The 42,071-nt window shown below is 44.1% G+C and carries 36 protein-coding genes and 1 other RNA gene (1 of these 37 running past the window's edge); 13 read left to right on the forward strand and 24 right to left on the reverse strand.

The genetic code is table 11. From position 1 onward, the window contains the following. Window positions 1-2,261: the 3' portion of a transcription-repair coupling factor gene (gene mfd / locus WC958_01090; GenBank protein MFA5628850.1), read on the forward strand. It extends 1,183 nt beyond the left edge of the window; 2,261 of the gene's 3,444 nt are visible here — the last part of the coding sequence; the start codon falls outside the window, past its left edge; its stop codon occupies window positions 2,259-2,261. Between the two features lie 45 nt (window positions 2,262-2,306). On the opposite strand, the gene nusB is transcribed toward mfd, so the two are convergent. From nusB to WC958_01110, 4 genes are all read right to left on the reverse strand, one after another. Next, a complete protein-coding gene (gene nusB, locus WC958_01095) occupies window positions 2,307-2,723 on the reverse strand; it encodes a transcription antitermination factor NusB (GenBank protein MFA5628851.1) in 417 nt (138 codons plus the stop codon). A gap of 12 nt (window positions 2,724-2,735) precedes the next feature. Beyond that, window positions 2,736-2,870: a hypothetical protein gene (locus tag WC958_01100; GenBank protein MFA5628852.1), complete on the reverse strand. Its 135-nt coding sequence runs from the start codon at window positions 2,868-2,870 to the stop codon at window positions 2,736-2,738. A 40-nt stretch (window positions 2,871-2,910) separates the two neighbouring features. Then, window positions 2,911-3,111 (reverse strand): 50S ribosomal protein L32, encoded by a 201-nt coding sequence (rpmF, locus tag WC958_01105; GenBank protein MFA5628853.1) that lies wholly within the window; start codon window positions 3,109-3,111, stop codon window positions 2,911-2,913. A gap of 67 nt (window positions 3,112-3,178) precedes the next feature. Continuing rightward, complete coding sequence (locus tag WC958_01110) at window positions 3,179-3,595, reverse strand: DUF177 domain-containing protein (protein MFA5628854.1); 417 nt, start codon at window positions 3,593-3,595, stop codon at window positions 3,179-3,181. Window positions 3,596-3,741: 146 nt separating this feature from the next. On the opposite strand from WC958_01110, the gene WC958_01115 reads away from it, so the two are divergent. Then, window positions 3,742-3,975 carry an Lrp/AsnC ligand binding domain-containing protein gene (locus tag WC958_01115; protein MFA5628855.1) on the forward strand — a complete coding sequence of 78 codons (234 nt, stop codon included), beginning with the start codon at window positions 3,742-3,744 and terminating at the stop codon, window positions 3,973-3,975. 2 nt (window positions 3,976-3,977) lie between these two features. Here the strand turns inward: WC958_01115 and argS are convergent, their stop codons facing one another. The 6 genes from argS to WC958_01145 form a co-directional block, all read right to left on the reverse strand. Then, the gene (gene argS, locus WC958_01120; GenBank protein ID MFA5628856.1) at window positions 3,978-5,651 is read right to left on the reverse strand and encodes an arginine--tRNA ligase; all 1,674 of its coding nucleotides are present in this window, start codon (window positions 5,649-5,651) and stop codon (window positions 3,978-3,980) included. A 103-nt stretch (window positions 5,652-5,754) separates the two neighbouring features. Further along, window positions 5,755-6,042, reverse strand: a complete 288-nt coding sequence (locus WC958_01125) for a ferritin family protein (protein MFA5628857.1) — start codon at window positions 6,040-6,042, stop codon at window positions 5,755-5,757. 139 nt (window positions 6,043-6,181) lie between these two features. Beyond that, window positions 6,182-8,650, reverse strand: coding sequence for an ATP-dependent DNA helicase RecG (gene recG / locus WC958_01130; GenBank protein MFA5628858.1), 2,469 nt, complete (start codon window positions 8,648-8,650; stop codon window positions 6,182-6,184). A 39-nt stretch (window positions 8,651-8,689) separates the two neighbouring features. Then, on the reverse strand, window positions 8,690-9,628 hold the full coding sequence (locus WC958_01135) for a DegV family protein (GenBank protein ID MFA5628859.1): 939 nt from the start codon (window positions 9,626-9,628) through the stop codon (window positions 8,690-8,692). A gap of 12 nt (window positions 9,629-9,640) precedes the next feature. Further along, window positions 9,641-10,483: a DegV family protein gene (locus tag WC958_01140; protein MFA5628860.1), complete on the reverse strand. Its 843-nt coding sequence runs from the start codon at window positions 10,481-10,483 to the stop codon at window positions 9,641-9,643. 26 nt (window positions 10,484-10,509) lie between these two features. Continuing rightward, window positions 10,510-12,156, reverse strand: coding sequence for a DAK2 domain-containing protein (locus tag WC958_01145; protein MFA5628861.1), 1,647 nt, complete (start codon window positions 12,154-12,156; stop codon window positions 10,510-10,512). 130 nt (window positions 12,157-12,286) lie between these two features. Here WC958_01145 and rpmB point away from each other — a divergent pair, with 130 nt between their 5' ends. Next, window positions 12,287-12,478 (forward strand): 50S ribosomal protein L28, encoded by a 192-nt coding sequence (gene rpmB / locus WC958_01150; protein MFA5628862.1) that lies wholly within the window; start codon window positions 12,287-12,289, stop codon window positions 12,476-12,478. Window positions 12,479-12,516: 38 nt separating this feature from the next. Here the strand turns inward: rpmB and argH are convergent, their stop codons facing one another. From argH to WC958_01190, 8 genes are all read right to left on the reverse strand, one after another. After that, a complete protein-coding gene (gene argH, locus WC958_01155) occupies window positions 12,517-13,890 on the reverse strand; it encodes an argininosuccinate lyase (protein MFA5628863.1) in 1,374 nt (457 codons plus the stop codon). Between the two features lie 57 nt (window positions 13,891-13,947). After that, entirely contained in the window at window positions 13,948-15,144 is a 1,197-nt protein-coding gene (locus tag WC958_01160; protein MFA5628864.1) for an argininosuccinate synthase, read from the reverse strand. A 40-nt stretch (window positions 15,145-15,184) separates the two neighbouring features. Beyond that, window positions 15,185-16,078, reverse strand: coding sequence for a hypothetical protein (locus WC958_01165; protein ID MFA5628865.1), 894 nt, complete (start codon window positions 16,076-16,078; stop codon window positions 15,185-15,187). 38 nt (window positions 16,079-16,116) lie between these two features. Next, window positions 16,117-17,307: an aspartate aminotransferase family protein gene (locus WC958_01170; GenBank protein MFA5628866.1), complete on the reverse strand. Its 1,191-nt coding sequence runs from the start codon at window positions 17,305-17,307 to the stop codon at window positions 16,117-16,119. 10 nt (window positions 17,308-17,317) lie between these two features. Then, window positions 17,318-18,121, reverse strand: a complete 804-nt coding sequence (gene argB / locus WC958_01175) for an acetylglutamate kinase (GenBank protein ID MFA5628867.1) — start codon at window positions 18,119-18,121, stop codon at window positions 17,318-17,320. Window positions 18,122-18,156: 35 nt separating this feature from the next. Further along, a complete protein-coding gene (argJ, locus tag WC958_01180; GenBank protein ID MFA5628868.1) occupies window positions 18,157-19,365 on the reverse strand; it encodes a bifunctional glutamate N-acetyltransferase/amino-acid acetyltransferase ArgJ in 1,209 nt (402 codons plus the stop codon). Window positions 19,366-19,484: 119 nt separating this feature from the next. After that, on the reverse strand, window positions 19,485-20,813 hold the full coding sequence (locus tag WC958_01185) for a M20/M25/M40 family metallo-hydrolase (GenBank protein ID MFA5628869.1): 1,329 nt from the start codon (window positions 20,811-20,813) through the stop codon (window positions 19,485-19,487). 183 nt (window positions 20,814-20,996) lie between these two features. Then, window positions 20,997-21,599, reverse strand: a complete 603-nt coding sequence (locus WC958_01190) for a CDP-alcohol phosphatidyltransferase family protein (protein MFA5628870.1) — start codon at window positions 21,597-21,599, stop codon at window positions 20,997-20,999. 152 nt (window positions 21,600-21,751) lie between these two features. Between WC958_01190 and WC958_01195 the strand changes: the two genes are divergently transcribed. Together WC958_01195 and WC958_01200 are read left to right on the forward strand one after the other, a co-directional pair. Next, on the forward strand, window positions 21,752-22,138 hold the full coding sequence (locus tag WC958_01195; GenBank protein ID MFA5628871.1) for a GntR family transcriptional regulator: 387 nt from the start codon (window positions 21,752-21,754) through the stop codon (window positions 22,136-22,138). Then, window positions 22,135-23,520 (forward strand): PH domain-containing protein, encoded by a 1,386-nt coding sequence (locus tag WC958_01200; GenBank protein ID MFA5628872.1) that lies wholly within the window; start codon window positions 22,135-22,137, stop codon window positions 23,518-23,520. The genes WC958_01195 and WC958_01200 overlap by 4 nt, the downstream gene beginning before the upstream one ends. 116 nt (window positions 23,521-23,636) lie before the next feature. On the opposite strand, the gene lepA is transcribed toward WC958_01200, so the two are convergent. The 4 genes from lepA to WC958_01220 all read right to left on the reverse strand — a co-directional run bounded on the left by lepA (window position 23,637) and on the right by WC958_01220 (window position 29,853). Next, window positions 23,637-25,460: a translation elongation factor 4 gene (gene lepA / locus WC958_01205; protein MFA5628873.1), complete on the reverse strand. Its 1,824-nt coding sequence runs from the start codon at window positions 25,458-25,460 to the stop codon at window positions 23,637-23,639. Window positions 25,461-25,494: 34 nt separating this feature from the next. Beyond that, window positions 25,495-26,637: a radical SAM family heme chaperone HemW gene (hemW, locus tag WC958_01210; GenBank protein MFA5628874.1), complete on the reverse strand. Its 1,143-nt coding sequence runs from the start codon at window positions 26,635-26,637 to the stop codon at window positions 25,495-25,497. A gap of 32 nt (window positions 26,638-26,669) precedes the next feature. Continuing rightward, window positions 26,670-28,496, reverse strand: coding sequence for a translational GTPase TypA (gene typA / locus WC958_01215; protein ID MFA5628875.1), 1,827 nt, complete (start codon window positions 28,494-28,496; stop codon window positions 26,670-26,672). 91 nt (window positions 28,497-28,587) lie between these two features. Continuing rightward, a complete protein-coding gene (locus tag WC958_01220; protein ID MFA5628876.1) occupies window positions 28,588-29,853 on the reverse strand; it encodes a DEAD/DEAH box helicase in 1,266 nt (421 codons plus the stop codon). A gap of 580 nt (window positions 29,854-30,433) precedes the next feature. On the opposite strand from WC958_01220, the gene WC958_01225 reads away from it, so the two are divergent. The 7 genes from WC958_01225 to WC958_01255 all read left to right on the forward strand — a co-directional run bounded on the left by WC958_01225 (window position 30,434) and on the right by WC958_01255 (window position 39,059). Continuing rightward, entirely contained in the window at window positions 30,434-31,492 is a 1,059-nt protein-coding gene (locus WC958_01225; protein MFA5628877.1) for a DUF4405 domain-containing protein, read from the forward strand. Window positions 31,493-31,666: 174 nt separating this feature from the next. Beyond that, complete coding sequence (locus WC958_01230; protein MFA5628878.1) at window positions 31,667-34,567, forward strand: molybdopterin-dependent oxidoreductase; 2,901 nt, start codon at window positions 31,667-31,669, stop codon at window positions 34,565-34,567. A gap of 2 nt (window positions 34,568-34,569) precedes the next feature. Continuing rightward, on the forward strand, window positions 34,570-35,385 hold the full coding sequence (locus WC958_01235; GenBank protein ID MFA5628879.1) for a 4Fe-4S dicluster domain-containing protein: 816 nt from the start codon (window positions 34,570-34,572) through the stop codon (window positions 35,383-35,385). Window positions 35,386-35,737: 352 nt separating this feature from the next. Beyond that, window positions 35,738-36,607, forward strand: a complete 870-nt coding sequence (locus WC958_01240; protein ID MFA5628880.1) for a DegV family protein — start codon at window positions 35,738-35,740, stop codon at window positions 36,605-36,607. Window positions 36,608-36,714: 107 nt separating this feature from the next. Next, the gene (locus WC958_01245; GenBank protein ID MFA5628881.1) at window positions 36,715-37,863 is read left to right on the forward strand and encodes a S41 family peptidase; all 1,149 of its coding nucleotides are present in this window, start codon (window positions 36,715-36,717) and stop codon (window positions 37,861-37,863) included. Between the two features lie 81 nt (window positions 37,864-37,944). Then, window positions 37,945-38,640, forward strand: a complete 696-nt coding sequence (locus WC958_01250; protein MFA5628882.1) for a C4-type zinc ribbon domain-containing protein — start codon at window positions 37,945-37,947, stop codon at window positions 38,638-38,640. Between the two features lie 38 nt (window positions 38,641-38,678). After that, complete coding sequence (locus WC958_01255) at window positions 38,679-39,059, forward strand: ribonuclease HI family protein (GenBank protein MFA5628883.1); 381 nt, start codon at window positions 38,679-38,681, stop codon at window positions 39,057-39,059. 77 nt (window positions 39,060-39,136) lie between these two features. On the opposite strand, the gene WC958_01260 is transcribed toward WC958_01255, so the two are convergent. Continuing rightward, entirely contained in the window at window positions 39,137-40,396 is a 1,260-nt protein-coding gene (locus tag WC958_01260) for a radical SAM protein (protein MFA5628884.1), read from the reverse strand. Window positions 40,397-40,522: 126 nt separating this feature from the next. Between WC958_01260 and rnpB the strand changes: the two genes are divergently transcribed. Further along, an RNA gene (rnpB, locus tag WC958_01265) (RNase P RNA component class A) lies at window positions 40,523-40,871 on the forward strand. Window positions 40,872-40,995: 124 nt separating this feature from the next. Here rnpB and WC958_01270 read toward each other — a convergent pair. Then, a complete protein-coding gene (locus WC958_01270) occupies window positions 40,996-41,757 on the reverse strand; it encodes an SDR family oxidoreductase (protein MFA5628885.1) in 762 nt (253 codons plus the stop codon). Window positions 41,758-42,071 lie beyond the last annotated feature (314 nt).

Genomic DNA, 42,071 nt, shown 5'->3' on the forward strand with positions numbered 1-42,071 from the left:
AAAAGCGGGTGATTGCCGTTACCCACCAATCCCAGCGCCTAACCGAACTGCTGGAAAGGGAAGGGATATTTACAACCAATCTCACCGCAGAAAACAATTCCCTCCCTAAATACGGAGAGATTACCGTGGTTGGCGGTGCGGTAACCGACGGCTGGATTATGGATACTCAAACATGTCTTTTTACCGACAGTGAAATCTTCGGTTTTATTAAGCAAAGAAGGTCAGTTAAAAAACGGTCGGTTGCTAAAACGAAACTCTACGAAGATATCAACCCCGGTGATTATGTGGTGCATGTTGAGCACGGCATTGCTAAATTTAACGGAATTGTGAGAATGAACCCCACCTCTATTGAGTATATGGTATTGCAATACGCCGAAGGTGATAAATTATACGTTCCGGTTGACCAAATCGACCGTGTCGGCCGTTACATCGGCGGCGGCGATAAAACACCCATCCTTAATCGCTTAGGCACGCAAGATTGGGCGAAAGCTAAACAAAAGGCGCGTAAATCGGTTGAGGAGGTTGCGGAGGAACTATTGGATCTCTACGCCGCCAGAGAAGCCGCTGCGGGTTTTGCCTTTGCCCCCGATACTGTTTGGCAGCAGGAAATGGAAGCCTCGTTCCCTTACGTTGAAACCCCCGATCAAATGAAGGTGCAGGAGGAAGTCAAGGGCGATATGGTTAAAGCCAAACCGATGGACCGCCTTATTATGGGAGACGTCGGTTACGGGAAAACGGAAGTGGCGCTGCGTGCGGCTTTTAAAGCGGTTATGGATAACAAACAGGTGGCGGTATTGGTACCGACAACCGTTCTTGCCGAACAACACTACGCTACATTTACTCAAAGGTTACAGGCATTCCCGGTCAGTATCGAAGTTTTAAGCCGTTTCCGTTCGCAAAAACAACAAAAGGAAATTATTGAACGTTTAGCGGAAGGCAAGGTTGATATCTGTATCGGAACGCATCGTCTGATTCAGAAAGACGTTCTTTTTAAGGATATCGGTCTTTTAATTATCGATGAAGAGCAGCGTTTTGGTGTTAATCACAAGGAATATTTAAAAAATATCCGCAAAGAAATCGATGTGCTGGCAATGAGCGCAACACCGATTCCGCGTACCCTGCATATGTCACTGGTCGGTGTTCGCGATATGAGTGTCATCGAAACGCCGCCGGAGGAACGCTTACCGGTCAGGACTTATGTTGCCGAATACGACGGTCAGCTCGTTAAGGAAGCGATTTTAAAAGAATTAGAACGTAACGGGCAAGTCTTTTTTGTCCATAATCGTGTTCAAAGCATTGCGATGGTAGCCGCTAAAATACGTGAACTGGTGCCTTCGGCTCGAATCGGGGTTGCCCATGGGCGGATGACCGAAGAAGACTTGGAAACCGTGATGACCGACTTCTTACGCGGTGAAATCGATATTTTGGTTTGTACAACTATTATCGAATCGGGGCTTGATGTTCCGAATGCCAATACCCTGATTATTAATCAGGCCGATAAGCTGGGGCTGACCCAGCTCTATCAATTAAGGGGCAGGGTCGGGCGGGAGGCGAACCTGGCTTATGCCTATTTCCTTTACGATAAAGGAAAGCTGATTACCGAAGAAGCGCGTCAGCGTTTAAATGTGATTTATGAAGCAACGGAACTGGGCGCCGGTGCCGATATCGCCATGAAAGACCTTGAGATAAGAGGCGCCGGTAACTTGCTGGGCAGGAAACAAAGCGGTCATATTAATGCAATCGGTTTTAGTTTGTATACGCGTTTACTGGCTGAAGCCGTTACCGATATCAGGGATAAATATCGTGGTGAGCGAAAATTACCCGTAAAAAGAATGCCCCAAGCTGTTGTTGATTTACCTCTTTCGGCTCTAATTCCGGAAACGTACGTTTCCGATGTTGCCGTGCGCTTGGGTTTATACCATAAACTGGCGGGGGTTAAGTCCGTCCAAGACTTAGATGATATTAAAAAGGAATTAAACGATCGTTTCGGGGCTTTGCCGCCTGAGGCGGATAATTTGCTGTTCGGGGTTAGTATCAAGCTGAAGGCTTCCCAAGCCGGTGTTAAATCGGTGGTTACCGAAGACGGCAATATTGTGATTCGTTTGGTTGAGGGTTTACAACTGGAAAGGCAGAAAATTGCATTACTGCCTAAAACGGGGATTACAATGGGCAGGACTCAGCTCAATATTGAATACAAAAGGTTTGGTGAAAAGTGGACGAAGATACTGGAACAAGTGCTTGACATAATTAGTTTGGCTTAAATGCCGTAACCCCGCTCAAATAACCTATCCGCTTGTCGCCTTGCTTTATTCTTCTCTGGCTGTTTGTCCGCTAACGGAGCTTAAAACCCCGTTAATGAACCTGGGGGAATTGTCGCCGCCAAAGTTTTTGGCTAACTCCACCGCTTCGTTAATTGCCACCTTAACAGGGGTATCCTTATCAAACAGCAGTTCAAATATGGCGATTCGTAAAATGTTACGGTCAATCACGGATATTTGGGCAATCGGCCACATCGGAGCAAACTTTTTGATATTGTCATCGATTTGACCCTTGTTATCAAGGACGCCGGAAACCATTTCTCTGACAAACTCCATATTTTCTTCGTTTAAGACTTCTGCCGCAAGGGCATGCTGAATCACTTCTTCAGATTTATGGCCGACCAAATCGACTTCATATAACACCTGAAGCGCAACAGCCCTCGATTTTCTTCTGGCTCCGCTCATTTTTAACTCCGATTAGCTCCAATTACCGGATTGCATAAAAAGGTTGTCTTCTTTTTTAGCGGGATGCGGTAATCGATAAATTAAGGTCGCTTTAAACTCCGATGTCGGCGTACCGGCTATGGAATAAGAGCGACCTTTAACAGTCAAAATTAGTTCTTTCTATATTCGTTTGAAACAAAAAAGCAGCTTATTTAGATTTCTTTTTGGAATCTTCCGCTTCTACCGCGTCTCTACCGCCGTAGTTTCCGCAGGTGGGGCAAGCGTAGTGTTGCAGCTTAACATCACCGCACTGAGGACAAGCCATAGTGGCTTTCGGTGTTAAAGCCTGGTGGCTGCGTCTTAGGCCTTGTTTTGCTTTGGCAGTTTTTCGTTTAGGTAATGGTGTCATCGTCTACTCCGTTTCTATTGCTTTAATGTAACTATTCATATTACCATAATCGCATAAAATTTTACAATTAAAATCCGCGGCAATTATTGTCGCATAAGGGTTTCATTGGTATCGTCAGCAAGGCATATTGCCTTACGGCTTCGCTAAGGTCGAGTATACGGCGTTCATCTATAACAAAACCTTCGGATTCTTCCGGGTCGGGTATTTCAATTGTGCTTGCTATATCAAGAGGCGGGAAGAATTCTTCTTCGAAGGTCACTTCAAGCGGACAATCAAAATCTTCCAAGCAACGAACGCATGTTGCTTGCGTTGAGGTTTTGAAGTTACCTTTGACAAGTATGCTGCGATTGGTGCGGGTTAACTTAAAATTACCCTTAACCGGAAGAACTAAATCGTCCTCGGGGTATCTAAAGATTTCATCGATTTCAATATCGCGCGAAGAACCTGTCGGTTCTCTAAGCAGTTGGGAAACATTAATTTGCACTTTAATTCCTTGTTGCGGCTGTTTTGATAATTAATTATACTCAGGATGGCACTTTCTAAGCAAACTTTCGGGTTTTTATCTTAAATTGATTGACAGCTCTATTCCCGCAATCTATAATCCAATTATAAGCTGTAAGGGGGAATACAATGAAAGCAAAGGCTTACGTGCTGGTAGAAACGGCAATCGGTAAAACCAAAACCGTTGTAGCCTCTCTTAGAAACATAGAAGGCTTGGAATCGGTTGATTCGGTTACCGGCTCTTACGACGTTATCGCGGTAGTCAAAGCGGAAACGCTAAACGAAGTAGGGGATATCATTACAGCCAGCATCCACACCATAGAAGGGATTTCACGCACCGAAACTTGTCTTGTAATCTGTTAGGGTTACATTTTTTCGGGTGTTGACATCCCCATCAAACTCAGCGTTCTGTCAAACACTATCCTGGCAGAAGCGACCAACTTTAGCCTCGCTTTGGTGATTGCCGGCTCATCCGTTACCACGCGGCATTGCTTGTAGAAACTGTGGAAAATCGTTGCAAGGTCCTGTGCATAGTATGTCAGATGATGCGGTTCAAGCGTGTGGGCAATCATCTCGATAATCTCGGGCAAAAGGAGCATCTTGCGGATTAGCGCGAGCTCCGCTTCATCGTTAAGAAGCGCAACATTCCCGTCTTCGTAGTCAATCTCTTTTTCTTCAGCCAGCCTCAGAATACTTGAGATGCGGGCATAGGCGTACTGAATGTAATAAACGGGGTTATCCTGAGATTCCTTTTTAGCCAGTTCCAAATCAAAGTCCATTTGGCTGTCTGCCGAGCGGCAAAGGAAAAAGAAGCGGCAGGCATCAACCCCGACTTCTTCAATAACTTCGGAAAGCGAAATCATATCACCGCTGCGCTTGGATAACTTAACCAGCTCGCCCCCGCGTTTTAGGGTAATCATTTGCGAAATAATAACCTTGAGGCGTTTGGGGTCAATTCCCAGCGCTCCGACAACGGCTTCCATTCTGGAAACATGCCCCTGGTGATCCGCTCCCCAGATATCAATCACTTTATCAAAGCCGCGCTCAATAAACTTATTGTAGTGGTAAGCAATATCGGTGGCAAAATAAGTGGCTGTTCCGTCACTGCGGATTACAACGTTATCTTTATCTTCGCCGAGTGCGGTGGAAACAAACCAAATTGCGGATTCCTTTTCGGCAATATAACCGCTTTGTTTAAGCATATCCATTACTTTATCGTATTGCCCGTTTTCGTAAAGGCTGCTTTCATTAAACCAGTTATCGAAAGTCACCCTTAACGCTTCAAGGGAACCTCCAATCTGTTTCAGCATTTTGGCAAGCCCCAGTTTGCCGAGTTCCTTTTCCGCATCTTCCGGGTTCATTTTTATGAATTTATCGCCGTGTTCGCTGATTAACTCTTGAGCCAAATCGATTATGTAAGAGCCGAAATAGCCCTCCGCCGGCATTTCCGTGTCGATACCGAGCGCTTGTCGGTAGCGTGTAAACAGCGAGCGGTAGAATGAAACGATTTGGTTTCCGCCGTCGTTAACGTAATACTCTTTTTGCACCTTAAATCCGGCGGCATCAAGCACATTGGCTAGGGCACTGCCTAAAACGGCGCCCCTGCCGTGGCCGACATGCAGTGGGCCGGTGGGGTTAGCGCTTACAAATTCAATCTGAATTTGTTCTCCGTTACCGCTCTCAACGTTCCCGAAAGAGTCCTCTTGTTTTAAGATTGCGTCAACCTGTTGGGCAAGCCAGCTTGGCGCCAACGTAAAGTTAATAAAACCGGGCTGAGCGACGCTAACATCGGCGATTGCTTCGTCTTTTTCTAAGGAAGATACAATAATTTTGGCAATATTAAAGGGGGCCATTCCGGTTGAACGAGCCAGTTTCAAAGGAAGGCTGGCGGCATAATCCCCGTGCCCCGTTTTTTGCGGATGCTCAACGGATACATCGGGTATCGGCACAACAGGCAGTTTGCCTGCTTGCTGCGCTTCCGCCGTTGCCTTTTTAATTGATTCAATAATCCTTTGTTTAACAAGTAAGATTTCGCTCAAGTTATCCCCCGTTTAAAGCTACATAATGGCGCATTATAGCACAATGCGCCATTCCGTAAATAATTTCAGCAGTGATTAAAAAACAGTTTGAAACAGAATTTTACTATGAATTTTCCAGTAATTCTTCGACTTCTTCCCTGCCGGCTTCCATTTCTTCTTCAAGTTCTTTATCGTGCATTAACAAAAGAGCCTGGAACTCGCCGACATGGGTTTTTTCTTCTCTGGCAATATCAAGAAGAAGTGTTTTTAAGTTTTTGTCATCGGCCAGCGCCGCCATTTGCTCGTAGAGGTTAATGGCATCCAACTCGGCCATTACCGCAGCCCTCAGTATTTCGCGGTCGATGTTCTTTTTGTCTACTTTGGATAAATCAATCGGTATTCGTGATAACATTTTGTTTACTCCTCAGACATTATTTAATATATTAAATCCTTTTCAAATTAAAAACAACTTACGAAAGTTTTTTTGAACGGTTTTGGCTTTAAAATAAAGGTAAAACGAGGGGGGCTAAGAGGCGCGGATAAAAATATTGCTAGCTTTGTTCCCCGATGCTTTTTTGCGCCCATACCTTGGCGATCTCTTTGGCGAGCGGTTTGTTTTCCGCTTTCTCAAATTCGGGGTCTTTTTCAAAAAGGGCAAGCGCTTCGCGCCGAACCGTTTCAAGCAGCCCTGTATCCGAAATCCGTGCCATTTTAAGGTCGGGGATGCCGCTTTGCCTTGTTCCGAAAAACTCGCCGGGGCCTCTCAGTTTGAGGTCTTCTTCCGCAAGTAAAAAACCGTCCTGGACTTTTTCGATTACTTCCAATCTGTTGCGGGCTATTTCGGAGGGGTTTTCCGCAAGTAACATGCAATAGCTTTGTTCCGTACCGCGCCCGACCCTGCCCCTAAACTGGTGCAATTGCGAAAGCCCGAAACGGTCGGCGCTTTCGATTAACATTACCGTGGCATTGGGAACATCCACCCCCACTTCAATCACCGGTGTCGAAACCAGTACGTCCAGTTCCCCGTAGCGGAAACGCGTCATTACATCGTCTTTATCGGCAGATGACATCCTTCCGTGTAAAAGCCCAAGCCCAAGTGACGGAAAAACCTCGGAGGATAAATATTCGAATTCGGCGATGGCGGCGCGGGCTTGGACCGCTTCAGACTCATCAATTAAAGGGCAGATTATAAAGGCTTGCCTCCCTTCGGCAACCTGTTTACGTATAAAATTGTAGGCTTTATTTCTTTCATCGGGGGCAAGCCATTTCGTTTTAATTGTTTGTCTGCCGGGCGGCAGCTCATCAATAACCGAAAGATCAAGGTCTCCGTACAAAGTTAACGCCAAGGTGCGCGGGATGGGGGTTGCGGTCATTACCAACAAATGCGGGTTATAACCCTTTTGTCGCAGTGCGGAACGTTGTTCCACACCGAAACGGTGCTGTTCATCAATAATTGCAAGCCCCAAAGAATTAAACTCAACGTTTTTTTGAATAAGGGCATGGGTTCCGATAACAATATCGACATCCCCTGCGGCAATCGCATTTTGAATTTCCGATTTCTTTTTACCCTTTGTATCGCCGATTAAAAGGGCAACGGAAACGGGCTCGCCGTCAATACTGTTATAGGTATGAATATAATCTTCTTGGGATAATGCCTCACCGCCCATCGCCAGGAGTTTACAAACGCTTGAAAAGTGCTGTTCGGCCAGTATTTCGGTGGGGGCCATTAGGGCTCCCTGAAAATTATTGTTAACGGCGGTAATAAGCCCCGCAAGAGCGACAATCGTTTTTCCGCTGCCGACTTCACCCTGCAGTAACCGCGACATCGGAATCGGTTTTTGCAGGTCATCGTAGATCTCGGAAATCACCCTTTTTTGGGCGCCGGTAAGTTCAAACGGCAAGGGTTGCATCCATTTATCGGTTACCGCTTTATCTATTTTGAACGGGTTGGCGGGTTGGTCGGCCTGCCAACGCCGTTTTCTGTTTAAAACACCCAGTTGCAATAAAAATAACTCATCGAACGCCAGCCTGGTGCGGGCTTTATCTTTTAGTTCTTGGCTGTCGGGGAAATGCGCCTGATAAATGGCTTGCGGCAAGTCTGTTAAACCGCAGCGCTCTCTTATCTTTAGCGGCAAAAAATCTTCCGTTTCGGGCGCCCAGCGGTCAATAACTTCTTTCATCATCTTTCTGACGGCGCGCGGGTAAAGCCCTTTGGTTAGGGGATAGATTGGAACCAATCTGCCGGTATGGACAAGCTCTTTATCTTCCAAAACTTCCCACTCGGGGGATTCAAACACCGGCTGATCCCTGAAAATGCTTAACCGTCCGCTTAACACCACTTGTTGATTAACGGATAATTGCTTGGCAATATAGGGGTTATTAAACCATACTACCCTGACGTTTCCCGTTTCATCACCGACAATGGCCTCGGTACTGCGGCGGTTGCCAAGCCTGACTTCGCGCGTTTGCCAAACGTTGGCAATAATCGTTTCCTCAACCCCCTCGCTAAGCTCCGCAATTGTTTTGCGCTGGCTGTAATCGAGGTGGCGGTTGGGGAAATAATACAGTAAATCCCTTACGGTTGAGGCTCCGAGTTTATTAAACTTAACGGCAACGGCGGCGCTGACCCCTTTTATTGATGTTATTGATGCGTCCAAGCTCAGCCCTTGGCTTGTTTTAAGCGGGGATTTGCGCGCGGCTGTTTTGGTAACCGCTGCGGTTTTAGCGGGTGCTTTAACCGGTTTTGGCGGCTTTTCCGCCAAAGACGCCTCAATGTTATCGATAGCGCCTATTATTGCTTCAATTTTGGCTTGGCGCTGGCTGATATCAAGCTCTGCATAACCGGTTTTATCCAGTTGCAATGCTTTGAATTGCTTTAAAATAATTGCGTTATTGATTGTTCCTTCGGTTTTGGTTGCCCAGTTTGCCAAAAATTTATCCAACCCGCCGAAAACAGCGGTGTTGTTGAATTTTTTTTGGCGCTCAAGCTCCAGAACCTTACGTAACGGCAATGAATCCATTAAAAAGGCTCCCGTATTTGTTGCAGTAATTTCTTTAAGCTATAAGGTCGCAAGTTTTATTTTTGGCAGGTGTATTGAAGGAAAAGAGGGCAGGGATATTCCTTTTTTCTTTTCGACATCCTCTTTGTGAGAAAGTCCTTCAATTTTTTCCCTAAGGGCCAATATTAGCGTGCCTGGACCGCCGTGAACACCCAGCGCCGGCCCCAGCCGGGATAAATAGGCGGTGCCTTTACCAAGCACGGCTTCGATACGCTCTTTAAGCATTTGCGCATCTTCGGGGGTTGTGCTGTGTACAACGGCAACATCTTGAATATGAGAAAAATCCTTGATATGTTCAAAGAGTTTATCAATCCCTTTACTGCGGCTGCGTGTCAGACCGGTCGGTTGTATTTCTCCGTCCAACATTGTTAACATCGGTTTTACCTGTAATAACCCTCCCAAGAGGGCTTTGGCTTTACCGATGCGTCCGCCGGTAAAAAGGTATTTTAAGGTATCAAACATGCCCCATAAATGGGTGCGATGTATTGAGCTTTTAATTTCTTCCAGTATTGCCGTTATATCCTCGCCGGCTTTTGCCATCCGGGCGGCGGCAAGCGTCATTAATCCCAACCCCATAGTGGTGGACATGGTATCGATAACTTCAATGCGTCCGCTGCTTCCAACCATATCTTTAGCCTGCACCGCCGAGTTATAGATTCCGCTTAATTTACCGGTAACCATCAGAGAAACAATTTCATCGGTTTCTTTTAGCAGTTTTTTATAGACATCGGCAAAATCGGAGGGAGGCGGTTGAGAGGTTTTAATTACGATATTATCGGTTACCATTTTTTGATAAATTTCGTCTTGGCTGATATCTATTCCGTCACGATAAGTCTTGCCCTCAATCTGGACATAAGCGGGAACGACGGTAATTTCAAGTTCATCTATTAATTCCTGCGGGATATCCGATGTGCTGTCCGTAACTATTTTGACTGCCATTTATTCTCCTTTTTAAGAAGGCTTACTCATTATGGATACTGCAACCCCTCCGGGGCCGGAGTATGTGCCGACTACCGGGCATACAATCGATTTATAAATATCTTCCCGCGGTACAATGTCGCTGATACGTTCAATCAAATATTCGGCATCTTCGGGTGTGGTACAGTATTCCACGCCGACGCTTTCGATATTATCGGTTGTTGCGACTGCGTTATAAAGATAATCAAGACCGGCGGCTTTGGATCGGACCCTTGTAAGCGGCCCCATTTCTCCGTCTCTAATCGTAAGAATTGGTTTTACCGAAAGCAGTGAGCCGACAAAGCCCTGCGCTTTTCCGACGCGCCCGCCCTTTACAAGATACTTAAGTGAATCAAAATAAGCGACCAGTTGTGTGTTATCTAATCTTACTTTGGTTGCGGCAATTATTTCATCGATTCCCGCACCGGCATTTGCCATTTTGGCCGCCGCAATAACTGCAAGCCCGAAGCTCATAATTATTTTTTGCGAATCCAAGACCTCAATGCGGCAAGTATCGCTAACTGTACTTTTGGCGTTTAACGCCGATTGATAAGTGCCGCTGAGTTTGCTTGATAAGGTAATTACCAGTATTTCATCGCTTTCGTTTGCCAGCTCGTTATAGACATTGGTAAACGAAAACGGGGAAGGTTGGGTGGTGGTGGGAATAACGTCTTCCCGGACCATCCTTTCATAAAAATCTTCCGAAGAAATCTCTATCCTGTCAAGAAACGACTCATGACCGAACGATACGGTCAACGGAATCAGCGTTATACCAAGTTCATTTGCTAAGTCGTCGGGTATGTCGGACAGAGTATCTGTGACAATTTTAACTGTCATTTTACTATACCCCCTGACTAATTAATTTATTCTACCGACACAATATAAAAATAGTGCGGTTGTCCTCCGTAAACCACTTCAACCTGCAGTTGAGGGTACTTCTCGCGTATTTCATTGCCGCATGCTTCGGCTTCGTCTTCTTCGGTGTCTTGACCGTAGTAAACGGTGATTATTTCGGTTTTATCCTCAATCGTTTTCTCTAAAACCTCAAACAAAACATCTTTGGCACTATCCAGTGCCGAGATAATGACCCCGTTAAGAAGCCCGATTGCTTGTTTCTTTTTGATATCAAGGTTTCCGATTTTACACGAACGCACGGAACGTGTAACCTCGATTGACGAAACGGCATTGATTGTTTCTGTCATAATCTCGCAGTTGGTTTCCAGTTCCGCTTCGTAATCAAAGGCAAGCAGTGCGGCAACCCCCTGAGGGACATTGACCGTTGGCACAACACAGATTTTTTTCTCCGTTAGGGCTTGGACTTGCTGTGCGGCCAGCACAATGTTTTTGTTGTTGGGAAGGATAATCACGTTATCCGAAGGTGCGCGTTCCACTCCCATCAGAATATCCTTGGTGCTGGGGTTCATTGTTTGCCCGCCGGCAACAATGGCGGAAACGCCGAGGCTGGAAAACACCTCTGCCAGACCGTCTCCGGCAGCAACGGAAACAATCGATACCTTGGTCGGCGTCGATTGTGTTTTTTGTTTTGCCAAGTAATCTTGATGCTGTTCGTCCATATTGCGGGCGCTGACGCTGTGAATGGTGCCCATTGAAGTTGCGTAACTGATTACTTCGCCGGGGTCAAGCGTATGAATATGGACTCTAACGGTATTCTCATCTCCGACAACAATCAGTGATTGCCCTTTTTTGAGCAAATATTTTTTCATTTTTTCGGGGTCCAGCCCGCTTCCCTTGAGCAGGAACTCTGTACAGTAACCGAAGGGAACTTCATCTTCGTGACCCGCTTTGGCATCGGCCGTAACGGTTACGGGTGTTGAAGAAATACTGCTGGCGATGATTTGCGGTTTTCGGAATTGCATTAACTCCGATTCGCCCCGCAGGTAGCGTAATGCCCCGTCCAGTATTGTATAAAGGCCTTGCCCGCCCGAATCGACAACTCCGGCTTCTCTTAATGCCGGTAAAAGTTTGGGTGTGTTGGCAACCGATTCACTGGCGGCGGATACCGTGGATTCCAAAACGGAAAGGAGATCTCCTTTGCCGTTAGCGGCGGTTTTTAAGGCTTCCTGTGCGGCATCTTTTAATACCGTTAGGATTGTGCCTTCAACCGGGTTGCTGACGCCTTTATAGGCAACAACCGAGGATCTTTCCAATGCGGCGGCAAAATCCTTACCGTCCATCGTTTCTTTATCCGCTAACCCCTGAGCCAATCCGGCCCAGAATTGCGAAAGGATAACCCCGCTGTTACCGCGGGCCCCCATTAGGGCGCCGGTAGCCATTGAGTGCGAAACGGAAGAAACATCCTTGTTGGCATTTTGAAATCCGTGGTCAATCGTCGATTTCATTGTAAGTAACATATTGGTACCGGTATCTCCGTCCGGTACGGGGAAAACGTTAAGCGCATCAACTTCGGGGGCGCTTTTTTCAAGCCAATCAGTAGCGGCGGCGAACATTTCGAGGAACTTTTGTCCTCCGATAACATCCGTTTGATTCATTTTTTATACCACCATCCTTGTAAGGTGTTGTTCGGAATAATAATCTTGTAAGGTTTTGTAATTTATGCTAACATAGCAGAACGAATTGTACAATAATTTCTTATAGACAGTCAAAGGAGTGAACCTATCAATGAAGTGCGATCTATGTGATAAATCGAAGATGTTCGGCAATAACGTCAGCCATTCCAAGAGACATACCAGAAAAGAATCTATGCCGAATGTTCATAGAGTTAGAGCCGAAGTAGACGGCAAAGCGATGCGTGTTAATATCTGCACCAGATGCATGCGCACGCAGAACAAGCTCATGCGCGAAGCTGAATAGTTTTCGGCGTTTATCGGTTAATTGGTAGCCTGCAATCGTTATTGGTTGCAGGCTATTTGTTTGGCTGTTTTTAAGGCTGCCTCCACCTGTTTGGGTGAAGTTCCCCCGGTTACGTTGCGCGCTGCAACCGAAGATTCAATGGTGATATCTTTTACATCATCTTCAAAAAGCGGTGAAAATTGTTTATATTCGCTAACTGTCAGGTCGCTTAGCGTTTTGTTGTTTTTGGTTGCGTAGCTTACCAGTTTAGCGATTATCCCGTGAGCATTACGGAAAGCCTCGCCCTTTAACACCAAATAATCGGCAAGGTCCGTTGCTAAGATAAACCCGCGGTCGGAAGCCTTGCGCATAGTTTCCGGTTTAAATTTTAATGTATCCAGCATTCCGCTAAAAACCTTTAAACTTAACACCAGCGTATCCACGGTATCGAATACCTTTTCTTTATCTTCTTGCAAATCGCGGTTATATGTGAGCGGCAAGCCTTTCATGGTGGCTAAAAGCGCGGTCAAGTTTCCGTAAACGCGTCCGGTTTTACCTCTGCCGAGTTCGGCAACATCGGGGTTTTTCTTTTGCGGCATTAGGCTCGAACCGGTAGCGTAAGCATCATCAAGTTCAATAAATTTAAACTCTTCCGATGACCACAACACAATTTCTTCGGCAATTCGCGAAATATGCATCATGGAAATTGCGGCGGCTGCCATATACTCAAGCGCAAAGTCACGATCCGAAACGGCATCCATGCTGTTTGGGCTGACTCGGCTAAATCCGAGTTCTTTGGCCAAAAATTCGCGGTCGGTATTAAAAGTAACTCCGGCCAGTGAACCGCTGCCGAGCGGTAAAACATCGGCGCGTTTGAAACAATCTTTAAAACGGCCGTAATCACGTTCAAACATCTCAAAATAGGCCAGTAAATGATGCGCCAAAAGAACCGGCTGAGCCAGTTGCAGGTGAGTATAGCCCGGCATAATAACATCGATATTCGCCTCGGCTGTTTTAATCAGGGTTTGCTGGATTAACCTTATTCCGCTTAGGGTTTCGCTGATTGCTTCTTTGATATAAAGTTTGAAATCCAACGCTACCTGATCGTTACGCGAGCGTCCGGTATGCAGTTTGCCGGCAACATCGCCGATAATCTCAAAAAGGCGTGCCTCAACGGCCATATGAATATCTTCCAACTCCGGCTTAAAATCGAACTTACCGTCCTCAATTTCTGCGGCAACTGCTTTAAGCCCACGTTCAATCTCGTCCGCTTCGTTTTTGGTAATAATATTTTGTTTGGCAAGCATACGCGCATGGGCGATACTGCCCTTAATGTCATAAATGTATAAACGCCGGTCGTACGACAATGAAGAAGTATATTGCACTACAAGTTCATCGGCCGTTTTATCGAAACGGCTTCTTATATGGCTCATTTAAATGCCTCGCTTATTGTTATAATTCCGTTTAGTTCGGCTAACGGTTCTTGGCCGCTAGCCTTCCTTTTGGATTTGTTCCTGTATTTTTGCCGATAATCCCCACAGCTTAATAAAGCCGATTGCCGAGGATTGGTCAAACTCATCGCCCTCATCATAGGTTGCCAGCTTATGGCTGTATAACGAGTACGGCGATTTGCGTCCGACAACGGTGCAATTGCCCTTATGCAGTTTGAGCCGAACGTCGCCGGTAACAAACCGTTGGGTGCTATCGATATAAGCGGAAAGATTTTCACGATGTCCGCTAAACCATAACCCTTCGTAAACAAGGTTGGCAAACTCGTTTGAAACTATCTGTTTGAAGCGGTACTGCGCCTTGGATAATGTCAGTGTCTCAAGCGATTTATGGGCGGCAATCAAGATATTGGCAGCAGGGGCCTCATAGGTTTCTCGGGATTTAATCCCGACCAGCCTGTTTTCCAGCATATCGATTCGCCCGATTCCGTGCTTTCCGCCGAGTTCGTTTAAGAACTTTATTAATGAAATACCGTCCATTTTGTTATTGTTAATCGATACCGGCAGGCCTTTTTCAAAGCTTATTACAATATATTCGGCTTCGTCGGGGGTTTCGCTGACAGCCTTAACCCAAGTATGCGCATCCTCCGGCGGCTCGTTCCAAGGGTCTTCCAAAACACCGCATTCGGTACTTTTACCCCATAAGTTTTCATCTATTGAATAAGGGCTTTTTGAAGTTATCGGCAGGGGGATATTGTATTTTTGGGCATATTGAATCAGCTCTTCCCGTGTCATTCCCCATTCGCGTGCGGGGCCGACAATCTTTAAATGGGGCGCCAGTGTATTAATCCCAACATCAAATCTGACCTGGTCGTTGCCTTTACCGGTACAACCGTGTGCGATGGCCTTAGCGCCTTCGTCACGCGCAATATCCACCAAAATTTTGGCAATTAAAGGGCGTGCCAGTGCGGTCGCAAGCGGATAACATTCTTCATAAAGGGCGTTGGCCTTTAGGGCAGGGAAAACATAGTCGTTAACAAATTCGTCTTTGGCATCCACCACAAACGATTTAATTGCTCCCACGTCCAGCGCTTTCTTTTTGATAATCGTAAAATCCTTTTCGTTTCCGACATCAATCGTAACAGCAATAACTTCATATCCGTATTCTTCTTGCAGCCACTTAACTGCCACTGAAGTATCCAGCCCGCCGCTGTAAGCAAGTACCACTTTTTCTGCCATAATAAGCCTTCCTCCGATAATCTATTGTAGATATTATATCTTAATTTGCTTTAAAATACTCGGTTAAAAAGTTCGCAATCTGCAGTTTTAACCCTTCGTATTGCCAGTTATAGTCGTGTCCCGGTGCGCCGATGTATAAAAGTATATCACCCTCGTATTCCGGGGCAATACCGACTGCAGCCTCAAGGTTTGCCCGTAAAATCGTTAAAAGGTCACCGTTACTGAAAGAGTCCGGAATTACTCCGTTAGTCCGCAGCTGCAAGACCCTTTCCAAGTCGCTGTTGTTATTCCAGACCGGCGGCCCCAGTTGGATACTGTAAACGCGTTTGTTTTCCGCTAAAAGCGGCATTGCTCCCGAACAAACTGTACAACCGTTACTGATTCCCAAAAGAACTATTTTAAGATCTGGGTTGTGATCGGTTAAAAAAGATGCCTTTGCTGCCAGTTCGTGCGCCCTTATAGGGTTGGCGCCGACCATCATCATCAGCTCCCCGAGAGCCCCGTAAAAAGAATTATCGGTTCTGAAATAATCAATCCAAAGGGTGGTATTACCCAGCCCCGTCAGGATACCGTCAATTCCCGGCGCCAATTCCTTTTCGTTCGAATCAATAATAGCGGACCAGCCCCACCCCCCCGAATTAACGATAACCAAAACGTCGATATCTTTTACTTTTTCGTAAAGCGCCAATGCCTGATTTGCGAATTCGGAACATTTCTCCGCGCTGTTTTGAAACAGGGCTTCGGCTTTGTTTACGGCATCGTCAATTATATTTTGCGGGATATTATTTAAATTTTCGGTTGTTATTATCTCGTTTTGTCCCATCTCGGCCGCTTTTGCCGGGACGGCGGTTGACGGGGTAAAAAGGACGATTGCCGCCGAAACGGCTACGACTAAAATAACCGAGATTTGTATTTTTCGAATCTTAGAAAGCATAAGTTTTTTAACCGTTTTTATTCCGACCGCAGACCTTGTTAATCAACACGGGTATCCGATATCGCTTGATCCAAAATTGCGATTGCGGTATCAATTTCTTCTTTGCCGATAATTAGCGGCGGCATTAACCTGATAATATTATCCCCGATTTTATTAACCAAAAGCCCTCTTTTTAAACAGCCTTCCGTAACTGCATTGGCATTTTTGTTATTAAATTCGATTGCTTGTAAAAGGCCTCTGCCCCTTACTTCCGAAACGGAATTATATTTTTGCTTTAACCCGTTTAGCTTTTCGGTTAGATAACTGCCATTAACCTTTACTTGTTCCGGGATATTATTTTCGACAATTGTTTTAAAGACGGTATAACCGGTAGCGCATGCCAGCGGGTTACCGCCGAAAGTAGAGCCGTGTTCGCCTGCGGCAAATACGGAGGCCCTGTTTTTGCATAATATTGCACCAATCGGGAAACCGCCGGCAAGCCCTTTGGCAAGTGTCATAATATCCGGCTCGGTTTCATACTGCTGGTAGGCAAAAAGACTTCCCATCCTGCCGACACCCGTCTGGATTTCATCCAAAATTAAAAGGATTCCCTTTTCATCGCACCATTGCCTGACTTTTTTTAGATAGTCACTATCCGGTACGTGAACCCCGCTTTCGCCCTGAATCGGTTCCATCATTACGGCGCATGTTTTTGAGGTGGTTGCCGCTTTTAAGGCTTCAATGTTGTTGTATTCCACGTTAACAAAGCCGGATGGAATCGGGATATAAGGCTCTTGAAACTTAATTTGCCCGCTTGCCGAAACCATTGCCAGTGTTCTGCCGTGGAACGAGCCGGTGCCGGTAATAACTTCATAGGCCCCTTTAAGATGAATATGCCCGTAACGCCGCGCCAGTTTAACGGCTCCTTCAGTGGCTTCCGTTCCGCTGTTACAGATAAAAACCTTATCCAAGCAACTGTTTTCAACCAGTATTTGCGCCAGTTTTAGCTGGGGGGTGGTGTAATAGAGGTTCGAAGTATGGATTAACGTGCCAGCCTGTTCAGCGATTGTTTTTACAACTTCCGGATGGCAATGCCCCAGGCTGTTTACCGCAATGCCGGAAACAAAATCCAAATACTCTTTGCCGTTTTCGTCCCATACCCGACAACCCTGACCCTTAACCAGCGTTATCGGTATACGTTTAAAGGTGGGCATATAATAATTTCGTTCTAATTCAAACCAGTCAGTCATTTGTATCTCCCTACGGGTTGTAAATCAATGTCCCTGTTGCCCCTTCCTCAATTTCTTTAAGCAGTGCATTTTGGCGGTTGCCGTCAATAATTGCGCACTTGGCTAAAGGGTTTTCAAGCGCCCTAAGACAAGCCTTGATTTTGGGGATCATTCCCCCGCGGGCAACCCCCGAATCTATTAAATCTTTTGCTTCGGAAAAACTGAGGCGGGGCATATAATTGCCCTCGTTATCCCGAATACCGTTAACATCGGTTAAAAAAATCAGTTTTTCCGCTTCGATTGAGGCCGCAATTTCCCCTGCGATTGTGTCGCCGTTAACATTCAATAAAAGCGGATCCTCGGCATTTTTTTCGATTGAGTTTAGGCTGATAGGGGAAATTACGGGAACAAAACCGGCGCCGAGGATTGCCGTTAAAACTTCGTGGTTTACTTTGACCGGATTCCCGACATAACCCATTTCTTTACTGCGGATTTTAGCTTCCACCAAGGCGCCGTCAACACAACTGATTCCAACGGCTCTCCCCCCGCGAGCGGTAACGGCAGCTACAATCTCTTTGTTGATAAGCCCGCCGATAACCGCTGTTACCATATCCAACTCGTCCTTGCCGGTAACGCGTTCTCCGTTATGAAAGCGGGGAGCAATAGCCTGTTTTTCTAACCATTTGTTAACTAAATTTGCTCCCCCGTGAATAACTACAATGGGATAGCCCTTTTTTTGTAAAGAAATTATATCTTCGATGGTGGTATCTTTGCTATCAAATAAAGACCCACCGAGTTTGATTACAATTGTTTTATTACTAAGCTTATTGTGCAATTTAATGCTCCTTTCCGCAGAAGCTTAACATAATATTAAGTGGTGTAGTCGGCGTTAATCGAAACATATTCGGCTGTTAGGTCGCAGCCCCAAGCGGTAGCTCCAAAAGCCCCCAAATTGAGATTTAAATCAATGACAACTGTTTTCTCTTCCATTGCTTTGGATACCGCTTGATAATCGGTATCGACGATTATACCGTGTTCCAGCAGTTTAATGCCGCAAACGGATAAATCAATCTTTGCTTCAATCACTTCGGCGCTGCTTCTGCCGGCGGCGGCAATAATCCGCCCCCAGTTGGGGTCGCAACCGTGGATTGCCGTTTTTACCAGCGGGGAAGCGATAACCGTTCGGGCACACTCCCGTGCCGATTCAATATCAACCGCACCCGTTACGTTCATTTCAATTAACTTGCTTGCCCCTTCGCCGTCGGCGGCAATAGCTTTGGCAAGGAAAATACAAACCTCGTTTAACGCCTGTTGAAACGCTACGGCAAGTTCTGTATTAAATGTAATCTTTTCTTTGTCTTTTAAGCCGTTTGCCAGAATAATCATCATATCGTTGGTACTGGTATCGGTATCTACGGAAATCATATTAAAAGAGATATCGGCGGCTTTACGCAGCGCGTCGCTTAAAAATTCTTTATCCACCAGGGCGTCGGTTGCCAGAAAACAAAGTAAAGTGCCCATATTGGGGTGAATCATCCCCGACCCCTTGGCAACGCCTCCGATAGTAAACTTGCCGTTATTAACGCTAACGGCAACCTCTTTGGAAACCGTATCGGTGGTCATAATGGCTCTGGCAAAATCGTGCCCGCCTTCCGTGGAAAGTTCGATAGCGCCGATTCCCTTTTTAATAACCCCCATCGGCAGTTTTCTGCCGATTACACCGGTGCTGGCAACAAGCGCCGAATTGGCGGAGACCCCCAGCTTATCGGCGGCAAGAGCGGCCATTTCCAGGGCGTCTTGCATGCCTTGTTCACCCGTTACGGCGTTAGCGCTCCCGCTGTTAGCGACAATAACATGAATATCACTTGCCGGGAGGCGGCTTTGAGAAACAATTACCGGCGCCGCTTTGATTTGGTTTTTTGTAAAAACACCCGCCGCTGAGCAGGGGGATTTACTGTAAAGAATTCCCAAATCAGGCTTAGGAACTATCTTTTTAATGCCGGCGTTAACCGCTCCGGCCGTAAAACCTTTTACCGAAGTAATTGTTCCGTTTTTTATAAAATCAATTTTTGTTTTCATAGAATAAAACTATATCATAAACGCCGTTTGCAAACTACCGAAAAAATCGATTCTTACGATAGGAATGTTGTTACTCTTTCGAAGGCGGCCAAAATATTAATAAAAGTGATAAGATTAAATTATTTACCGTACCTTTTGATTACCTCGTACATGGCATCGGTTCCCGAATACATAGCCGCAACGGGAATTTTTTCATCTGCGGCGTGAACGTAGTTCATAAAACTAAAGCCTTCGGGTAAATCAATCGGTAAAAACCCGTATGTTTGAATGCCCAGTTTGGCCAGCAGACGGGCGTCGGTACTGGCGCTGATTATAATCGGAATCGGAATGCAATCGGGCTCTTTTTCTTTTAATATATCCGAAAGCATTTCGAATAACGATAAATCGGCATCGGCTTTGGCTTGTTCGTAGTTGGTTATTTTAATATCGCAGTCATTTCCGATAATTTCCGTCAGTTCGTTTTTAAGGTCTATATCGCTTAAAATCGGCAGAATCCGTCCGTCAAGATAAAGGGTTACCTCGCCGGGAACAACATTAATTCGTTCCCCGCCTTTTACCATAATCGCATTGACGGTGTTATGCAGCAGCGGGTCAAAAAAGTTATCGGTTTTGTCTTTAATCTGTTCAAGAATTGCCTCTGTTTTTTGAGGATTAAGCAATTCTTTAAAAAAGGTGCTTTCCGGCTCCGAAATATGCGCAGAGATAATATTTATCATTCTTTCTGTTACGGCGGTAATATGAACCGGCAATTTTTTATCGTTAAGGGCAACCAATGCCTTTCCCATTTTGTACATGGCGCTGTTTTTCATCGGAACCGAACCGTGTCCGCTTGGTCCGTAAAAAGTGATTTCGGCGGTGCAGTGGTGTTTTTCGGCGACCTGAATAAGGTAAAATTTTTTGCCGTTAATATACATGGTATATCCGCCGAATTCGCTGACGGCATACTTAATATCTCTGAAAATGTCCATATGCTCGCGAACAAGAAACTTCGCTCCGTAAGATCCGCCGGTTTCTTCATCGGCCATTGCACAAAAGATAATATCCGCTGCGGGTTTAAAATTTTCGGCCTTGGCTCTCAGTAGCGCCGCAATCATCATTGCAAGTCCGCATTTCATATCAAGGGCGCCGCGCCCCCAAATATAACCGTCGGCTATTTCCCCGTCAAACGGCGGATAGGTCCAGTTTTGGTTGGCGGCGGTTACCACATCGGTATGCCCGTATAAAAGCAGCGGCGAGGCCTTCCCTTTCCCTTTCAGACGTGTTAGAAGGTTGGGGCGGGCGGGGTCTTTGGCAACTGTAATAGTCTCAAAGCCGGCGGCGGTAAACAGTTTATCGATATATTCGATTAAGGGCGCTTCGTTACCGGGGGGATTGGTGGTATTAAAACGAATCAGGTTTTGCAGTAATTCTTCGGGGCGTTTGTAAATTGAAGTGTCGATTGAAGGCATATCGGCTCCTTTCGCTACGGCAAAATCCGTTGCGTCTATTATACCACTATATGGGTTTTGGGCAAGGAGTTTAGCCACGGTTTTAATACAAGCGATTTAAAAAGAGGCGACGATTTATAAAACAATCGCCGCCTCAATATTATCCGTTAGCGGATATATGCCATAACCTAATAATTTTTTTGACTAGTCCGTAAAAACGTAGCTGCCCTTTTTAAGGTATGAATAAAAAGCGAGAATAGTGGATATTAACGATAGATACATCAAGACCGCCAGAAAAAGGTTGGGGCCGATATTTAAAATTGCCACAATCAACGGCGCCAACCAAAACCAGAAATTCACCTTGGCAATCGTTGTGGGGGTTGGGAATTCATAATCCTTTTTGCGGCGTTTGATTAAATAGGTAATTATCCCTATAAATACCGTAACCCCGCCAAGCAGCGCCGGAACGGCGTAAAGGTACGGGTTCCACGGCATTAGTCCCTCGGTACGGGCAAAACATCCGGCTGCAATTGCCAAAATAAGTGTCGGCATAAACAGAATTTGATCGGCTACCATATCGTACAAAGACCCGAATCGGCTTGTTTGTTTAAGGTGGCGCGCTAATTTACCGTCCAAAAAATCGGTTAAAGCGGCAATTATCAGGATTATACCGGCTGCTAAAATTTGGGCTTCGCTGCCCATAGCCAAAAGAACAACAATAACTACGGTCAGAAATATACGGGAGGAGGTGATGATGTTGGGGACATTCAGTTTAAACTTTATTTCCGGTTCGGCTATTATGCTCACAACATACTCCTTACAAAAAAAGTCCCAAGAAATATTTTCTATAATAGCATAATTTGAGTTAAGTTTTACAATATTAATTATATCGTTGCTTTTATTGACATTAAGCATTATTTGTATTACTATTAGTGATACTTAATTATCGGGGCGATGTAATGATTTTACAAATAAATATGTCAAGCGATGTTCCGATTTATATGCAGCTGCGCAATCAAATTGTAATGGGAATTGGCTGCGGCGAATTGAAAGCGGGGCAGGATTTACCGACTGTACGCCAGCTTGCCGAGGATATCGGTATCAATATGATGACGGTCTCCAAGGCATACACAATTCTGAAAAATGAAGGGTTTATCGAAATTGATCGGCGGCATGGGGCCAAAGTTCGCAAAGAGTTAGACCCCAATCAACAATTTTGTGAAAAACTGGAAGCGGAATTATTTTTACTGGCAGCGGAATCAAAAGCCAGAGGTATGGATAAAGCAGACTTCTTTGAACTGTGCGAAAAAATTTTTAGCCATAAATTGAAGGAGAAACATTTATGATAGGCTGGATTTTAGGTTTTACGGCGGCGATTGTGTTGGTTTCCGTTTATTTTGCTTCACAAGCAAACCCCCAACCGAATGTGCGTATCGGCGTATCTTTACCGCATGAAGCTTTAAACGACATTGAAGTTAAAAAAATAACAGGTGATTACCGCAGTGCTTTGCGCAAAGCGGTACTGATTGCCGCCGTTATCGGCATTCCGCCGTTTTTTCTTTTGTCGTACGTATCTCTGGCGATGTTGTTTATGTTTGTGTGGATTGGCGTTGTTTTTTACGCCGCAAACCGCATCTTTATTGTCTATCACGATAAGTTAATTGTGCTAAAACAAAATAACCGCTGGTTTGCTAAAAATGCCCGAATAATCACCGTTGATACCGAGGTTTCACGGCTTAAGGATACAATGCCAATATCGGGGAGATGGTTTATTATCCCTGTTCTTTTAAGCCTTTTGCCGTTTTTATTTGCTTACCTTGAACGCGATAACAATCTAATCCTGATAACACTTGGCGTGGTTTCTCTGACTACTTCGCTTATTTCAATATGGTTATACACGTTAGTGCGCCGGGAAAGCACCCTTTCCGTTTCGCGTGATACCCGTGTAAATATGGCCTACAATACCTCTCGTAAAAACACGCTTAGCCGCGGATGGTTCCTTTTTGCTTTTTCGGAGGCAATTATTTTGGCCGTTATGAGCTTTCTGATTATGCAGTACGATGTGAATGTCGTACCGGTCATAATTGCCATTTTGCTAACAAGCGTATTGGGGCTAATAATTATTATTACCTCTTATCAAAAGGCATCCCAAACGCAACAAAGATTAAAAAATGCGGAAAACGATGTCTTTTATGTCGATGATGACAGCGGCTGGGAAAACGGATTCCTTTTTTACAATAACCCCTATGACGAAAGAACAATGGTTGAAAAACGTTCCGGTTACGGACAAACCATTAATATAGCCACTAAAAAAGGCAAGGCCTTTATTTACGGAACATTCGCTTTTTCGGCTTTGGTATTAATTGGGGTAACCGGTGTTTTACTTTGGGCCGATTTCGGGGAAATTGAAATGGGAATAGTTAGCGATAACAACCGCATAGTAATACAAGCCCCGATGTACGGCTATGAATTTAATGCTTCTGAGATTATTGACGTTGCAATAACAAACGATCCGCCTCGCGGTATCAGAACAAACGGGATTGCAACGGACCGCTATTTACTGGGGAATTTTAATATTAACGATTACGGTAAATCCAAGCTGTATATTGTCGGCGATGCGCCCTATATTGTGGTGCAGCTGGAAGACCTCTACATATTTATTAACGGAAAGAGCGAAAATCAAACCTTGGAATATTTTAATCTTTTAAAAGGTTTGCAAGCGCATTAGTTTTTAGAAACATTGATTATGCATGAGGATAGCTAAAACCTCATCGGTTTGCCCTGAATCAAAAAAGCGTCTTCTTATAAAAAGAAGACGCTTTGGGAATGCGGTTCTTTAAAACTTTAGCGCTCCATTTTTAGTACGCTCATAAAGGCATCCTTGGGGACTTCAACCTTGCCGATACTGCGCATCTTTTTCTTGCCTTCTTTTTGCTTTTCCAAGAGCTTGCGTTTGCGGGTAATATCACCGCCGTAACATTTGGCAAGTACATCCTTCCTTTTGGCGGAGATGTCGGCACGTGCAACAATACGGCTGCCTACGGAGGCTTGCAAGGGGACCTTAAACATTTGCGTCGGGATAACTTCTTTGAGTTTTTCAACCATTGATTTCCCGATTTCGTGTGCCTTTTCGGGCGGCACGACACGGCTAAAGGCATCTACAACAACCCCGTTTACCAGTATATCCAGTTTAATTAATTTTGTTTCACGGTAACCGATTACCTCATGGTCAAGCGACGCATACCCTTTGCTGTGGCTCTTTAACTGGTCGTAAAAAGTGGTCAGCATTGAGCGCAAAGGTATTTCATATTCGAGCCTTACCCTTTGCCCGAGCGCGTCGGGTGAATGCGAGTGCCCGATGTATTCCGTATGTTTATAAAGACCTTCCGACTGTGTTACCAATTCCATAATCGGACCGATAAATGCGGAAGGGGTAATTACCGATATCTTGGCCCACGGTTCCTCTATCTTTAACAGTTCACTCGGTTCGGGGAGGTCGGACGGATTAACAATCATCTCCTGGCTGCCGTCCATACGTGTTATCATTAGCTTAACCCCGGGTACCGTTACAATCAGCGAAAGATCAAACTCCCTTTCCAGTCTTTCCTGAACAATATCCATATGCAGTAATCCCAGAAAGCCGCAACGGTAACCGTTTCCTAAAACAGGGCTATTTTCCGGTTCATACGTAAAGGAGGCATCGTTTAAGCTCAGTTTTTCGATTGCTTCACGCAGCTGTCCGTGGTCTTCGGGCTGGGTGGTATAAATCCCGGTAAAAACAACAGGTCTGGCTGTTTTATAACCGATTAGAGGTTTGTCGGCGCCGTTTTCGATTGAAGTAATTGTATCGCCGACACGGCAATCCCCGACACTTTTAAGGCCGGTAGCAATATAGCCGATATCCCCTGCCAAAAGTTCTCCGGTAGGGTAAAAATTGGGGTTAAAATAACCAATGTTTACCACTTCAAATTCAGTGCCTTGCCCCATCAGCCGCAGCTTATCTCCTTTGCGGATGCTGCCGTCGTTAACGCTGATATAGGCGACAACACCCATATAAGAATCGTAGTGAGAATCAAATATAAGCGCCCTTAAGGGATGTTCGAGCTCGCCTTTAGGCGGCGGAATTTTGTTAATAATCGCTTCTAACAGTTCGGGGACGCCTTGCCCCGTTTTGGCGCTGATTTGTAAAACCTCATCGCTTTTATATCCGAGGATACTGTCGATTTCATCCAGTACTTTTTCCGTTTCGCTGCTTGGTAAATCTATTTTATTGATTACCGGGATTATTTCCAGGTTGTGATCCATTGCGAAATAAACGTTTGAAATAGTCTGAGCCTGAATGCCTTGGGTGGCGTCAATAACAAGGATTGCCCCCTCGCAGGCCGCTAAAGTTCTCGAAACCTCATAGGCGAAATCAACATGCCCCGGGGTATCAATCAAATTTAATTCATACGTGATTCCGTCTTTTGCCTGATACTCAAGACGAATGGCTTTGGCTTTGATTGTAATTCCGCGCTCACGTTCCAGCTCCATACTGTCCATCATTTGATCAACCATTTTATCGCCTTTTAAGGCTCCGCTAAGTTGAATCAGGCGGTCGGCAAGTGTTGACTTACCGTGATCGATATGAGCAATAATGCAGAAATTACGTTTTCTAAGTTGTTTCATATACAGGGTTCTCTCTCCTGACAGTGTTGGTTTATTATACCGTATCCGGTAGGAATCTCCAGAATACTTCGTTACCGAGTAACCGCCCGTGCGGTGTTAATCTAATCAAGTTTTTGTCCGTTTCAATCAAGCCGATATTTAAAAGCTCTCCAATCGGCTCTTTGTACCACTCCATTATATCGATGTTGAAACGTTTTTGAAAATGGCTTAAATCAATTCCGCCGCACAATCTTAAACCAAGGATAACGGATTCCGCTATATCAATTTCAACGGGTATAATTTCGTTTAATTCCTGCGGCGGCGGTTTTCCGCAAGATAGGGCATCCAAATATTGATCCAAATCAGCGGTGTTGGCAGTCCGCCGGTTTTCAATAAAAGAGTGCGCCGCTACCCCGATTCCCAAATATCTCCCGCCTTGCCAATAAACCAGATTATGGCAGCATTCGGCACCGGGCTTAGCCCAATTAGATATTTCATAATGGGTATACCCGTGGTTTTTAAGCAGTTTTTCCGCCAGTTCATACTGCTCGGCGGCTGTATCAGGGGAAATCTCCGGATACTTGCCTGAATTTATTTCTTTAAACAGTAAATCTTCCGGTTCAAGCGTTAACGCATAGAGTGAAAGGTGGGCGGGGTTAGTTTCTAAGGCTTTTAATAAACTGCCCTCCCAACTTTTGAGCGATTGCCCCGGCAGGCCGTAAATTAAATCTAAATTTAAGTTGCTAAAGCCCGCGCCGTTAGCGTCATCAATTACTTTTAGGGCTTCCTTTGCTGTATGAATGCGCCCCAGCATTTCCAATTCGGCATCGTTAAAGCTTTGTACTCCCAAGCTCAGTCGGTTTATGCCGGCCTTATTTAAATCCGAAAGGTATTTTAAATCAACTGTTCCCGGATTAACCTCAACGGTTATTTCCGCATCTTGTCTTAAATCAAAATTATTTTTAATAGTATCGAGAATCCCCGCAATTTGCGCAACCGAAAGCAAGCTGGGAGTTCCTCCGCCGAAATAAACGGTATCGATAATACCGCCGGCCGAACGCAATTCCAGCTCTTTTTTGACCCCGTTTAGGTAAGCCGGAATATCATTCTCCCTCAAGCAGTAAGATGCGAAAGTACAATATTTACACTTGCGCTTACAAAACGGCACATGCACATAGATTGCTTTAATATCCGGCATATCTTCTCCGCCGAAAAAATTACTATTCGCTGCTAATCTTCCTTGCGGTGAGATGAAATATCTCTTAATCGCTGATTGTAAGACAATAATTTTTTACGCAATCGGATATTTTTCGGTGTTATCTCAACCAGCTCGTCGTCGTTAATAAAATCTATTGCCTGTTCGAGGCTGAATTTAATCGCCGGAGTTAGTTTAACGGCAATATCTGAGGTTGACGACCTGATATTCGTTTTTTTCTTTTCCTTGCAGATATTAATCGGAATATCCTGCATTCGTTGGTGCATACCGACAATCATTCCCTCGTAAACCATTGTATTGGGATCAATAAACGTTTCACCGCGCTCTTGTGCGTTGGCAATGCCGTACGCCAGAGCCACTCCGGGTTCGGTTGCCACCAACACCCCATTGCGTGAAGAAGTAAGCGCACCTTTCCAAGGTTCGTAGCCCAGGAAGATAGTATTCATAACGGCATCTCCGCGTGTTGCGGTTAGGAATTGGCCGCGAAACCCTATCAAGCCTTTGGTCGGTATTTTATACTCAATACGGACATTGCCTTTACCGTTATTGTACATATCGGTAAGTTGTGCCTGGCGGTTACTAAGCATCTCGGTTAGTACGCCGACATATTCTTCGGCGGTATTAATTATTAAAGACTCCATCGGCTCCGTTAATTTGCCGTCAATAACCTTGGTAATCGCCTCCGGCTTGGATATTTCAAATTCATAGCCTTCGCGTCGCATTGTTTCAATTAATATCGACAAATGAAGTTCCCCCCGGCCTTTAACCAAAAAGGTGTCGGTGCTGTCTGTATCCTGAACCCTTAAACTCAGGTTCTTTTCGAGCTCCCTGTAAAGCCTGTCTCTGATTTGTCGGGTAGTGCAGTATTGCCCCTCACGACCGGCAACCGGAGAAGTATTAACTCCAAAGGTCATTTCTATTGTCGGTTCGCCGATTTCAATTCTGGGCAGTGCCGTTGGGTCTGCGGGGAAGGCTATTGTATCGCCGATACTGACCTTATCGACACCGGTAATGGCAACGATATCCCCGGCTTCGGCTTTATTTGCGTTTAATCGTCCCAGCCCCATATACGTAAACACTTCATCGACCTGGTAATGATTGGAGCTGCCGTCGGCATTTAAACATACCACTTGATCGCGCGGAGAAATGCTGCCCCGCCATATTCTGCCAATGGAAATTTTTCCTTTATGGCTGTTGTAATCAAGATTAGTAACCAACATCTGGAAAGAGCCCTCGGCAATTTTGGGAGGCGGTACTTTCTCCAAAATACAATCCAAAATGGGGAAAATGTTTTTACCTTCGTCTTTGAGTTCCGTTACGGCAATACCGTTTCTGCCGCTGGCGTAAAGAATCGGAAAATCAAGCTGGTCCGTGTTTGTTGCCAATTCCAAAAAGAGATCGTGAGTTAAGTTGATTACCTCTTCAATGCGAGCCTCTTTTTTATCTATTTTATTAATGACCAATATCGGCTTTAGCCCCTTTAACATCGCTTGCTGAAGCACAAACTTTGTTTGCGGCATCGGCCCTTCAACGGAATCCACCAAAAGCACGCAACCGTCGGCCATGCTGATTACCCTTTCTACTTCTCCGCTGAAGTCTGCATGCCCCGGGGTGTCTATAATGTTAATCTTGACGCCCTTGTAATCAATCGCCGTATTTTTGGCCATTATGGTAATGCCCTTTTCGCGCTCAAGGTCGTTACTGTCCATTACACAGTCAACCACATTTTGATTTTCACGGAAGATTTTACTCTGACGTAACAAAGCATCCACAAGAGTGGTTTTTCCATGGTCGACATGGGCAATAATGGCTACATTTCTGATATCGTTGCGGTAAATCATATATTTTTGTTAATAATGCCTCCGTTAGCAGATTAGAAAATATCTTTATAAATAAATTATATAAAAATTTTGCCAAGATAACATAGTTCAACTAGGCAGCTTTGACAATCGTGGATTTTCCCTTATTGGTCTCTCTTTTTTTGTAAAAATTTCTACCCCCCGATTTTTTACCCGTTCTTTCGTTGTTTTTAGCGGGTTTTTGGCGGTATTGGGTTTTTTCGCTTACCGGATTCGGTACGGAATAATCAAAGCCATCAATGGTTTTTCTTTCAATGGGGGCTTTAAGTATTTTCTCAATATCACGTACCATTGAAGTATCCGCACCGGTTACCAATGTCCATGCATCCCCGTTATTGTTGATGCGGCCAGTTCTGCCGATGCGGTGTATATAGTCATCGGCGCATTCGGGAACATCGTAATTTATAACGTGTGTAATGCTTAAAATATCAATTCCGCGGGATGCGATATCGGTGGCTACCAATACTTTAACGGAACCGCGGCGCAATCCGTCCAATGCGGATTGGCGTTTAAACTGAGAGAGGTTACCGTGCAAAGAGGCGGCTTTAAACCCCGCATCCTTGAGTTCGTTTGCAATCTTTTCAGCACGATATTTGGTGCGTGTAAATACGATTACGGTTTCTTTTTGAATCCGATAGAGTATTTCCAGAAGCAATGCTGTTTTAAGATGCTGTTTTACCGGGTACAGGGCATGTGCTACCGTTTTTGCCGGCGCTGCTATCCCTATTTGGATAAAAGTAGGGTCGGTCAGAATATCTTTGGTTAAATCGCGAATTTCTTTTGGCATTGTTGCCGAAAAGAGCAATGTTTGTCGTTTCTGCATTATACAACTTAAGATGCTTTTTATATCGGGGAGAAAGCCCATATCCAGCATTCTGTCTGCTTCGTCAATTACCAATATTTCGATATGAGTTAAATCGATACTGCTTCTCCAGATATGATCTAAAAGCCGCCCGGGGCATGCAACAACAATTTCTGCTTTGTTGTGCAAGTTATTTATCTGTTGTACTATGCCTACGCCGCCGTAGACAGCTATGCTCCTGATTCCGGTCTTTTTACCGAGTTTGTTGATGGCATTGCAGGTTTGTTCTGCAAGTTCACGCGTCGGCGATAATATAAGCGCCCTAACCCTTCCTCTTTTGCCTTGCATCAATTTTTGCAGGATAGGTAAGGCAAACGCGGCGGTTTTACCGGTTCCCGTTTGTGCCAGACCGATAATATCGTTTCCCTGTAATGCAGAAGGGATTGCTTCTGCCTGAATCGGCGTCGGTTCTTGGTAACCGAGCGCATTAACACCCTCCATAATTGAGGGATGAAGATTGAAATCGTTGAAATTCATTATAACTCCTTAAATAAACGCTAATCTCGGTTGCTTTTAAATATGCTTCCGGCTACGTTTATATGTTTTCTTTTTTGTGTTGATTTTGGATAATTTGGATGCCGTTAAACAAATAGGCACTATCGGCAAGATAACATGCGACACCGGCTTAACTTGGTTTGAGAAACTTACAAAAAGGGGATGCTCCTGACGTTAGCCGCTAAACTTGAATTATGGTTACGGTGTAACGATATCCGTTTTTTGAAGATAATCTGTATCCTTTTTCCTTAATATATTAGTCGGAGTTTGGGCCATACGGTGCTTATATTAAGTGAAGGCTTAAAAATGCGTGCAACCTAAACTAAAACTATTTACATAATTATAGCTTATTCGGGGTTGTTGTACAAATATATTACATATCAAAAGTCTTTATTTTTATTTAGGAAAATAATATTCTCGCCGTTCAATCGTCAGGGTTTTTTAAAAGGGATTGCTTTTATTTTTGGTTATGCTATATTGATATTCAATAAATTAAACCTTTGAATTTTTATTAATATACTGAGAGCAAACCAATAAAAAAGGTTCCTAAAGGGGTGTGTATATGAAGATACGTTTCAGTAACTTCTACAATTATGCAATGGATATCCTACTCATATACGGTTCCATAGGGGTTATTTTTACCAGTTATATTTTGTGGTTTGCGATACCCGCTGCTACCGGCAGGGGAGGACGCGGCTGTGGGTGGGCGCTTACCGGACAGGGTGGTCCGGGCAATATGGATACCGTATTCGGATACGGCAGATTCTACTGGGTGGATATTCACAGCTGGGTTGCGATTGTTGCAATTATCTTGATTCTCGCCCATGTTTTGCTGCATTGGGATTGGAACATCGAATCGGTTAAAAGATTGAAAGGCCAGATTGTCGGCATGAAAACGGCTGTCCTTGAGCGTTATGTTACGAATGTTCTTTTATTTATATTTACTGTATTCGAAGTACTTTCGGGCTTTGTAATTTGGGTTGTCTTGCGCCGTGGCGACGGGCAGCTTTTAGATACTTTAAACGGGACCGGTGCAACATTTTGGGGGTTACAGCGCAATGAATGGTGCGATCTGCATACTTGGGTAGCTGTGGCGATGCTGTCGCTGGTTATCGTTCATGTTGTTATTCACTGGGATTGGGTAACCAAAGTGACATTAGGCAGGGTGAAAAACAATAAGTCTCAAAACGGAGCCAAATCAAAAAACCTTGAAATTAATGGTATATTGAATGAATTTGATGTGTGTGCTTATCAGAAACGAGTCGGGTTGTTACTTGGTTTATTCGGAGCGATTTGTTTTATAATTTTAGCGTTTACTTTTCGGCTTGATCATTTCCATAGATTTGATTTTATGCTGTATTTAATCCCTGTTCCGTTTATCGCTTTGCTGCTTGCTCATAGGTGGCAATATATTGGAGGCAGTGTTCTGGCTGCGATGGGATTAGCTATTGTTGCTATTTACGCTTATAATCCGATTATTACGGTATGGCGCATTGCCGGTGTTTGGCGAGAGACCGGGTGGGGCATCTTTTCGATATTAATGGTGGTTACAATACCATTTGTAATGTCGGCGGTATTTTATTTTCTTTCCCGTCGCAAGAAGTGTTTGAATGACTTTTAAAAGTTAAATACCCTCCCGGTAGGTTTTCTCTCACATGCTTTTATTTTTTACAATAATATCGAAGCTGGATAAATATTTTAACAATTTAGTAAGGAGGTGATGCCTGTTAATAAAGAATTGGTTAAAACAAATTTTATTCTACAAGCAGAGATAATGAAATGAAAGGAGAAAGAATTGAAAGAAGAAAAGGATTTGAAAACAGAAGAAACCAAGCAATCCGGTGAAGTTTCAAGAAGAGACTTTCTTGTAGGTGCCGGTACTGTGGTTGTTGGCGGCGCTGTCGGTGCTGGGTTACTTTCCAGCTGTAACGGCGGCGAAGATAAGACTGTAACAACAACTAAAACTGTTGAAAAGACAGTCACGGTTGATGGTGGCGGTGGTGGTGCTACTGTAACCGTAACCGAAACTGTTGGCGGCGAAGGTGCCATAACTATAACCGAAACCAAAACTGTTTCCGATGGTACTGGTGGTGGGGCTCTTGAGCCTTGGCAAGAGCCGGAAACTACAATAGTTGCCAGCCATATACATGTTGTTGCATGTGATGTTAAAAACGGTCGCATTGTTAGGGGTAGAAGAGTTCACTTTGAAGATGATGTTGAGGCCTGGTCCCTGTCGGCTCGAGGGAAAACTTGGACAGTGCCCTTGAAATCAACCGCTCCCGCTTACTACTTGGCTCATAGGAAACGTACCGATTCCCCAAACAGAATTCCCTATCCTCTGAAGAGAGTTGATTGGGAACCCGGTGGCGACCCTGCAAAGATTAATGCACAAAACAGAGGTAGAAGTAAATACAAGAGAATTTCATGGGATGAAGCTGCTACAATAATTGCAGGAGAAATGGTAAGAGTTGCGGATAAGTATGGCGTAGAAGCGGTATCATCATGTCGTAGCGGTCATCATCATGAAGGCCATAATGTTCAGGGTTCCATTGATACTATAAATGCTTTTATGTATTACTGGTCATTAGCTAAATATGGTTCTACCACCACTGATCGTCATGACCAGGCGAACAGTACTGCGGGGGGGCAAATGGGTGGCAGGTATGTGTTGGGAACTGATTACGAACCTAACGATGTACTGAAAGACATCTGTGAAAATACCGAATTAATGCTTGTTTGGCCCGGTGATGTCGGAAGCAAAACCTGGCGCTATACAATTGGACAGCTGCCCGGCATGTGGTATCACTGGTTTGAGGAGTTAGGGATAAAACGTGTCTTTATCAGCCCTGACTTAAACTTAGGTGCCAGTTTGTATGCCGATAAATGGATTCCTCTAATACCGCAAACTGATGCGGCTTTTATGCTTGCGATTGCTCATATTTGGTTTAAAGAAGGCACTTTTGACCAATCTTATTTGGATACACACACGGTTGGCTTCGAGAAATTTAAAGCATATGTGCTTGGAGAAGAAGACGGAGAGGAAAAAACAGTTGATTGGGCAGCTCCGATTTGTGGAGTTGATAAGTGGACTATTAAGGCCGTTGCACGTGCATGGGCGTCTAAAATCACGTCTATTGGTTACGGGCGTGCCGGTGGAGGAGCGGTTTGTAGAACGGTTTATGCTCATGAGGCACAGAGAATTCAGCTTTATTTGCAGGCGATGCAAGGCTTGGGAGCTCCGGGGAAACATACCCTTCACGCTTTCGGGCAAGTAATCGGTAAACCTGTAAAACCGGCAACAACAAATAGCGTTGGTGGCTCCGCGAAAATCACATCATTAATAGCTTCAGATCTTGGGCACAGATTGAACGCCAACGATAGAGATCGTCAGTTTATTCCTACCGGTAAATTAGAAAAAGCCATTCTTAACCCACCTGTTTACTACTATTCAATGGCAGACCAATTCTTTAAGCGTCGTTATCCGATGGAAGGTAAATCGGAAATCCACTTTATGTGGCAGCCCGGTGCCAGTTGGACGGGGAGTGACCAGAATGGACACGGTTGCCAGAGAGCAATGCAAAGCCCCAAATTGGAATGTATTGTTTCTCAAATGATGTGGCTTGAAGATGGGATATCTTACTCAGATATAATTTTACCTATCTGCTCTGCAGAAGAACATCCGGATATTAACGTTATCAGTGGTTCAAACTTTGAGGTAATGACTTGCTATACCGAACCTATCGTTAAACCTTTTGGAGAATCTAAATCGGATCTTGAAGCAGTTTTACTTGTTGGTGAAAAGCTGGGAGTAACTGATAGTTTGACCGGCGGTAAAAAGTATGATGAATTAATCCAGGATAGAATTAAAGAAGGATACAATAATTCCGGTGTAACGGATTTAATTAGCTGGGATAAACTCAGTGAAAAAACTTATTTTGCTCAGGCTCCCGACATGAAATGGTACAACAGAGAACCTACTTTCTTGGGCTTCTATAAAGATCCTAATAAAAATCCATTAAGAACGCCTACCGGATTATTGGAAATAGAATCGCAATTACTTAAAGACAACTTCCCAGATGATAAGGAAAGACCTCCGGTAGCTCGTTACGTTCGTGGCGGTCCTCCGGAAGAAGGTTGGGCTCATAATGAAGATAGATTGATTAGTGAAAGAGCAAAACACTATCCGTTATTGATGGTTAGTAACACTTCGACCTGGAAACATCACTCTATGTTCTCGGATGTCCCTTGGACAAGAGAAATCGAAAAAGTTGTTGGTTACGACGGTTATGCGTATTCTCCGATTTGGGTAAATCCGGTTGATGCCGATGCCAGGGGTATTAAAGAAGGTGACATTATAAGAGTCTTTAATGAACGAGGCGGAGTGCTTGGAGGAGCTATTTTAACCGATCGAGTAATTGCTGGTGCAGTACGTATGGAGAAAGCCGGTGGCGGTCATCACATTATCCCTGGTGAACTTCACAGAGGCGGAAACCCTAACTGTATCAATCCGGTTGAAAACCACTCATTGAACGCATATGGAGGTGCTTATACAGGATACTTGGTGGAAGTAGAAAGAGTAACCGGAAGCCAAATGGATGAGTGGCGTGCAAATTACCCTGAAGCATTTGCCAGAGACAGTAACCCAACCTATGGTGAATTCTGCTCAGGTTGGATAATAGGAAAGGGGGGTGAATAATAATGGGTAAAGTATTTCTTATTGATATTGCAAAGTGCAATGGTTGTTATAGCTGTCAGTGTGCTTGTAAAGACGAACATGTTGAGAACGATTGGATGCCTTATAATAGGCTTCAGCCAGCTTATGGACAATTTTGGTTTAAATTACAAGAAATTATAAGAGGAACAACTCCAAAGATTAAAGCTGCTTATGTTCCCTTGATGTGCATGCATTGTGACGATGCTCCATGCATGAAGTCTTGCCCTGTAGACGCGATAAATAAGAGGCCTGACGGATTGGTTATAATTGATCCTGCAAAATGTAATGGATGCATGTTATGTGTTGAAGCTTGTCCTTATGGTGCCATATATTACAATAACGATTTGAAGTTGGCTCAAAAATGCACCGGGTGTGCTCATCTTCTTGATCGAGGCTGGCCTATTAAAGAGCCTCGCTGTGTGGATGCTTGTATAACTGATATGCTTAGGTTTGGAGAAGAAGAAGATTTTTCCGCAGATATTGCTAAATCTGAGGCTTATCCGACATTGTCGGGTGAACCTGCTCCAAAAGTTAGGGTTCATTACCAAAATCTTCCTAAACGATTTATCGCAGGAACTGTATATGACCCTGGTACCGAAGAGGTAGTTATAGGTGCAACTTGTACCCTTTCCGGTGCCGATAGTGGAACTGCTGTTACCGATGAGTTTGGTGATTTCTGGTTTGAAGGAATCGCAGTTGGCGAATATTCGGTTAAAATTGAAAAAGACGGAAAGACTTTAACGAGAGATAATATCAACACCGAAAAGGATGTCAATTTAGGTAATTTAGCTTTATCTTAGTAGTATAAATGCTGCTTAATTGAAGGCTGTGCAAGAATTAAAACAGGACCCGGATCATCCGGGTCCTGTTTTATAGCTACAACGGTGTTCGTTAAATGTTGGCAGCCTTATCCGCCATCGGCTTCGAATTTGTTATTTGTTAGCGCGAACCGTACTGTGTTAAAATTACTTCGGACTGGCAGAGTCTGAAAATAAGTTTTAAATGAGGTTTTGTGTAATTAAAGAAAGGTTCCGAAGCCTCCTTAATTAGACTTCTTTAAAATAGCAATATAACCCTTCACTTTTTTCTCTTCCCTTTAATTTAATCCGTGTTTTAGATCTGTTGTTGGTCAATAAAATTAGGAGAAATAAATTGCAAATAGTAACGGATAGCGGTACCGATGTTTCTTTATCCGAACAAGAAAGGAAAGAACTCAAAGTCAATGTTGTGCCTCTTAACATAACTCTTGACGGAAAAACTTATCGTGATGGGATAGATATTACCCCCGAAGAGTTTTATCCGATTTTAGCGGAAAGTAAAGGTTTACCGAAAACATCTCAGCCTTCCCCTGGGGATTTTGTAAAACTGTATAAAGAGCTGGCTAAAGAAGACCCTGACATTCTGTCCATTCATATGAGTTCGGGGCTTAGCGGTACCCTTAATGCTGCCAAGGTAGCTGCGGGAATGGTACCCGAAGCCAATATAACGCATGTTGATACCAAAACGCTTTCAGTAGCCTCAGGATGGCAAGTGGAGGCAGCGGCAAGGGCGATAAAAAAGGGTTTATCGAAAGAAAACATTTTAGATTTATTGAAAAAAATAGGCGATGCCACAGAGATTGTCTATACGCTAAAAGAATTAAAATACCTTATTCACGGCGGGCGTATCAGTCATATTAAGGGCTTAATTGCTTCGGTTTTGAATATAAAGCCCTTTATCGGGGTGGAAAAAGAGAAGGGGACTTATATTCAGATTGGACAGGCGATAACCTTTGATAGAGCATTGTCGGGTATTGTTGATTTAATAAGTAAACAACACAACCCGGGAGTAAAATTAAGGGCACAAGTGATGCATACCTTTAATCCCGAAAGTGCGATGGCATTACGCGAAATGATTGATAAAGTTTTTCAATGTACATGGCTTCCGGTGGGGAGTATCTCGGTTGCCCTTGGTGCGCACCCGGGCCCCAGTATGGTTGGCGTTGTTTATGCGCCCGAGGAAGTTTTTGCCGAGTTAGTTTAATTTCTCCCCTTTATTTCTCTTAATCATAATGTGGTAAAATCAGATTTGCGGTATACGACACAGGTATAGCGCAAATTTTGGTTTTGCACTTAAATAAGAGGTTCCAAATGTCAAAAACAATTAAAACTGTTTTAATCACCTTGTTGGCGGCGTTTGCCGTAATGTTTTCTTTTCAGGTTGGTTACTATGCCGGTGTTGAAGAAGGAAGGACTTCACTGGCAGATGATCCGCACTTGGCCAGTATTGAAGAAGCATGGTCCAACATCAAATTTTATTATGTTGAAAATGACGATATTGATTACGATCTTTTAACTCAATTTGCAATCGAAGGCATGCTGGATTATTTAAATGACAGCCATTCGGCTTATTTAGACCCTCAGGAATTTGCCAGTGATGCCGAATCAATGGCCGGCAGTTACAGCGGCATCGGTGTTTTGGTTTCCGTAGCCAATGAACGGTTTGTGGTTGTAAAGGTTTACGATGATTCACCGGCGGCAGAAGCCGGATTACTGGAGGGAGACTTTATACAGGCGGTTAACGGAGAGTCTACGGCGGAAATGTCTTTGGATGAACTTGTTTCAAAGGTCCGCGGTGAGGAGGGGACAACAGTAACTCTAAGCGTAATGCGTCATGACGGTCTAACTTCCAAAGATTTGAATGTTATAAGAGGAAAGGTGATTGTTCCGAGCGTCCATTTGGAAATGATTGATGAAATTGCTTACGTCAGAATTGACCAGTTTGCACAGGAAACGGATAAAGAATTCAGTAAGATATTAAAAGAACTTCAGGATAACGGTGCTACCGGTATCGTATTGGACTTGCGCAGTAATCCCGGCGGGTTGTTGCAAACAGTACTAAATATCGCCAGTTGTTTTTACACCGAGGGTAACGTTCTTACCGTTAAAGAAAACGACGGTAAAACTAAAAAATACAATGTCAATAAGCAATCGGTTACCACCAATCTTCCGGTTGTGGTATTGGTTGACAGATACAGTGCCAGCGCCAGTGAAGTATTGGCAGGGGCCTTACAGGATCATAACAGGGCTCAGATTGCGGGGACAATAACCTACGGTAAAGGCAGTGTCAACATCATGTTTGAGTTACCTAATATGGGCGGTTTATATCTTACAACCGCCAGGTGGTATACGCCAAACGGCAATCTAATTGAAGGGATTGGCATTACCCCGGATATTATTACCGATTTGGAAGGCGAAGAATTGATTAATTGGGCGGTCGATTATCTGCTTGACCGTTAGTTTGTACTGCTTTAATCTTTTTTGCTGTGATATTAAGAATGGTTGCTATTATCTTGATATCACTATAAAATGTTGGATGATATGAGCAGCGTATCGGTTTTATACCAGTTACAGGAAACAGAACTTGAGATTGAGTCTTTAAGGGAGACCTTAAGGGCTTATATTAAAAAATTGGAAGAAAACGAGGCGCTAAATTCCGAACGTTCTGCACTGTCTTTACTGCGCAATCAATTGGAAACGCTTCGAAAAAAACAACAAGAAATCCAGTGGTTAATCGATGACATCGAAGCTAAAATAAAAAAATCCAATAACGATTTATACAACGGTAACATCAAAAATCCCAAAGAATTACTTAATTTACAACAAGAAGTAGGCGTGTTGGAATCTCAACGTAAACAACACGAAGATGAATTATTGATTGTGTTATCTCAGACAGAAGCGGTTACGGAGGCGGAAGTCCAAAAAGCTGAAAATGTAAAAAAGATGGAAACCGAGTGGCGCAGCGAACAATCTTCTTTAATCGCGGAAGCGCAGAAATTAAAAACGGCAATTACCGAAATGAAATCCAAACGCGATACTATGGTTTCCGCTATCGATTTACAAATGCTCGAGCGTTATAATCAACTGAAAGAAAAAAGAGGCGTGGCAGTCGCTAAAATTGAACAAGGAACTTGTTGCGGTTGTCGGATAACGCTTTCAACGGCACAGTTACAGCAGGTACGCACCGGAAAAGTTGTGCAATGTGACAGCTGCCGCCGAATTCTTTATCTGTTATAGCTTTACAGAGGAAGGTTTTAATTATCGAAAGAGTTATTATACATACGGACGGGGCATCGCGCGGTAATCCCGGGCGGTCTGCAATCGGTGTTACCATCAAAGATGAAAAAGGCAATCTGTTAAAGTCTGTTTCACAAGCAATCGGCATTACCACCAATAATCAGGCGGAATATAAAGCAATTATCGTCGCGCTTGATCAAGCCGTTAAACTGGGGGCCAAACAAGTAGAACTCAGGTCCGATTCCGAGTTGGTAGTTTTTCAGCTTACCGGCAGATACAAGGTCAAAAAAGATACTTTACAGCCTCTTTTTCAAGAAGTAACAGCCTTAATTTCGCGCTTCGAATCATTTAAAATCAGGCATATCCCCCGCGCGCAAAACAGTGAGGCGGATGCTTTGGCAAACAAAGCGTTTAAATAACGCTTACTTGAGCCTTTTTACTTATCTTGGTTTTTGAAAACAACGGGTTTGCTTCAAGCGCTTAAACTTTGTAATCCCTATTTAATATCCAGTTTTTGCGGGAATGCTTCGTTACGCATTAGATTCCACATTTTATCGATGTAGGAAAGCGTATAAAAGTGTTCGAAATAGTGGTAATAATACGAACCTTTGGTTGTCATTTTGTACCCGTTTTTTTCTTTGCAAACCCATCCCAGTAAGCGTGCAACCAATAATTCAAATCCATAGGCTTTTTGCAGCGAGCAGCCGAAAAATTCACTAAAATCCTTTTCGTTTACGTGCATTGTGTAGGCGCCCCAGAACAAGTAATAAACCATTCGTTGGCGCTTGCTAAAATTCAGCGTCAGGGCAGTGGGAAGCTTTTGCTCTTTAATTTTTTTAATATAAGCGTTAACATCAAAGGTATTAATTTTAAATTTGTCTTTGAGCAGTGTTGTTGCGGAACAGCCGAATCCCAAAAAGTTTTTGCGGGTCATTGAAGAATATTTTGAAACGCCGGCTTGGGAAAACGTCCATACCGAATCGCGAGAGTAACCTTGTTTTTGGCAATAGTTAATCAGTTGATAAAACAATCTTTTTTTATCTTTTTCATTTATGCGCTTAAAACTGCGAGATGTAAAAGAAAAGTCGATAAACGGGTAAACGGCGATACAGTTTGCTCCTATTTCAAAAGCCGTTTGGATATCTTTTTTAAGCAGTTCGATTGTTTGCCCCGGCAGGGTGAAAATAAAATCCATTGATACAGTTTCGAATTGTACTTTTTTGAGGGATTCGGAGATTAACTCCAAATCAATTTCATTACGGCCGAGTGCTTTTAAACAGTCCTTTTGGAAAGATTGAATGCCGATACTGATTTTTGTAACGCCGGCCTGTTTGAGTTCGGAAAGCGTTATCGTATTTACGTCTTGAGGGTGGAGCTCCAATCCAATCCCTTCGCTGATATCAAAGTATTTTCCTAATCTATCGATTATTTTTTGAATATTTGCTGTAAATAGGGCGGGGCTTCCGCCGCCGAAGTATAAACTGCTTACGGTTTTCTTGCTGCTCCCATGGGCGCTTCCTACCATGTCAATCTCTTGCAGTAAGGCATCCAAATATTCGTCAGCTAAATCCTTGTTGTAAACAGTTTTGCAATAGGGGCAAAAATCACAAATTGACCGGCAAAAGGGAATGTGAACGTAAAGCCCTAAGTCTTCCAAATTTTGATAATCTAAGCTGTTATCATTCCTGTCCGTAAATTCGAAAGGGCGAAACGAACGTGTGAGCCATATTCGCGCTGCCGATGTTAAAATCCCCATAATTCGCTTATCCGTGACTTGGTTCTATTTTGGAATAAATTTGTCTTTCAAAGACTGGAGCCACCTCGTATTATACAACAATTACCGTTTGACTAATGTTTTTTTCTGTATTAGAGTATATTCGGCTAAGTAAACCGGGTGACCGCTCCGATTTATCGGGGAGGAAAGTCCGAGCTCCTCCGGGCAGGATGCTGGGTAACACCCAGGAGGGGTAACCCTACGGAAAGTGCAACAGAAACATACCGTCTCGAGCAATCGGGATAAGGGTGAAATGGTGAGGTAAGAGCTCACCGGCAGCCGGGTGACCGGCTGGCCGTGCAAACCCCATCCGGAGCAAGACCGAATAGGGGGATAAAGAAGCCCGGTCTGTCCCCGGGTTGGTCGCTTGAGCCTGGTGGTAACATCAGGCCTAGATAGATGGTCACCGTTTCGCTTTAGCGGAATACAGAACTCGGCTTACAGGTTTACTTAGTCTCATATGTTAAATTGTTCCGGACACCTGATTCGGGCTTGTTAATCCATTGAAAAAAAGCGACAAAAAAACGGATGGTACAAAGACCATCCGTTTTGTATATCCGAATCAATACAGAAATATCTCTTTAGTAGGAAGTCCAGCCGGCATCTGTAGTTACAACAGCTCCGTTAATTGCGCTGGAATCATCGCAGGCAAGGAAAAGAGCGACCTTGGCAACTTCTTCCGGTTCTATTAATCTGGGGTTGAGGTTTATTCCCGCCATTGCCCTGTCCATACAGAACTTATCGGGGTCGCACATAGAATTTCCGATATTTGTTTTTACCGAGCCCGGGGCAATAGCATTGCAGCGAATATTGTAACCGACATACTGAAATCCTACATTCTTGGTTAAACCTACCAGAGCGTGTTTTGATGCAGTATAGGCTGCTCCGGCTCTGGAGCCGACAAGCCCGCCTACCGATGCAATATTTACGATAACTCCTGCTTTCTTCTCAATGAATATGGGAAGAGCCTTTCTGATGGAGCGCATCGGGCCGGTTGAATTAACGGCAAATACCCTTTCCCAGAGCTCATCCGTAACCTTTTCTGCGGGTGCAAAATTGTCCAGAATTCCGGCATTATTAACCAGTATATCAAGCGTACCATACGTATTTATGGCTTCATCAATCATGTTCTGAACGTCTTCTTCTTTGGTCACGTTAGCGATTACCGCTTTGGTTTCTCCCCCGTCTGCGGTTATTTCGCTGACAACGGCGTTAATACTTTCCTGATTTATATCGGCGGCAATAACTTTTGCTCCTTCTTTTGCAAAAAGAGTAGCTATGCACTTCCCCATCCCGGAGCCTGCCCCGGTTACAACGGCAACCTTACCTTGAAGCTTTGGCATTTTGAATGCACCTCCTCAGAATATTATTAAACCAATATAAGTTGAAGGATAAAAGACGCTTTTATATACTAACATACTTGTAGTATATTATGCCAATTCATTGTAAGTAAAATGACTACAAAACCAGATTTTACCCTGTAAATATTTAATAATACACTATATTATTTGAAATTAAAAAATATGTATTTTGTCTTTAGCAGAGGTAAAATAAGTGTATGCTTTCTCTTTTGGCATTGAGATACGCCTAAAAGAAAAGTGTTGTATTGTGGGAAAGTGTTTTTATCCCGTAACTGCTGCGTCTTGGGGGCTTTCGC

The sequence above is a fragment of the Dehalococcoidales bacterium genome, assembly GCA_041656115.1.
In the GTDB taxonomy this organism is placed as follows: Bacteria; Chloroflexota; Dehalococcoidia; order Dehalococcoidales; family UBA5627; genus UBA5627.

Bases quoted from the DNA above. Each gene is read 5' to 3' on its own strand.
- nusB (MFA5628851.1), bottom strand. From the start codon at position 2,723: ATGAGCGGAGCCAGAAGAAAATCGAGGGCTGTTGCGCTTCAGGTGTTA.
- rpmF (MFA5628853.1), bottom strand. From the start codon at position 3,111: ATGACACCATTACCTAAACGAAAAACTGCCAAAGCAAAACAAGGCCTA.
- WC958_01115 (MFA5628855.1), top strand. From the start codon at position 3,742: ATGAAAGCAAAGGCTTACGTGCTGGTAGAAACGGCAATCGGTAAAACC.
- WC958_01125 (MFA5628857.1), bottom strand. From the start codon at position 6,042: ATGTTATCACGAATACCGATTGATTTATCCAAAGTAGACAAAAAGAAC.
- recG (MFA5628858.1), bottom strand. From the start codon at position 8,650: ATGGATTCATTGCCGTTACGTAAGGTTCTGGAGCTTGAGCGCCAAAAA.
- WC958_01135 (MFA5628859.1), bottom strand. From the start codon at position 9,628: ATGGCAGTCAAAATAGTTACGGACAGCACATCGGATATCCCGCAGGAA.
- WC958_01140 (MFA5628860.1), bottom strand. From the start codon at position 10,483: ATGACAGTTAAAATTGTCACAGATACTCTGTCCGACATACCCGACGAC.
- WC958_01145 (MFA5628861.1), bottom strand. From the start codon at position 12,156: ATGAATCAAACGGATGTTATCGGAGGACAAAAGTTCCTCGAAATGTTC.
- rpmB (MFA5628862.1), top strand. From the start codon at position 12,287: ATGAAGTGCGATCTATGTGATAAATCGAAGATGTTCGGCAATAACGTC.
- argH (MFA5628863.1), bottom strand. From the start codon at position 13,890: ATGAGCCATATAAGAAGCCGTTTCGATAAAACGGCCGATGAACTTGTA.
- WC958_01160 (MFA5628864.1), bottom strand. From the start codon at position 15,144: ATGGCAGAAAAAGTGGTACTTGCTTACAGCGGCGGGCTGGATACTTCA.
- WC958_01165 (MFA5628865.1), bottom strand. From the start codon at position 16,078: ATGCTTTCTAAGATTCGAAAAATACAAATCTCGGTTATTTTAGTCGTA.
- WC958_01170 (MFA5628866.1), bottom strand. From the start codon at position 17,307: ATGACTGACTGGTTTGAATTAGAACGAAATTATTATATGCCCACCTTT.
- argJ (MFA5628868.1), bottom strand. From the start codon at position 19,365: ATGAAAACAAAAATTGATTTTATAAAAAACGGAACAATTACTTCGGTA.
- WC958_01185 (MFA5628869.1), bottom strand. From the start codon at position 20,813: ATGCCTTCAATCGACACTTCAATTTACAAACGCCCCGAAGAATTACTG.
- WC958_01195 (MFA5628871.1), top strand. From the start codon at position 21,752: ATGATTTTACAAATAAATATGTCAAGCGATGTTCCGATTTATATGCAG.
- WC958_01200 (MFA5628872.1), top strand. From the start codon at position 22,135: ATGATAGGCTGGATTTTAGGTTTTACGGCGGCGATTGTGTTGGTTTCC.
- lepA (MFA5628873.1), bottom strand. From the start codon at position 25,460: ATGAAACAACTTAGAAAACGTAATTTCTGCATTATTGCTCATATCGAT.
- hemW (MFA5628874.1), bottom strand. From the start codon at position 26,637: ATGCCGGATATTAAAGCAATCTATGTGCATGTGCCGTTTTGTAAGCGC.
- typA (MFA5628875.1), bottom strand. From the start codon at position 28,496: ATGATTTACCGCAACGATATCAGAAATGTAGCCATTATTGCCCATGTC.
- WC958_01220 (MFA5628876.1), bottom strand. From the start codon at position 29,853: ATGAATTTCAACGATTTCAATCTTCATCCCTCAATTATGGAGGGTGTT.
- WC958_01225 (MFA5628877.1), top strand. From the start codon at position 30,434: ATGAAGATACGTTTCAGTAACTTCTACAATTATGCAATGGATATCCTA.
- WC958_01235 (MFA5628879.1), top strand. From the start codon at position 34,570: ATGGGTAAAGTATTTCTTATTGATATTGCAAAGTGCAATGGTTGTTAT.
- WC958_01245 (MFA5628881.1), top strand. From the start codon at position 36,715: ATGTCAAAAACAATTAAAACTGTTTTAATCACCTTGTTGGCGGCGTTT.
- WC958_01250 (MFA5628882.1), top strand. From the start codon at position 37,945: ATGAGCAGCGTATCGGTTTTATACCAGTTACAGGAAACAGAACTTGAG.
- WC958_01260 (MFA5628884.1), bottom strand. From the start codon at position 40,396: ATGGGGATTTTAACATCGGCAGCGCGAATATGGCTCACACGTTCGTTT.
- WC958_01270 (MFA5628885.1), bottom strand. From the start codon at position 41,757: ATGCCAAAGCTTCAAGGTAAGGTTGCCGTTGTAACCGGGGCAGGCTCC.